At 64.2% G+C, this 57,671-nt stretch carries 49 protein-coding genes and 2 pseudogenes (2 of these 51 only partly in view); 32 read left to right on the top strand and 19 right to left on the bottom strand.

Features of this window, described 5'->3' with window-relative positions:
* A protein-coding gene (gene tse6, locus LE197_RS29345) for an NAD(P)+ glycohydrolase Tse6 (protein WP_003104959.1) crosses the window boundary here: on the top strand, positions 1-341 show its final stretch. It extends 952 nt beyond the left edge of the window; 341 of the gene's 1,293 nt are visible here — the last part of the coding sequence; its start codon lies beyond the left edge, outside the window; it ends in the stop codon at positions 339-341.
* Complete coding sequence (locus LE197_RS29340) at positions 338-622, top strand: immunity protein Tsi6 family protein (RefSeq protein ID WP_003104961.1); 285 nt, start codon at positions 338-340, stop codon at positions 620-622. The genes tse6 and LE197_RS29340 overlap by 4 nt, the downstream gene beginning before the upstream one ends.
* Before the next feature lie 114 nt (positions 623-736).
* On the opposite strand, the gene vgrG1a is transcribed toward LE197_RS29340, so the two are convergent.
* From vgrG1a to tssA, 10 genes are all read right to left on the bottom strand, one after another.
* A complete protein-coding gene (gene vgrG1a / locus LE197_RS29335) occupies positions 737-2,668 on the bottom strand; it encodes a type VI secretion system spike protein VgrG1a (RefSeq protein WP_003142374.1) in 1,932 nt (643 codons plus the stop codon).
* 46 nt (positions 2,669-2,714) lie between these two features.
* Positions 2,715-5,423: a type VI secretion system ATPase TssH gene (gene tssH, locus LE197_RS29330; protein WP_010793589.1), complete on the bottom strand. Its 2,709-nt coding sequence runs from the start codon at positions 5,421-5,423 to the stop codon at positions 2,715-2,717.
* Positions 5,416-6,462 carry a type VI secretion system baseplate subunit TssG gene (gene tssG, locus LE197_RS29325; protein WP_003104969.1) on the bottom strand — a complete coding sequence of 349 codons (1,047 nt, stop codon included), beginning with the start codon at positions 6,460-6,462 and terminating at the stop codon, positions 5,416-5,418. The genes tssH and tssG overlap by 8 nt, the downstream gene beginning before the upstream one ends.
* Positions 6,426-8,285, bottom strand: coding sequence for a type VI secretion system baseplate subunit TssF (tssF, locus tag LE197_RS29320; protein WP_003083676.1), 1,860 nt, complete (start codon positions 8,283-8,285; stop codon positions 6,426-6,428). Before tssF ends, tssG begins: the two co-directional genes overlap by 37 nt.
* Entirely contained in the window at positions 8,282-8,791 is a 510-nt protein-coding gene (tssE, locus tag LE197_RS29315) for a type VI secretion system baseplate subunit TssE (RefSeq protein ID WP_003104971.1), read from the bottom strand. Before tssE ends, tssF begins: the two co-directional genes overlap by 4 nt.
* A gap of 1 nt (position 8,792) precedes the next feature.
* On the bottom strand, positions 8,793-9,638 hold the full coding sequence (gene tagJ / locus LE197_RS29310; RefSeq protein ID WP_003119488.1) for a type VI secretion system accessory protein TagJ: 846 nt from the start codon (positions 9,636-9,638) through the stop codon (positions 8,793-8,795).
* A gap of 167 nt (positions 9,639-9,805) precedes the next feature.
* Positions 9,806-10,294, bottom strand: a complete 489-nt coding sequence (gene hcp, locus LE197_RS29305; protein WP_003083670.1) for a type VI secretion system receptor/chaperone Hcp — start codon at positions 10,292-10,294, stop codon at positions 9,806-9,808.
* A 75-nt stretch (positions 10,295-10,369) separates the two neighbouring features.
* Entirely contained in the window at positions 10,370-11,866 is a 1,497-nt protein-coding gene (gene tssC / locus LE197_RS29300; RefSeq protein ID WP_003104973.1) for a type VI secretion system contractile sheath large subunit, read from the bottom strand.
* Positions 11,867-11,878: 12 nt separating this feature from the next.
* Entirely contained in the window at positions 11,879-12,397 is a 519-nt protein-coding gene (gene tssB / locus LE197_RS29295; protein ID WP_003083666.1) for a type VI secretion system contractile sheath small subunit, read from the bottom strand.
* Between the two features lie 88 nt (positions 12,398-12,485).
* Complete coding sequence (gene tssA, locus LE197_RS29290; RefSeq protein ID WP_003104975.1) at positions 12,486-13,520, bottom strand: type VI secretion system protein TssA; 1,035 nt, start codon at positions 13,518-13,520, stop codon at positions 12,486-12,488.
* Positions 13,521-13,887: 367 nt separating this feature from the next.
* On the opposite strand from tssA, the gene tagH reads away from it, so the two are divergent.
* From tagH to tagQ, 12 genes are all read left to right on the top strand, one after another.
* Positions 13,888-15,411 carry a type VI secretion system-associated FHA domain protein TagH gene (tagH, locus tag LE197_RS29285; RefSeq protein ID WP_226033787.1) on the top strand — a complete coding sequence of 508 codons (1,524 nt, stop codon included), beginning with the start codon at positions 13,888-13,890 and terminating at the stop codon, positions 15,409-15,411.
* 44 nt (positions 15,412-15,455) lie between these two features.
* Complete coding sequence (gene tssJ / locus LE197_RS29280; protein WP_003083660.1) at positions 15,456-15,920, top strand: type VI secretion system lipoprotein TssJ; 465 nt, start codon at positions 15,456-15,458, stop codon at positions 15,918-15,920.
* A 15-nt stretch (positions 15,921-15,935) separates the two neighbouring features.
* Positions 15,936-17,270 carry a type VI secretion system baseplate subunit TssK gene (gene tssK, locus LE197_RS29275; RefSeq protein WP_023117262.1) on the top strand — a complete coding sequence of 445 codons (1,335 nt, stop codon included), beginning with the start codon at positions 15,936-15,938 and terminating at the stop codon, positions 17,268-17,270.
* A 6-nt stretch (positions 17,271-17,276) separates the two neighbouring features.
* Positions 17,277-18,626, top strand: a complete 1,350-nt coding sequence (locus LE197_RS29270) for a DotU family type VI secretion system protein (protein ID WP_003118500.1) — start codon at positions 17,277-17,279, stop codon at positions 18,624-18,626.
* Positions 18,623-22,153: a type VI secretion system membrane subunit TssM gene (gene tssM / locus LE197_RS29265; RefSeq protein WP_033987790.1), complete on the top strand. Its 3,531-nt coding sequence runs from the start codon at positions 18,623-18,625 to the stop codon at positions 22,151-22,153. Before LE197_RS29270 ends, tssM begins: the two co-directional genes overlap by 4 nt.
* The gene (gene tagF, locus LE197_RS29260) at positions 22,150-22,830 is read left to right on the top strand and encodes a type VI secretion system-associated protein TagF (protein WP_003106966.1); all 681 of its coding nucleotides are present in this window, start codon (positions 22,150-22,152) and stop codon (positions 22,828-22,830) included. The genes tssM and tagF overlap by 4 nt, the downstream gene beginning before the upstream one ends.
* Positions 22,831-22,839: 9 nt before the next feature.
* On the top strand, positions 22,840-23,568 hold the full coding sequence (gene pppA, locus LE197_RS29255) for a serine/threonine phosphatase PppA (RefSeq protein ID WP_003106965.1): 729 nt from the start codon (positions 22,840-22,842) through the stop codon (positions 23,566-23,568).
* Positions 23,569-23,575: 7 nt separating this feature from the next.
* Positions 23,576-26,680 (top strand): serine/threonine protein kinase PpkA, encoded by a 3,105-nt coding sequence (ppkA, locus tag LE197_RS29250; RefSeq protein WP_057386736.1) that lies wholly within the window; start codon positions 23,576-23,578, stop codon positions 26,678-26,680.
* Positions 26,677-27,396, top strand: a complete 720-nt coding sequence (tagT, locus tag LE197_RS29245) for a type IV secretion associated ABC transporter ATP-binding protein TagT (RefSeq protein ID WP_003114657.1) — start codon at positions 26,677-26,679, stop codon at positions 27,394-27,396. The genes ppkA and tagT overlap by 4 nt, the downstream gene beginning before the upstream one ends.
* Entirely contained in the window at positions 27,396-28,595 is a 1,200-nt protein-coding gene (gene tagS / locus LE197_RS29240; protein WP_003083634.1) for a type IV secretion associated ABC transporter permease TagS, read from the top strand. The genes tagT and tagS overlap by 1 nt, the downstream gene beginning before the upstream one ends.
* The gene (tagR, locus tag LE197_RS29235) at positions 28,588-30,300 is read left to right on the top strand and encodes a type VI secretion system-associated regulator TagR (protein WP_003106615.1); all 1,713 of its coding nucleotides are present in this window, start codon (positions 28,588-28,590) and stop codon (positions 30,298-30,300) included. The genes tagS and tagR overlap by 8 nt, the downstream gene beginning before the upstream one ends.
* A gap of 61 nt (positions 30,301-30,361) precedes the next feature.
* On the top strand, positions 30,362-31,276 hold the full coding sequence (gene tagQ, locus LE197_RS29230; protein ID WP_034004361.1) for a type VI secretion system-associated lipoprotein TagQ: 915 nt from the start codon (positions 30,362-30,364) through the stop codon (positions 31,274-31,276).
* Positions 31,277-31,505: 229 nt separating this feature from the next.
* Here the strand turns inward: tagQ and LE197_RS29225 are convergent.
* Together LE197_RS29225 and LE197_RS29220 are read right to left on the bottom strand one after the other, a co-directional pair.
* Positions 31,506-32,339 (bottom strand): annotated as a pseudogene (locus LE197_RS29225) (PA0069 family radical SAM protein); the annotation flags it as partial.
* A gap of 209 nt (positions 32,340-32,548) precedes the next feature.
* Positions 32,549-33,010 carry a hypothetical protein gene (locus LE197_RS29220; protein ID WP_088169740.1) on the bottom strand — a complete coding sequence of 154 codons (462 nt, stop codon included), beginning with the start codon at positions 33,008-33,010 and terminating at the stop codon, positions 32,549-32,551.
* An 83-nt stretch (positions 33,011-33,093) separates the two neighbouring features.
* Here LE197_RS29220 and LE197_RS29215 point away from each other — a divergent pair, with 83 nt between their 5' ends.
* From LE197_RS29215 to LE197_RS29200, 4 genes are all read left to right on the top strand, one after another.
* Positions 33,094-33,801, top strand: coding sequence for a TIGR02391 family protein (locus LE197_RS29215; RefSeq protein WP_126860055.1), 708 nt, complete (start codon positions 33,094-33,096; stop codon positions 33,799-33,801).
* A 462-nt stretch (positions 33,802-34,263) separates the two neighbouring features.
* Positions 34,264-34,500, top strand: a complete 237-nt coding sequence (locus tag LE197_RS29210) for a hypothetical protein (RefSeq protein ID WP_126860053.1) — start codon at positions 34,264-34,266, stop codon at positions 34,498-34,500.
* Between the two features lie 290 nt (positions 34,501-34,790).
* On the top strand, positions 34,791-35,744 hold the full coding sequence (gene znuA / locus LE197_RS29205; RefSeq protein ID WP_124187303.1) for a zinc ABC transporter substrate-binding protein ZnuA: 954 nt from the start codon (positions 34,791-34,793) through the stop codon (positions 35,742-35,744).
* A 353-nt stretch (positions 35,745-36,097) separates the two neighbouring features.
* Positions 36,098-37,402, top strand: coding sequence for an MFS transporter (locus tag LE197_RS29200; RefSeq protein WP_124187304.1), 1,305 nt, complete (start codon positions 36,098-36,100; stop codon positions 37,400-37,402).
* Between the two features lie 18 nt (positions 37,403-37,420).
* Here LE197_RS29200 and LE197_RS29195 read toward each other — a convergent pair whose 3' ends face one another.
* The 4 genes from LE197_RS29195 to LE197_RS29180 form a co-directional block, all read right to left on the bottom strand.
* Complete coding sequence (locus tag LE197_RS29195) at positions 37,421-38,440, bottom strand: amidohydrolase family protein (protein WP_226033786.1); 1,020 nt, start codon at positions 38,438-38,440, stop codon at positions 37,421-37,423.
* Between the two features lie 194 nt (positions 38,441-38,634).
* A complete protein-coding gene (locus LE197_RS29190) occupies positions 38,635-39,345 on the bottom strand; it encodes a transmembrane anchor protein (RefSeq protein ID WP_105446800.1) in 711 nt (236 codons plus the stop codon).
* A 12-nt stretch (positions 39,346-39,357) separates the two neighbouring features.
* Complete coding sequence (locus LE197_RS29185; RefSeq protein ID WP_105446799.1) at positions 39,358-40,095, bottom strand: HupE/UreJ family protein; 738 nt, start codon at positions 40,093-40,095, stop codon at positions 39,358-39,360.
* A 48-nt stretch (positions 40,096-40,143) separates the two neighbouring features.
* Positions 40,144-40,473: a hypothetical protein gene (locus LE197_RS29180; RefSeq protein WP_226033785.1), complete on the bottom strand. Its 330-nt coding sequence runs from the start codon at positions 40,471-40,473 to the stop codon at positions 40,144-40,146.
* A gap of 127 nt (positions 40,474-40,600) precedes the next feature.
* Between LE197_RS29180 and LE197_RS29175 the strand changes: the two genes are divergently transcribed.
* The 4 genes from LE197_RS29175 to LE197_RS37380 all read left to right on the top strand — a co-directional run bounded on the left by LE197_RS29175 (position 40,601) and on the right by LE197_RS37380 (position 42,339).
* Positions 40,601-40,888: a metal-sensing transcriptional repressor gene (locus tag LE197_RS29175; protein ID WP_105446797.1), complete on the top strand. Its 288-nt coding sequence runs from the start codon at positions 40,601-40,603 to the stop codon at positions 40,886-40,888.
* A gap of 67 nt (positions 40,889-40,955) precedes the next feature.
* On the top strand, positions 40,956-41,396 hold the full coding sequence (locus tag LE197_RS29170; protein WP_105446796.1) for a YqaA family protein: 441 nt from the start codon (positions 40,956-40,958) through the stop codon (positions 41,394-41,396).
* Positions 41,393-42,100 carry a TraX family protein gene (locus tag LE197_RS29165; RefSeq protein ID WP_226033784.1) on the top strand — a complete coding sequence of 236 codons (708 nt, stop codon included), beginning with the start codon at positions 41,393-41,395 and terminating at the stop codon, positions 42,098-42,100. The genes LE197_RS29170 and LE197_RS29165 overlap by 4 nt, the downstream gene beginning before the upstream one ends.
* Before the next feature lie 104 nt (positions 42,101-42,204).
* A complete protein-coding gene (locus LE197_RS37380) occupies positions 42,205-42,339 on the top strand; it encodes a YHYH domain-containing protein (protein ID WP_124187305.1) in 135 nt (44 codons plus the stop codon).
* 63 nt (positions 42,340-42,402) lie between these two features.
* Here LE197_RS37380 and chrA read toward each other — a convergent pair whose 3' ends face one another.
* Positions 42,403-43,764, bottom strand: coding sequence for a chromate efflux transporter (gene chrA / locus LE197_RS29155; protein WP_226033783.1), 1,362 nt, complete (start codon positions 43,762-43,764; stop codon positions 42,403-42,405).
* A complete protein-coding gene (locus LE197_RS29150; protein WP_124187307.1) occupies positions 43,757-44,704 on the bottom strand; it encodes a chromate resistance protein ChrB domain-containing protein in 948 nt (315 codons plus the stop codon). The genes chrA and LE197_RS29150 overlap by 8 nt, the downstream gene beginning before the upstream one ends.
* A 252-nt stretch (positions 44,705-44,956) precedes the next feature.
* On the opposite strand from LE197_RS29150, the gene LE197_RS29145 reads away from it, so the two are divergent.
* From LE197_RS29145 to LE197_RS29100, 10 genes and pseudogenes are all read left to right on the top strand, one after another.
* A complete protein-coding gene (locus LE197_RS29145; protein WP_264086457.1) occupies positions 44,957-46,753 on the top strand; it encodes a UvrD-helicase domain-containing protein in 1,797 nt (598 codons plus the stop codon).
* Between the two features lie 177 nt (positions 46,754-46,930).
* The gene (locus LE197_RS29140) at positions 46,931-48,289 is read left to right on the top strand and encodes a DUF4041 domain-containing protein (RefSeq protein WP_226033782.1); all 1,359 of its coding nucleotides are present in this window, start codon (positions 46,931-46,933) and stop codon (positions 48,287-48,289) included.
* A gap of 354 nt (positions 48,290-48,643) precedes the next feature.
* On the top strand, positions 48,644-49,471 hold the full coding sequence (gene phnC, locus LE197_RS29135) for a phosphonate ABC transporter ATP-binding protein (RefSeq protein ID WP_003117867.1): 828 nt from the start codon (positions 48,644-48,646) through the stop codon (positions 49,469-49,471).
* Positions 49,468-50,331 carry a phosphate/phosphite/phosphonate ABC transporter substrate-binding protein gene (gene phnD / locus LE197_RS29130; RefSeq protein WP_003117866.1) on the top strand — a complete coding sequence of 288 codons (864 nt, stop codon included), beginning with the start codon at positions 49,468-49,470 and terminating at the stop codon, positions 50,329-50,331. Before phnC ends, phnD begins: the two co-directional genes overlap by 4 nt.
* Positions 50,332-50,339: 8 nt before the next feature.
* Positions 50,340-51,167: a phosphonate ABC transporter, permease protein PhnE gene (phnE, locus tag LE197_RS29125; protein ID WP_003298907.1), complete on the top strand. Its 828-nt coding sequence runs from the start codon at positions 50,340-50,342 to the stop codon at positions 51,165-51,167.
* A gap of 8 nt (positions 51,168-51,175) precedes the next feature.
* Positions 51,176-52,186, top strand: a complete 1,011-nt coding sequence (gene ptxD, locus LE197_RS29120) for a phosphonate dehydrogenase PtxD (RefSeq protein ID WP_003152798.1) — start codon at positions 51,176-51,178, stop codon at positions 52,184-52,186.
* Complete coding sequence (locus tag LE197_RS29115) at positions 52,180-53,034, top strand: LysR family transcriptional regulator (protein ID WP_003118389.1); 855 nt, start codon at positions 52,180-52,182, stop codon at positions 53,032-53,034. Before ptxD ends, LE197_RS29115 begins: the two co-directional genes overlap by 7 nt.
* A 53-nt stretch (positions 53,035-53,087) precedes the next feature.
* Positions 53,088-53,708, top strand: coding sequence for a tyrosine-type recombinase/integrase (locus LE197_RS29110; protein WP_003118388.1), 621 nt, complete (start codon positions 53,088-53,090; stop codon positions 53,706-53,708).
* A 112-nt stretch (positions 53,709-53,820) separates the two neighbouring features.
* Positions 53,821-55,252 (top strand): annotated as a pseudogene (locus LE197_RS29105) (IS1182-like element ISPmo1 family transposase).
* Between the two features lie 201 nt (positions 55,253-55,453).
* A complete protein-coding gene (locus tag LE197_RS29100; RefSeq protein ID WP_017678244.1) occupies positions 55,454-57,199 on the top strand; it encodes a methyl-accepting chemotaxis protein in 1,746 nt (581 codons plus the stop codon).
* 44 nt (positions 57,200-57,243) lie between these two features.
* On the opposite strand, the gene LE197_RS29095 is transcribed toward LE197_RS29100, so the two are convergent.
* Positions 57,244-57,671 carry the 3' portion of a GntR family transcriptional regulator gene (locus LE197_RS29095; protein ID WP_121380339.1) on the bottom strand. 235 nt of this gene lie beyond the right edge of the window, so 428 of the gene's 663 nt are visible here — the last part of the coding sequence; the start codon falls outside the window, past its right edge; the stop codon is at positions 57,244-57,246.

Below are 57,671 nucleotides of genomic sequence, written 5' to 3'. Positions count from 1 at the left end.
ATCCGGTCCGTGTGGAAACCCTCGCGCCCGGCAAGAACCTGTGGCAGTACCAGTCCCCCGGAGCGCCGCAGGGCAACTGGTATACACTCAGCCCGCGCGTGCAGCCCACGGAGCTGGGAATCAACCCCATGGGCACCAACCGGGCGGCGAACACCATCGAACCCAAGGTCCTCAACTCCTACAGGACGACCCAGAAGGTCGAGGTCCTGCGCAGCACCGCTGCGCCGACCGATGACTTCTGGTCGGTAAAGGGACAGTCATATCCCGCCAAAGGCGGCGCGCAACAACTGTTCTCCAACGAGAAAGGCTCCTTCGGTCTGCTTCCCCGGGAGGGATCATGACACCCATCGAATACATCGACCGCGCTCTGGCGCTGGTCGTCGACCGGCTGGCCCGCTATCCGGGATACGAGGTCCTGCTGTCCGCGGAAAAGCAATTGCAGTACATCAGGTCCGTCCTGCTCGACCGCAGCCTGGATCGTTCCGCACTGCACCGGTTGACCCTCGGCAGCATCGCCGTGAAGGAATTCGACGAAACCGACCCGGAACTCTCCAGGGCCCTCAAGGACGCCTACTACGTCGGTATACGCACTGGCCGCGGCCTGAAGGTCGATCTGCCCTGAGCGCAACACCATCGGTCTTGAGCGACCGCCGCTTCTGCCTGGCGAGGACATGCGCGAATCGTCAAGGCTCCCGCGGCGTCCCGCCCAAGGGCGGGCAGCCAGGATGCCGCCGCCTCAGCCCTTCGCCGGCGGCGGAAACATCGCCTGTACCTGGCCGTCGATGGTGCCCTGCACGCCCTTGCCCTTGGCGTCGACCTCGCTGGCGCCGCCGGAATTGAGGTCGAGGCGGCCGCCGGTGTCGATGTTGCCGTTGCCGCTGGCGTAGAGGTTGAAGGCGCTGCCGGAGATATTGATGGTGCCGTCGGCGTTGAACTCCACCACGCTCTTGCCGCAGACCAGGCGGATCTGCGCGCCGGCCTCGATCAGGTAGGTGCCGGTGACGCTGTCGCTCTTCGCCCCGCCCACCAACAGGGTGTCGTTGAGCTTCACCGCGCGGGTGCGGTTGTTGCCGATGCGCGCCAGCTCGTCGTGGCCGATGCTCTTGTTGCGGTCGTGGCCGACCGACAGCGAGGCATCGTTCTCGACCAGGTTGTCCTGGTTGCGCTCGGCGTGGATGTATAACTGCTCGGCGCCCTTCTTGTCCTCCATGCGGATCTCGTTGAAGTTGGCCGGCGTGCCGCCCTTGCTCGAACGGCTCTTCATCCCGCTCTGGGTGGCGTTCGCCGGCAGCTCGTAGGGCACCGTCTGCTCGGCGTTGTAGACCCGCCCGGTGATGATCGGCCGGTCCGGGTCGCCTTCGAGGAAGCTGACGATCACTTCCTGGCCGATCCGCGGGATCTGCATCGAACCCCAGTTCTTCCCGGCCCAGGCCTGGGACACGCGAATCCAGCAGGAGCTGTTCTCGTTCGACTGGTCGTGGCGATCCCAGTGGAAGTGCACCTTGACCCGGCCGTACTGGTCGGTCCAGATCTCCTCGCCCTTGGGCCCGACCACCACCGCAGTCTGCGGACCCCGCACCACCGGTACCGGAGTCTGCGGCAGGAGACGGAACGACTGGCTGGCGTCGATGCAGTCCAGCTCGCTCTCGAACTGCGAGCCGGCGCCGCCGCTGCCGGTTTCGTAGAGTTCCTGGACCACCCGGTATTCGGCGCCGACCACCAGGTACTCGCGGTTCTGGTCATCGCGCGGATAGCCGCTCAGGCGGAACAGGTGCCCGGCGCCGATCCCGCGCACCACGCCGCGCAGGCGCACGCGCTCGTGCTGCGCCTGGATCGCCTCGATGCGGTTGCGCGCGTACTGCTCGCCGTCCTGGCTCTGCACGTATTCGCCGGGATAGTCGTACAGCGGGTAGTCGGCCGCCGCGTGCGGCCGGGCGATGTTCGAACGCACCTCCAGGCGCGCGCCGGGGCGCTGGAAGTCGTAGTCGTTGAGGGTCAGCGAACCGGGCTGGACCTCGCGTGCCATCTGCCAGTCGAAGAAGTGGTCGCGCTCGCGATGGCCGAGGGTCGGCGGGTAGTACGGCACGCTGGCGTAGCCACCCGGGCTGCGATGCGCGCCGTAGGCGTCGGAGAGCACCAGGATGTGGCGCTTCTGCTCATGGCGGAACCAGTAGTAGATGCCCTCCTGTTCCATCAGCCGGCTGATGAAGTCGAAGCTGGTCTCGCGGTACTGCACGCAGTATTCCCACTCGCGGTAGGGGCGCGTGAGGGCATCCTCGAAATCGGAAAAGCCGAGGTCGCGGAACACCTGCTTGATGATCTCCGGCACGCTCTGGTTCTGGAAGATGCGGCAGTCCGAGGTGCGCGTCAGCAGCCACGGCCAGGGCCGCAGGGTGGCCTGGTAGCCGGCGAACTGGCCGTGCCCGGCCACCTGGCTACAGCGCGCGACGATGCCGTGAAAGAAGCGCCGGCTGCCGCCGGGCAGCTCCAGCGACAGGCTCATCGGCTTGCCGAGCAACTGCTCCAGCGGCAGGTTGGGATTTTCCGATACCAGGTGCAGCTCGTAGGCGAACAGCCGTCCCAGTTCCTCGCGTCCCTCCATGCGCTGCAACAGCAGCACGTCCGGCCCCAGCGGGCAATCCACCTGGACCAGGCGGGTCAGTTGCATCAATCCCATCGACGGTTCCTTCTACTGCTCTACGTGTCGCTGGTTGTCACTCGGCCTCGGCGAAGTCGTAGTGGAACTGGTTGTCGCGGCTACTGATGCGTACCCCGGCCAACGGCTTGCCTTCGAGCATGCGGGTGAGGAACTCGCGGCTCATGTCCGGCAACAGCGTGTTGGTGAGGATCGCGTCGATCATCCGGCCACCGCTCTCGGTCTCGGTGCAGCGCGAGACGATCAGGTCGACGACGCCCTCGTCGAACTCGAACGGCACCTTGTGGGTCGCCTCCACGCGCTTCTTGATCCGCCCCAGTTGCAGGCGCGAAATGGCCTTGAGCATGTCGTCGCTGAGCGGGTAGTAGGGGATGGTCACCAGGCGGCCGAGCAGCGCCGGCGGGAAGATCTTCAGCAGCGGTTCGCGCAGCGACTTGGCGATGGCTTCCGGCTCGGGCATCAGTTCCGGATCGGCGCAGAGGCTGGCGATCATCTCGGTGCCGGCGTTGGTGGTGAGCAGGATCAGGGTGTTCTTGAAGTCGATCACCCGGCCTTCGCCGTCCTCCATCACACCCTTGTCGAAGACCTGGAAGAAGATCTCGTGGACATCCGGGTGGGCCTTCTCCACTTCATCCAGCAGCACCACGCTGTAGGGCTTGCGACGCACCGCCTCGGTCAGCACGCCACCCTCGCCGTAGCCGATGTAGCCGGGCGGGGCGCCCTTGAGGGTGGAGACGGTGTGGGCTTCCTGGAACTCGCTCATGTTGATGGTGATGACATTCTGCTCGCCGCCGTACATGGCCTCGGCCAAGGCCAGCGCGGTCTCGGTCTTGCCCACCCCGGAGGTGCCGGCGAGCATGAACACGCCGATCGGCTTGCTCGGGTTGTCGAGGCCGGCGCGGGAAGTCTGGATGCGCTTGGCGATCATCTCCAGCGCGTGGTCCTGGCCGATGATGCGCTTCTTCAGGTGCCGGTCGAGGTTTAGCACGGTCTCGATCTCGTTGCGCGCCATGCGGCCGACCGGGATGCCGGTCCAGTCGGCGACCACCGAGGCCACCGCCTGGTAGTCCACGGTCGGCAGGATCAGCGGCTCTTCGCCCTGCAACGCGCTCAGTTGCGCCTGCAGCTCCGCCAGCCGCGCATGCAGCGCCTGGCGCTGTTCCTCGTCGAGACGCGCCTCGCCTTCGCCCAGCGGCACGCCGCCGGCGTCCACCGCTTCGGCGGCGGCACGCAGACGGGCGCGGGTCTCCAGCAGTTCGTCGACCAGGCGTTTTTCCTCGGCCCAGCGCTGCTCCAGGGCGGCCAGGCGCTCGCGCTCCTCGGCCAGCAGGGTCTCGGCGTTGCGCTGGCGTTCGGCGGTGGCGACGCCGATGGCGCTCTCGCGGCGGATGATCGCCAGCTCGGTTTCCAGCGCCTCGATGCGCCGGCGGCTATCGTCGACCTCGGCCGGCACCGCGTGCAGGCTGATGGCGGTGCGCGCGCAGGCGGTATCCAGCAGGCTCACCGACTTGTCCGGCAGCTGGCGCGCCGGGATGTAGCGGTGCGACAGCCGGACCGCCGCCTCCAGCGCCTCGTCGAGGATCTGCACCTGGTGGTGCTTCTCCATGGTCGACGCGACACCGCGCATCATCAGGATGGCCTTGTGCTCGGACGGCTCGTCCACCTGCACCACCTGGAAACGCCGGGTCAGCGCCGGGTCCTTCTCGATGTGCTTCTTGTACTCGGCCCAGGTGGTCGCCGCCACGGTGCGCAGGGTGCCGCGCGCCAGGGCCGGCTTGAGCAGGTTGGCGGCGTCGCCGGTTCCGGCCGCGCCACCGGCGCCGACCAGGGTGTGGGCTTCGTCGATGAACAGGATGATCGGCTTCTCGGAACTCTGCACGTCTTCGATCACCTGGCGCAGGCGCTGCTCGAACTCGCCCTTCATGCTCGCCCCGGCCTGCAGCAGGCCGACGTCGAGGGCGCGCAGTTCGACGTCCTTCAGCGCCGGCGGGACGTCGCCGGCGACGATGCGCAGGGCGAAGCCTTCCACCACCGCGGTCTTGCCGACGCCGGCCTCGCCGGTGAGGATCGGGTTGTTCTGCCGGCGGCGCATGAGGATGTCCACCAACTGGCGGATCTCCTCGTCACGCCCGACGATGGGGTCGAGCTTGCCGCTACGGGCCTGCTCGGTGAGGTCCACGGTAAAGCGCTTGAGCGCCTCCTGCTTGCCCATCGCGCTCGGCGCCAGGGCGCCGCTGGCCTCGCCCGGGGCGGCGCCGGCGTTGAAGCCGTCGCTGGCCGACAGGCCGTTCTCCGGCGAGGCGCCGACGTACTCGTCGAAGCGCTCGGTGAGCGCCTCGACCTTGAGCTTGGCGAATTCCGCCGACAGCCCGGTGAGGGCATGGCGCAGGCTCGGCGTCTTGAGGATGCCGATCACCAGGTAGCCGGTGCGCACCTGGCTCTCGCCGAACATCAGGCTGCCGTAGACCCAGCCGCGCTCCACCGCTTCCTCGACATGGGAGGACAGGTCGGTGATCGAGGTCGAGCCGCGCGGCAGGCGGTCGAGGGCCTCGGTCAGGTCCTTGGCCAGGCGCGCCGGGTCGATCCCGGACTGGCGGACGATCTGGTGCAGGTCCGAGTCCGGCAACTGGAGGATCTGGTGGAACCAGTGCACCAGCTCGACATAGGGATTGCCGCGCAGCTTGCAGAATACCGTGGCGGCCTCGATGGCCTTGTAGGCCAGGCTGTTCAGCTTGCCGAACAGCGCAACGCGACTGATCTCACTCATGTTCCTTCTCCTTGTGCTCGTGCGGCCGCGCAGTGGCGTACTGGCGGGCCAGCAGTAGATCCCTGGCGTCCTGGCCGGGATCGCCCAGCCAGGTGTTGAAACCGAGCCGCCCGCCGCCCTGCAGGCCCAGCGGGGGTACTTCGTGGCGTTGCAGGACCAGGTTGACGTCCCAGTCCAGCTCCTCGCCCAGGTATTCGGCGACCCAGGCGGCCAGCTCGACGAAGTGGTCGCCGTCGGGCAGGAAGCGCTGGTATTGATCGAGGTCCAGCGGCCCCAGGCGCAGGCGGAACTTGTGCTGGCGGTCCCAGACGTGGGTGCCCAGGCAGACGTCCATGCCCAGGCTCGTCGAGTCGACGCCGAGGCGGCTGCGCTCGGGCAGCTCCAGCCATTGGCCGACGTATTCCTCGACCGCCACCGGGACCTCGAAATACTCCGCGAGGATCACCCGCAGGCCGTCCGGGTAGCGGGTCTGCGCGGCGAGGTGGCCGGTGTAGTAGTAGCGTGCGGTATCCGCCAGCGGCTCGCGCCCCCGCAGGCTCGGCATGCCGCGCCCGGAGAGCGCGGCGAGGCGCGCCGACCAGTAGTCGTCGTCGATCCGGTCGTGGCTGATCTCCGGCCGCGCCTCCGCCCAGGCCCGGTAGAACAGGGTCAGCAGGCGGTGGTGGAAGACGTCCATGAAGCGCTTGAAGGTCGCGTCGTTGACGTTGCGCTGGCGTTCCCGGGCGTATTCGGTGAGGTGCAGCGGCAGCGGCCCGTTGGGGCCGGTGAGGCCGAAGAAGAACTGGTCCAGGCGCGGCACCGCAGCGGTGCCGGCCTGGCTCACCGAGGCCAGGGTCGAGGGCGCGAAGGTGCAGTCGGGCTTCTGCCCGAGACGCAGCGGGTCGTCCGCCAGCCGCACCGAATGACCGAGGCGCGGCAGTTGCGGCGACTCGCACTCGATGCGCCGCAGCGCCTGGAAGAAGTCATAGTCCCAGGGCGCCGCCGCCATCCCGGCGAGCAGGTTCAGAGGTTCGGACGGCTGCCCGGCTTCGCCTGCCATCTCATCACCTCGCCCCGTTCGCCGGTGCGCAGCACCGTCTCGGTAAAGCTGTTGATCGACACGTAGCGTGCCAGGAAGCGCTCGAACACAGCGCCGAGAAGGAACACCCCGGTGCCGCGGAACGCGTTCTCGTCGAAGTCCAGGGTGATCTCCAGGCCACGGCCGAAGACGATCGGCCCGGGCATCGGCAGGCGCCGCGTGCAAGGCTTGCTGCTGACCTCGCGCAGGCCCTCGATCTGCAATTGCAGCGCCGGATCGCCGCTGTCGCCGTAGAGCCGCAGCAGCTCGCGCAGGGCGGCGGCGCCCTGGCCGCGCTCGGCCAGCGACAGGTAGTTCAGCGACAGCTGGCTGATCAGCCGCCAGGCGCTGGCATCGTGGGCACGGCTGGCGCGCGGCCGGCTCGGTCCGGCGAGGCAGCGCACCTGCATGACCGGCGCGCTGTCCTCCAGGGTGAAGTCGCTCTTGTGCGCGCCGATCGGCATGAACAGCGGCAGGTCGCGGTTGGTGCACAGCGCGGCGATGCCGAGCTGGCGCAGGTCGTGGCGATAGGGCGCCTGGTTGGCGTCGACCAGGGCGACGAAGGTCTCGCTGCCGACGTAGGTCGAGCGCGGGCCCTTGCGCCGCTGCTTGCTGGACAGCACGCGCGGTTCGCGGCGCACGCTGAAGTAGGCCTGCTCGCGGCCGTAGCGCGCCGGGTCGCGCACCGCGTAGAACGGTTGGAAGGGTTGCTCCGGACCGCTGCCGTGGCCGCTCACCTGTTGCAGCGAATGCACCTCGAAATCCAGCGGACGGGTGCGGTCGACGATCACGTGATGCTCGTTGACCCGGTCGGACAGGTGGATGCGGTCGCAGCGGCGCGGGAACAGGTTGATCGCCGGGGTGCAGAACGGCACCAGTTGCTCCGCGTCCACCGTGCCCTCCAGGCGCTGGTCGTGCTTGCCGAACAGCACGACCAGTTCCAGCTCCTCGCCGTGGCATCGACGCAGGGCGCGGTTCAGGCCGGAGAACTCGACGAACAGGAAGCGCGCCGGCAGGGCGAAGTATTCCTGCAGCAGGCGGTAGCCCTGGAACGCCCGCGGCACCACCGGCAGCAGCGCGTCCTCGTCGTCGAAGCCGCGCGCACGCAGGCTGCTCGTCGGCAGGCGTTCGACCCAGGCATTGTCCGGGGCGCGGACGAACACCGCGCAGGCGTTGCCGAGCAATTGTTCGTAGAGGCGGTAGGGTTGTTCGTCGGCGCCGTGCAGGTAGAGCGGCAGGGCGTCCAGCGACAGGCTGTCGAACGGGATGCCGGCGCCGCTGCGCAGGCGGATGCGCAGGCCGGCCTTGGCCCGCGGCTCGCTGGCGGCGAGGCGGCCGAGCACCGCGGCGGGATTGCCGAAGTAGTCGGCCTGGGCCACTTCCAGCGGCCACAGGGTCACCGGATGGGCGGTGCGGTATTCGCAGGCGGTCTGGTCATCGGGGCCGAGCTGGCCGCGCAGGGAGGCCCCGCGCTCGACACTGAAGCCGCTGCTCAGGGCGCCTTCGTTGGGGTCCGGGCGCAACTGCACCACGGTCATCGACGGGGTCGGCGCCAGGTAGTGCGGGTAGGCGATTTCCAACAGGTTGTGGGTGAAGGTCGGGTACTCCGCGTCGAGCTTCAGCTGGACCCGCGCGGTGAGATAGGCGAAGCCTTCCAGCAGGCGCTCGACGTAGGGGTCGGCGCACTCGAAGCCGGACAGCGACAGGCGCCCGGCGATCTTCGGGAATTCCTCGGCGAACTCCGCGGCGCTTTCGCGGATGTGTTGCAATTCCTGGTTGTAGTACTCGAGCAGGCGCGGGTTCATGTACGCCTCCGCTCGCCCTGGGCGACGCGCACGTGGCCGGTCTCCAGGTCCAGGTTGGTGGTCAGCAGCAGGCGCAGCGGCGCCGGTTCGGCCCAGAGGTCGCCCTCGATCTCGAAGCTCAGGGCGTTGTGGTCCATCTCGCCGGGCAGCAGTTGCGCGCGCACCCGCAACGAAGAACGGATGATGCGCGGCTCGAAGGTGGCGATGGTCTCGGTGAGCAGCGCCTCGATGGCATGCACGTCGACGCTCGACGCGGTGTGCCCGGCCAGCGCCGGCAGCCCGTAGTTGAGCACCGAGTTGCCGGCCGGCATCCGTGCGGCGGGGCCGTGGTCGAACAGCGAAGTGGTGTTGAACAGCCACGCCAGGTCGCGCAGCACCGAGGCCTTCAGCTGGTTCAGGGTCAGCACCCGGCGCTCCGCGGCTTCCTTGAGGTTGCCCGGCTCGTCGTCGGTGAGGCGGTCGAGCAGCGACGGCTGCAGGCGCTCCTGGAGGGTCAGTTCGGCCATGTCAGGCGTCCGTCGGCTCGAAGTCCAGTTCACGCAGGTCGAACAGCGCGGTCTCGCCGGCATCGGTGACGAACAGCCGCTGGCCGACCGGCAGGCCGCTGTCGAGCCATTCGGTCTTGCGCCCCAGGCGCGCGGCGTCGTCGCCGTGCTCGACGGTTTCCGCGTAGCGCGCCGGCAGCAGCGCGACGGTGGCGCCACCGTTGGCCAGGGTCAGTTCGGCCGGCAGCCAGACCAGATCGCGCAGGTCGCTCGGCGCCTCGACCTTGAGGCTGCGCAGGTTGCTCATCGGCAACCAGGCATAGCGACCGTTGACGATTACCTCGAGCACCGGGCCGAGGCGCGTGTCGGCATCCGCCAGCCAGGCGAACGGCGCTTCGCCGATCCGCCCGGGCACCGCCGGCGCGGCGTCGAAGGCCTGCTCGCGCAGGGCCTGGGCGGCCTCGCCATGGCCTTCGGCGTCCAGGCTCAGGGCCTGCAACAGCGGCGCGATCCATTCCGCCGGCTGGCCGAGGATCACCGGCGTCAGGCGCCCGGCGAACACCTCGCGGCGCAGCGCCTCGCAGTCGATGGCGGTGGAGTAGGTCTGTACCATCGGCAGCGCCGAGGCATCCAGTTCGCCGACCACCTTGAGCTGGTTCTGCGCCCGCGCCCACTGGCCCATCACGGCCAGCAGCTGGAACAGGAAGATCCGCAGGGTAGCGTTCGACGGCTGGCTGCGCACCTGTTCCTGCAAGGCTTTCAAGGCATCGTCCAGGCGCCCGGCGCGCAACAGTTCTTCGGCGATCATCGCGATACTTCCCTGTAGCCGGGAGCCCAGGCGCCCGGATGCGAATGAAGGGTCGGCCATGGCGCCCGGCGGACGCGACGGACGACCCGGTGGAATTCAGTACCTCCGGCAGGAGGTCGGGCGGACGAGGTCCGCGGCGCGCCGCGCGCGCCTTCGGCACCCGGCATGGCGGGCGCTCGCACCGGCCACGGCATGGCCTGGCCACGCCATGACCGGCAGCCGGCTCATCAGGCCTGCACGTTCTGGCGGATGTTCCAGCCGTACTTGACCGGACCGCCGTCCTTCGCGCCATCCGCCTTCTGCGGCTGGTAGTCGACCTGGACCTGGGCGAAGTTCAGGGTCACGTTCTCGGTCAGGCGATCCTCGCCACCGCTGCCGCCGGTGCTCACCGAGGACACCAGGACTTCCTTCAGGGTGATGATCAGGTACTCGACCTGGTTCTCGCCGCCGGCCTTGCGGATGGTCAGCTTCGCCTGCGGATAGTGCTTGCCGCTGGAGCAGGCCATCATCAGGTTGGGCGTGGACTTGTCGATGTACTTGGTGAACGACAGGTCCTGCACGTTGACCTTGCCGGCGCCGCCGCCACCGCCCATGTGCATCGACCCGGACTGGGACATGCCCCAGCTCCATGCCAGCACGTCGATTTCCTCGGCGTGAGTCTTGTCCTTGGACTCACCCTTGACGTCGCCGATCTTGATGAACATATCAACAGCCATCTTTCCTCCCGTGTGGCTCGCGCCACTACGCTATGCAAGCGCCCGCCACCATGGCAGGCGCTGTCGTTGAATGCCTCAGGCCTCTTTGGCCGAAGGCAGCTTGGATACCAGGCGTAGCGATACCGTCAGTCCCTCGAGCTGGTAGTGCGGGCGAAGGAAGAACTTCGAGTTGTAGTAACCCGGATTGCCTTCGACTTCCTCCACCACCACTTCGGCCGCCGCCAGCGGGTGCTGGGCCTTGGTGGTCTCGGTGGAGTGGGCCGGGTCGCCGTCGACGTAGTTGAGGATCCAGTCCTGCAGCCAGCGCTGCATCTCGTCCTTCTCCTTGAAGGAACCGATCTTGTCGCGAACGATGCACTTCAGGTAATGGGCGAAGCGGCAGGTGGCGAACAGGTAGGGCAGGCGCGCCGCCAGGTTGGCGTTGGCGGTGGCGTCCGGATCGTCGTACTCGGCGGGTTTCTGCAGCGACTGCGCGCCGATGAAGGCGGCGAAGTCGGTGTTCTTCTTGTGCAGCAGCGGCATGAAGCCGTTCTTCGCCAGCTCCGCCTCGCGGCGGTCGGAAATGGCGATCTCGGTCGGGCACTTCATGTCCACGCCGCCGTCGTCGGTGGGGAAGGTGTGCGCCGGCAGGCCCTGCACCTCGCCGCCGGACTCGACGCCGCGGATCCGCGAGCACCAGCCGTAGAGCTTGAAGGAGCGGTTGATGTTGACCGCCATCGCGTAGGCCGAGTTGGCCCAGGCGTACTTGCTGCTGTCGGCGCCGTCGGTTTCTTCCTCGAAGGCGAACTCTTCCACCGGATCGGTCTTCGCCCCGTAGGGCAGGCGCGCCAGGAAGCGCGGCATGGTCAGGCCGATGTAGCGGGAGTCCTCGGACTCGCGCAGCGAACGCCAGCCGGCGTATTCCGGGGTGGTGAAGATCTTGGTCAGGTCGCGCGGGTTGGACAGTTCCTGCCAGGAACCCATGCCCATCACCGTCGGCGAGGCGGCGGAAATGAACGGCGCGTGCATGGCGGCGGAGATCTTCGCCATCTCGCCGAGCAGCTCGACGTCCGGCGGCGACTGGTCGAAGTAGTAGTCGCCGACCAGGCAGCCATAGGGCTCGCCGCCGAACTGGCCGTATTCCTCTTCGTAGAGCTTCTTGAAGATCGGGCTCTGGTCCCAGGTGGTGCCCTTGAATTTCTTCAGGGTCTTGTGCAGCTCCGGCTTGGAGATGTTCAGCACGCGGATCTTCAGTTGCTCGTCGGTCTCGGTGTTGTTGACCAGGTAGTGCAGGCCGCGCCAGGCGCTTTCCAGTTGCTGGAAGTCGGCGTGGTGCATGATCAGGTTGACCTGCGCGGTGAGCTTGGCGTCGATCGCCGCGATGATCGACTCGATCGACTTGATCGCGTCGTTGGAGATCAGGCTGGTCTGCTCCAGGGCATGCTCGGCGAGGGTCCGCACGGCGGTCTCCACCGCTTCGCGGGCGCGCTCGGTCTTGGGCTTGAACTCCTGCAGCAGCAGGCTGGCGAACTCACTGGTCTGCTCGGTGGTGGTCTGGCCCTGGGCCAGGTTCTCGGTGCTCAATTCGGCCATGCTGGAATCCTCTTACGCCTGCGGCTCGTCGTCTTTGGGCTTCGGCGCGCTGGCCAGGGCCTGAAGCAGGGCCGGGTCCTTGATCGCCTTCATGATCATTTCCTCGGCGCCGGTCTTGCCGTCCATGTAGGTCAGCAGGTTGGCCAGCTGGGTACGCGCCTCGAGCAGCTTGTTCAGCGAATCGACCTTGCGCGCCACCGCGGCGGGGCTGAAGTCGTCCATGCTCTCGAAGGTGATGTCCAGGCTCAGGTTGCCTTCGCCGGTCAGCACGTTCGGTACGTTGAAGGCCACCCGCGGCTTCATCGCCTTCAGCCGGGCATCGAAGTTGTCCACGTCGATCTCCAGGAACTTGCGGTCGGCGACCGCCGCCTGGGGTTCGGCGGGCTTGCCGGCGAGGTCGGCCATGACGCCCATGACGAAGGGCAGCTGGACCTTCTTCTCGGCACCGTACAACTCCACGTCGTACTCGATCTGCACGCGTGGCGCCCGGTTCCTGGCGATGAACTTCTGACTGCTGGTAGTGCTTCCCATCTTGTTTCTCCCTCGCGCGACGGCGGTTGTTAGCGCCGTCGGAATCGCCCCGGCGGCTTGCAGCGTTGGCCCGGACGGCCGCTAGGCGTTACTCGCTTTCCGGGCCTCGCAGGGTTTCGAACTGGGAAATCCCATCGGGGATGAGATTCCTCACGATTTCGGCGAAGTCGGCCGTCACCAGTGTCTTGGCGCGCTTGAGCAGCACCGGCACCGGGCTCGACGGCTCGTGGCGAACGTAATACTCGAGCAGGCGGTCGAGCTGGCGCAGGACGTCTTCGCGGTTGGCGATCTCGCCGCTGGCTCGCGGTGCCGGCGCGGCGACGGCTGCGACAGGCGCGGCGCCCCCCTGCTCGTCGGCGGCCGCTTCGGCGCCCGGCGCCAAGGGCTCGCCGGCGCCCTGCGGGCCGTACAGGTCGAACACCTGGAGGGCCTGGCGCAGCAGTTGACGAAGGGGACCGAGGTCGAGTCCCTGGGCCGAGCCGACCCGTTCGGCGACGCCGCTCTCGATGGCCAGGGCATGTTCCTGGGCGCCTTCCAGGGCGCGCCGGGTGGCGGCCAGCGCATCGGCGTCGGCATCGGCGAAGGCGCCGGCGATCTGCTCGGGACTCAGGGTCTCGCTGGCGAAGCGTTGCAGCCCGGCGGCGTTCAGCGCGGCGCGCAGGTTGACCGGGCCGAACGCCCGCGAGCGCACCAGCGGGATCGCCCAGACCAGTTGCAGCAGCGGTTCGGCGACCAGGCCGGTGAGGGCGTTGATACGGAAGGTGGGGTCGTTGTCGTCATCGGCGTCGAGCAGCGGATAGACGCCGTCCCAGTACTGGCCGAGCAGCTCGCGGACCAGCAGCAGGCCGTCGGCGAGCCCGTCCAGGCCGTCGAGGGCGACGTTGCTCTGCAGCAGCAGGTTGGCTACCCGCAGGTCCTTGCTACGGCCGAACAGTTCGCTGGCCAGCGCGCGTACGCGCGGCCACTCCGGCGGCTCGGCGGGCAGCACGGCATCGCCCATCTGGCGCTCGGGTTGGCCCTGGGCGATGCGTTCGAGTTCGAGGAACGCGGCGTCGTACTCCAGATCGTCGCCACAGGGCGAGTCCGGGGATACGGCAGCCAGCAAAACGGGTACATCCAGCACGGTGACGATCTCCCTATCATCGAAGCCGCTGCGCGGCCCTCACCTTCGCTTGTAAGATCCACTCCGTCGGATCTTGTAGGAGCCATTGATGAATATCGGATGACTCGAAAGGTTGGCAAAATTCTTGTGGCATGCCGCAAGGCTTGTCAAGGAAGGCACAACGCCACTAGTTGCATGACACCGCAGATCGGACAAATCTTTAAAAGACGTAGGATTAGTCTTTTATAATCCGGTACCACCCGATGTGTCTTCCCGAGGCGACGAAACGCCGGAAAGCCGTCGGGCCAGCCTGGATGCGAACCGAAATCCCTCGGGCACGGGGGTGAGCGCCTGGAAGAGCCGGGCGCTGGCAATGCAAGGAGTAGCAATGCCGCTGCGATTGACCATCACCAGCTACCACAAGCTGACCCCCGGTCAGTGTTCGGAAAAGGTACTGGACCAGGGACAGCTGACCATCGGTCGGGGCCCGGACAACGACTGGGTCCTGCCGGACCCGGAGCGCCTGGTCTCCAGCCGCCACTGCACCATCCTCAACCGCGACGGGGTGTACTACCTCACCGACACCAGCACCAACGGCGTGCTGCTGGTCAATGCCGGGCACCGCCTGCGCCGCGGCAACAGCGAGCCGCTGCAGGACGGCGAGACCGTCCGCCTCGGCGAATACGACATCCTCGTCCAGCTCGGCCATGACATCGCCCTGCCCGGCAGCGGCAATCCGCAGACCGATCCGTTCACCAGCTTCGACGCCCTGATGAGCCGGCAGGCCGCCGGATCGGCGCCTGCCTTCGCCGAACCGGCGCCCACCCCGCACCCCGCGGTGACGGCGCATTTCCAGGGCGGCTCGCCGCTGGACACCAAGCCCGACCTGTTCGACTTCCTCACCCCGCCGCCGCCCGGCGCGGCGCCGCGTCCGGACCATGTACCGGCCGAACAGCACGACTTCCGCCCGCCGGAACCGGTGATCCCGCCGCCCCCCGCGACCACCCCGGCGCCACCGCCCGCTGGCGGCGCACCGCTGATTCCGGCCGACTGGGACCCGTTCGCCGAACTGCTCGGCAACACGCCCGCGCCAAGCGCCACGCCCGTCGCCCAGCCGCTGCCGACGGCCGAACCGACGCCGCTGGCGATGCCCTTCGCCGACCCAGGGATCACCCAACAGCCACAGCCACAGCCACAGCCACAGCCACAGCCACAGCCACAGCCACAGCCACAGCCACAGCCACAGCCACAGCCACAGCCACAGCCACAGCCAGCCAGCGTGGCGGCGCCGACGCCGCCGGCAAGCGCCGCCGCGACGGCCGGCGGCGACCTGCTGCAAGCGTTCCTGCGCGGCGCCGGCATGACCCAGTTGAAGGTCGACCCGGCCGGCGCCGAAGCGCAGATGGAAGCCATCGGCCGCAGCTATCGCGGCCTGGTGGAAGGACTGGTGGACGTGCTGCGCGCGCGGGCCAGCCTGAAGGGCGAGTTCCGCATGGCGCAGACCATGATCCAGCCGGTGCAGAACAACCCGCTGAAGTTCGCGCCGAACGTCGAAGAAGCCATGCTGCTCCTGCTGCGCCGCGACAACCAGGCGTTCATGGCGCCGGATCGCGCGGTGGCCGACAGCTTCGAAGACCTCAAGGCGCACCAGCTGGCGGTGATGGCCGGCGTGCAGGCCGCCATCCGCCACCTGCTGGCGCGCTTCGAACCGGCCGCGCTGGAAGCCCGCTTCGGCAAGCCGGCCGGGCTTTCCGGCCTGCTGCCGGGGGCCCGCCAGGCACAGAACTGGGACAGTTTCACCGAGCTGTACGCGAAGATCCTGCGCGAGGCGGAGGACGACTTCCAGGAGCTTTTCGGCCGCGAATTCAGCCGCGCCTACGAGGAACACAGCGCTCGACTACGGCGTTCCTGACGCCAACGAACACCAGGAGAAACAACGTCAATGAGGACGACACCATGCAGAAACTGATCGTCGCGCTGTTCGGGCTGCTGCTCGCCGCCTGTTCGTCCAGCCCGCCGGAAACCCCGCCGACCCGGGTGGTGATCTGGCTCCACGCCGCACCGAACCTCAACCCGTCCGCCGCCGGCCAGGCGGCGCCGCTGCGCCTGCGGCTGTACGAGCTGAAGAAAGACACCGCGTTCGGCCGCGCCGACTACTTCGCCCTCACCGACAACGCCCAGTCGACCCTCGGTGGCGACCTGGTGGAGCAGGACGAGTTCCTCCTGCGTCCGGGCGAGGAACGGCGCATCGAACGCACGCTCGACGAGCAGACCCGCCAGCTCGGTTTCGTCGCCGCCTACCGCGACCTCGACCGCGCCACCTGGCGCCAGGTCCTCGACGTGCCGGGGCAACGCACCAGCCATCTCGACATCACGCTCGGCGCGCAGGCCATCGGCATCGTCGCGCGTCCCGCGCCCTGAACCTTCGGAGTCCCTATGTCCTGGAATAACCGCGTGGTGTGGTCCGAAGGCATGTTCCTGCGGCCACAGCATTTCCAGCAGCACGACCGCTACCTGGAAACCCTGGTGGATGGCCGCTGCCGCTCGCTCCTGGCGGGCGGCTGGGGCTTTTCCGAGCTGAAGCTGGACGATGCCCTGCTGACCCAGGGCAAGCTGGCCATCGTCAACGCCCGCGGCGTGCTGCCGGATGGTACGCCGTTCAACATCCCCGCCGACGATCCGGCGCCGGCGCCGCTGAATGTCGAGGAAAGCCTGCGCGATGGCATCGTCTACCTCGGCCTGCCGCTGAAGCGGGTCGGCACCCGCGACACGGTAGAGGAGGGCGAGGCCCTCGGCGGCGCCCGCTACGTCAGCCAGGTGCAGGAAGTGCGCGACGACAATGCCGCCTTCGAGAGCCGCGCCCCGGTGGCCCTGGGCAGCCAGGCGTTCCGCCTGCTGACCGAGCGCGACGGCCTCGGCGAATACGCCGCGGTGGGCGTCGCGCGGGTCCGCGAGAAGCGCGCGGACCAGGCCCTGAGCCTGGACGAGGACTACCTGCCGCCGGTGCTCGACATTGCCGCCGCGCCGCCCCTGGCGTCCTTCGCCAAGGAGCTGCTGGGCCTGCTCCACCAGCGCGGCGAAGCCCTCGCCGGGCGGGTGGTGGCATCCAGCGCCGGGGGCGCCTCGGAAATCGCCGACTTCCTGCTGCTGCAACTGGTCAACCGCGCCGAGGCCCTCACCGGTCACCTGTCCCGCGTGCGCCCGCTGCACCCGCAGGAGCTGTACCGCGAACTGGTGGCCCTGGCCGGCGAGTTCTGCACCTTCACCGCCAGCCAGCGGCGTCCCGAGGAGTACCCGGTGTACAACCACGACGACCTGGCCGCCAGCTTCGCCCCGGTGATGCTCGCCCTGCGCCAGGCGCTGGCGACGGTGATCGACGCCAAGGCGATCGCCATCCCGATCGTCGAGAAGGCCTACGGCGTGCACGTCGCGATGCTCAGCGACCGCAGCCTGATCGACAACGCCAGCTTCGTCCTGGTGGTGCGCGCCGACGTCCCCGGCGAGAGCCTGCGCGGGCACTTCCCGCAGCAGGCCAAGGTCGGCTCGGTGGAGCACATCCGCGACCTGGTCAACCTGCAACTGCCGGGTATCGGCCTGCTGCCGATGCCGGTGGCGCCGCGGCAGATCCCCTACCACGCCGGCTCCACCTATTTCGAACTGGACCGCGGCAGCGCGCATTGGAAGCAGCTGACGCACTCCGGCGGCTTCGCCTTCCACATCGCCGGCCAGTTCCCCGGGCTGAACCTGGCCTTCTGGGCCATTCGAGGATAAGCAACGATGCCTCCCATCGACGATCCCTTCGGCACCCCGGCCGGCGGCGGCAACGGAAGCCCGCCCGACGACCGCACCATGATCATGCCGCGTCCCGGCGGCCGCGCCCCGGAACCGGCCGGCGGCCCCCGCGGCGGCGATCCCTACACGCCGCCGCCGATGGCCAGCCTGGCGCCGCTGAGCGGCCGCGGCGACGGCCTCAACCCGCTGGAGCAGGCCGCCGGCCCACTGCTGGCGATGCTCACCCGCCTGCGCAACACCATCGCCCATCCGGCGCCGGCCAGCCTGCGCGCGCAACTGCTCGGCTACCTGCGCCAGTTCGAGGAGAAGGCACGCCAGGCCGGCGTGGCGCCGGACGAAGTGATGCTGGCGCGCTACGTGCTCTGCACCGCCCTCGACGAAGCGGTGCTCAGCACGCCGTGGGGCAGCACCAGCGACTGGGGCAAGCAGAGCCTGCTGATCACCCTGCACAACGAGGCCTGGGGCGGCGAGAAGGTCTTCCAGTTGCTCGAACACTGCCTGCAGAACCCGCACCAGCGCCTGCACCTGCTGGAGCTGCTGTACCTGTGCACCAGCCTCGGCTTCGAAGGCCGCTACCGGGTCATGCACGACGGCCGCAGCCAACTGGAGGCGCTGCGCGAGCGCACCGCGGCGGTGATCCGCAGCACCCGCGGCGAGTACGAGCACGAACTGTCGCCGCACTGGCGCGGCCTCAGCGTGATGCGCGACCGCCTTTCGCAATACCTGCCGCCGTGGGTCGGTATCGCCATCGGCCTGGCCTTGCTGCTGGCCTTGCTGTTCGGCCTGCGGATGAAGCTGGCCGCCGACGCCGAGCCGGTGTTCAAGCGCATCCACGCCATCGGCGAGATCCCGGTGCAGGCCATCGACCGCCCGGCGGTGCAGCCGCGGGTGATCGAGCGGCCACGCCTGGCGCGCTTCCTCGCCGACGACATCAAGGCCCAGCGAGTGGCGGTGGAGGACGCCGTCGACCGCTCGGTGGTGACCATCCGCGGCGACGAGCTGTTCGCCAGCGCCAGCGCCAGCGTGCGCGACGAGTTCCAGCCGCTGCTGCTGCGCATCGCCGACGCCCTGCGCAAGGTCAAGGGCCAGGTGCTGGTCACCGGCCATAGCGACAACCGGCCGATCGCCACGCTGCGCTACCCGTCCAACTGGAAACTGTCCCAGGCCCGCGCCCAGGAGGTCGCCGACCTGCTCGGCGCGACCACCGGCGACGCCGGCCGCTTCACCGCCGAAGGGCGCAGCGACACCGAGCCGGTGGCGAGCAACGCCAGCGCCGAAGGCCGCGCACGCAACCGCCGGGTGGAAATCACCGTATTCGCGGAGGGCGCGCAATGAAAGGCTTCCTCAACTTCTTCGCGCGCTGGGTGGTGCCGGTGCTCGGCCTGCTCGCCCTGAGCCTGATCATCTGGTTCCTCGGCCCGCTGCTGCGCCTGGGCAACTACGAACCGTTGGCCTCGGCGACCAGCCGCTGGGTGCTGATCGTCCTGCTGTTCCTGGTCTGGATCGGCTTCCGCGTGCTGCGCATCGTGCAGGCCCGGCGCAACGCGGCGAAGGTCATGCAGAGTCTCGCCGAGGTCAGCGCGCCGGACGCCGCCAGCGTCGCCACCGCCGAAGAGCTGGCGACCCTCAAGCAACGCATGGACGAGGCCCTGGCCCTGCTCAAGCGGGCCAAGCTGGGCGGCAGCGAGCGGCGCAACCTGTACGAGTTGCCCTGGTACGTGATCATCGGCCCGCCCGGTTCGGGCAAGACCACCGCGCTGATGAATTCCGGCCTGGACTTCCCGCTCGCCGCACAGATGGGCGCCGGGGCGATCCGCGGGGTCGGCGGCACGCGCAACTGCGACTGGTGGTTCACCGACGAAGCGGTGCTGCTGGACACCGCCGGCCGCTATACCACCCAGGACAGCCACGCCCAGGTGGACAAGGCCGCCTGGCTGGGCTTCCTCGACCTGCTCAAGACCCAGCGCAAGCGCCGCCCCATCGATGGCGCGTTCATCGCCATCAGCCTTTCCGACCTGCTGCTGGGCAGCGACGCCGAGCGCGCCGCCCATGCCCAGGCGATCCGCGCACGCATCCAGGAGCTGTACCAGCAGCTCGGGGTGCGCTTCCCGATCTACGTGATGCTGACCAAGTTCGACCTGGTGCCGGGCTTCATGGAGTTCTTCGACAGCCTGAACCGCGAGGAACGCGCGCAGGTCTGGGGGATGACCTTCGCCCTCGACGACGGCAAGAGCGCGGAAGGCCCGCTGGCGGTGTTCGACAGCGAATTCGCCCTGCTCGAACAGCGTCTCACCGCGCGCCTGGTGGAACGCCTGCAGCAGGAGCGCGACCCGGCGCGGCGCGACCTGGTCTACGGCTTCCCGCAGCAATTCGCCGCCCTGCGCGAATGCCTCGGCGAGTTCCTCAACGGCGTGTTCAAGCCCAACCCCTACGAGGAACGCCCGCTGTTGCGCGGCCTGTACTTCACCAGCGGAACCCAGGAAGGCAGTCCGATCGACCGCCTGATCGGCAGCATGGCGCAGTCGATGAACCTCGACCGCCAGCACCTGGCGCGGCAGACCGGAACCGGGCGCAGCTACTTCATCGAGCGGCTGTTCCGCGAAGTGGCGTTCGGCGAACGCGGCCTGGTCGGCACCAACCCGAAGGTCGAGCGCCGCCGCAAGTGGCTGACCATCGGCGCGCTGAGCGCCACCGCGCTGGTGGTGCTGGCGGTGACGGCGGTATGGATCGCCAGCTACCGCGCCAACCAGAGCTACATCGCCGCGGTCGACCAGCGCGTCGACCCGCTGGCGCGCGGCATCGAGTCGCTGAGCCCGGCCCAGCGCGACGTCCTGGCCGTACTGCCACAGCTCAACGCGGTGCAGAATCTCGCCGGCGACGCGCCGAGCTGGGCCGAAGGCTACGGGCTGTACCAGGGCGACATGCTCGGCGAGGAGTCCGCCAGCGTCTACCGCAAGCTGCTGATCGCGGTGTTCGCCCCGCGCCTGGTGACCCGCATCGAGGAACAGTTGCGCTCCGGCGGCAGCAGCGATTTCCTCTACGAGGGCCTGAAGGCCTACCTGATGCTCGGCAGCCCGGACCATTACGACGCCGACTTCATCAAGGCCTGGATCAGCCTCGACTGGGAACGCAACCTGCCGCGCGACCTCTCGCCGGAACAGCGCCAGGCGCTGCACGCGCACCTCGACGCGTTGCTCGAACGACGGCCGCCGTCGGCGCGCCTGGACCAGGACCTGGTCGAGGACCTGCGCCGCCAGTTGCAGCAACTGCCGGTGGCGCAGCGGGTCTACGACCGGGTCAAGCGGCAGAGGCTGCCCAAGGACGTGCCCGACTTCCGCATCAGCGACGCCGCCGGCCGCGACGCGCCGCTGGTGTTCGCGCGCAAGAGCGGCAAGCCGCTCACCGACCCGCTCAGCGGCTTCTTCACCTACCGCGGCTATCGCGAGGTGTTCCTCACCGCCAGCCTCAGCCAGGCCGGCACCATCGCCGAGGAACAGTGGGTGCTCGGGCGCGACCTGAACGATGCCGGCGACGCCGCCAACCTGGCCCTCGACGTGCGTCGCCTGTATTTCCAGGACTACCTGCGGCAGTGGGACGACCTGCTCGCCGACCTCACCGTGGTGCCGATCACCAATGTCACCCAGGCCGCCGACGTGCTGCGCATTCTCTCCGGACCGACGTCGCCGTTCCGCAAGCTGCTCGAGGCGGTGGCCCGCGAGACCGACCTGCAGAAGGGCGACCGGCTGGTCGCCGCGCAAGTGAAGAAGGCCGCCGACGGCACCGTGGACAAGCTCAAGCAGCGCCTCGGCTCGCTGGTCGGCCAGGAGGAAGAGGGCGCCCGCGAACAGCCGCGGCAGGTCGACAGCGACCCGATCAGCGCCCACTTCGCCGAACTCAACAGCCTGGTCAGCAAGGGCGAGGGTGGCAACGAGCCGGCGCCGATCGACAGCCTGCTGGAGGACATGAACGCGCTCTACGTACAGGTCAGCGCCATGGCCGGAGCCAGCGGCGACTCGCTGCTCGGCGACGCCAAGAACCAGGTGGCCGCCGCCGCCTCGCGCGTGGCCCTCAGCGCCGAGCGCCAGCCGCCGGTGGTCCAGGGCCTGGTGAAGAACGTGGTCAACTCCACCACCAGCAGCATGATGGGCAGCGTGCGCAACCAGCTCAACGCGGCCTGGATCAGCGACGTGGTCAGCGTCTACCGGCAATCCCTGGCCGGGCGCTACCCGATCGCCGCCGGCAGTTCGCGCGACGCCACCCTGGAAGACTTCGGCCACTTCTTCGGTGCCGGCGGGGTGATGGACAGCTACTTCCGCCAGTACCTGCAACCCTACGTCGACACCTCCGCCAGCACCTGGCGCTGGCAGCCCGGCGCGGCGCAGAAGCTCGGCATCAACCCCGGCGTGCTGCACACTTTCCAGCGCGCAGCGGCGATCCGCGACGCCTTCTTCCGCTCCGGCGGCATGCAACCGACGGTGCGCTTCGAGCTCAAGCCGGTGACCATGGACGCGGCGATCAGCCAGTTCATCCTCGACCTCGACGGCCAGCAGCTGACCTACGACCACGGCCCCGCCCGCCCGGTGGCGATGCAGTGGCCGAGCGCCAACGGCCTCGGCGTGGTCCGCCTGACCGTGACGCCGCCGCCCAGCAGCGGCCGTTCCGGCCTGACCCTGGAAGGCCCCTGGGCCTGGTTCCGCCTGCTCGACCAGTCGGACCTGGAACGCGGCAACTCGCCGGACCGCTTCACCCTGCGGCTGCGCATCGACGGCTCCAGCATCGCCTGCGAGCTGCGCGCCAGCAGCGCCTTCAACCCCTTCAAGAGCCGGGTCGTGTCCGGCTTCAGCCTCCCGGAGCGCCTTTGAACAGCGTCGGTTTCTACGGCAAGCTGGCCGGCCGCGGCGATTTCGTCAGCCGCGGCCTGCCGAACACCTTCGTCGAACCCTGGGACGCCTGGCTGGCCAGCGGCATGCGCGCCAGCCAGGACGAGCTCGGCGCGGCCTGGCTCGACGCCTACCTGACCAGCCCGCTGTGGCGCTTCGCCATCGCCCCCGGCCTGCTCGGCGGCGAAGCGGTGACCGGAGTGGTGATGCCGAGCATCGACCGGGTCGGTCGCTATTTCCCGCTGACCGTCGCCTGCCTGCTACCGGCGAACGCCGACCTCGGCGGGCTGGTCGGCGGCGACGACGGCTGGTTCGAACAGGTCGAGAGCCTGCTGCTCTCCACCCTCGAACCGGAGGCCGAGGTCGAGGCCTTCGAGCAGGCGGTGGCGCAGCTCCCGGCACCGCCCTGCGGACCGCGCATCGAACAATCGCTGATCAGCGGCAACCTGCTGCGCAGCGAAGCGGTGACCCCGGCGCAGCGCCTCGCCGCGCTGGCCCAGCACGCCTGCGACGGCGCCAGCCACTGGTGGGGACGCGGCTCGGCACGGATCTCCGCCGGCCTGATGCGCTACCAGGGCCTGCCGCCGGCGCCGGCGTTCGGACGATTCCTCACCGGAGAGGGCGAGGTGATCCCGCTCTTTCCCGGCATACCCGGTTAAGGACAACTGATGGTGCCCAACTCAGTCAGCTACTACAGGTCGGCCAGCTACAGCCACGTCGGCATGGTCCGCAAGGTCAACGAAGACGCCAGTCTCGACGCCCCCGAGGCGGGACTCTGGGTGGTCGCCGACGGCATGGGCGGCCACGCCGCCGGCGACTTCGTCAGCAGCCTGATCGTCGATACCCTGCGGCGCATCCCGGCGGCCTCCTCGCTACCGGCCTATGTCGGCGCGTTGCGCACCGGCCTCGCCCAGGTCAACGAGCGGGTTCGCCAGGAGGCCGGCCTGCGTGGCGTCAGCGTGATGGGCAGCACCCTGGTACTGCTCGCCGCGCGCGGCAACCAGGCGAGCTGCCTGTGGGCCGGCGACAGCCGCCTGTACCGCCTGCGCGGCGGCGTGCTGGAAGCCATCTCGCGGGACCACAGCTACGTCCAGGAGCTGCTCGACAACGCATTGATCAGCGAGGAAGAGGCGCGCCACCATCCGCGCGCCAACGTGGTCACCCGCGCGGTCGGCGTGCACGAGCAACTGGAACTGTCGGAAGCCGCGCTGCACGTGCTGCCCGGCGACAGCTTCCTGCTCTGCAGCGACGGCCTCAACAAGACCGCCGACGACAGCGAACTGCGCGACGTGCTCAGCCACAGCGATCCCTATGCGGTGGTCCGCAGCCTGGTCCACCTGGGCCTGACCCGCGGCGCCCCGGACAACATCACGGCCCTGGTGGTCAGGGCCTTCTGAGACGGACATGGACATAGAACTTCCGGGATTCGACATCGAACGCGAGCTGGGCGAAGGCGCCATGGCCACGGTCTACCTGGCCACCCAGCGCTCGCTGCAGCGCAAGGTGGCGCTGAAGGTGATGGCCGCGGCGCTGGCCGCCGACCCGAGCTTCGCCGAACGCTTCCTGCGCGAAGGTCGGACCCTGGCGCGGCTGTCGCACCCGAACACGGTGACCATCCACGACATCGGCAACGTCGGCAGTTGCTACTACATGGCCATGGAATACCTGCCCAACGGCACGCTCAAGGAGCGCATCCAGCAGGGCCTCGATCCCGAGCTGGGCCTGGTCTACGTACGGCAGGTGGCCGCCGCGCTCGGCTACGCGCACTCCCAGGGCCTGGTGCATCGAGACGTGAAGCCGGCCAATATCCTGTTCCGCGCCGACGGCACCGCGGTGCTCTCGGACTTCGGCATCGCCAAGTCGATCGAGGACAATACCCAGTTCACCCAGGTCGGCTTCGCCGTCGGCACCCCCAGCTACATGAGCCCGGAGCAGGCCCGCGGGCAGGAGATCGACGGCCGCGCCGACCTCTACGCGCTGGGCGTGGTGCTCTACGAGATCCTCACCGGCAAGCTGCCCTACAACGGCAAGGATTCGCTCTCCACCGCCCTGGCCCACCTCACCGAGCCGCTACCGGAACTGCCGATCGAGCAGGGCCGCTACCAGGACATCCTGCGCCAGTTGCTGGCCAAGGACCCGGCCGAGCGCTTCCCCACCGCCGGCGCGCTGATCGCCGCCCTCGACCGCCTGGCGCCGAGCGCCCTGGAAGCCACCCAGATCCGTCCGCTGGCGACGCCGCAGGGCTCGCCGCGAGCGAGCAACCCGCCGCCTGCCGAACCCGCGCCCATGCCGCCCGCCGACCTCGGCGGCCTGCAACCGGTATCGATCCAGTTGCCGCCGGTCACGCCCAGCGCCGGCGGCGCCACGCCGCCCCCGCCCCCGCCTCCGCCATCGCAAGCGGCGAAACCGCCATCGCCCCCGCCGCCTCCGCTGCCACCGGCGAAGCCGCGTGCCGGCGGCAGCCGCACGCCGCTGATCGCCGCCGCCGCGGCCGCCGTGCTCCTGGCGATCGGCGGCGGCGCCTGGTGGCTGCTGGGCTCGGACGACGCGCCGAGCGCTGCCGATCCAGCGCCGCTGGGACAGACGCCGGCGGACAAGCCGCAGCAGCAGACCCCGGTGGCCGATGCCGAACAGGACGGCGGCGAGCGTCCGCTGCTGATGCCAGGCAAGAAGACCCTGTTCCAGCGCGTCCTGACCAAACCCGGCGCGGCCATCTCCGCCGAGGCTGGCGGCCCGCCCCGGGCCGGCGCGGTGCCGGCCTTCTCGGTGCTCTACGTGTACGCCCGCAAGCAGGTCGGCGGCAGCCCCTGGCTGCGCGTCGGCGCCTCCAGCAACGGCGAGGGCGACGGCTGGCTGCCGGCCAGCGCGGTGAGCGACTGGAAGCAGAGCCTGGTGCTGAAGTTCACCGAACGCTCCGGCCGCGCGCCGGTGATGTTCCTCAACAGCGCCGAGCAGGTCGAGCGCCTGCTCGGCGATACCCGCGCAGCGCGCGACACCCTGACCCAGGCGGTGGACCACAAAGGCGATCCGCAGGTGGTCGCGGTCGAGCCCAACGACCGGGCGATCCCCCAGGACCAGTTCTACCTGCTGCCGATCTTCGACTCGAAGGAAAGCTTCGACGCCGACGGCCAGCCGGCGCAGTTGCTGGAGGTCGCCTCGATCGACCCCGGCGGCAGCGCCGCGGCACCCCAGGCGCCGGGCCAGGCCGGGCAGGGCGGCGCCAGCGGCGCGGCGAGCGACACCTTCCGCACCGGCATCGTCCTGGTGGTGGACACCTCGGTGTCGATGCAGCCCTACATCGACCGCGTGCGCGAGGTGATCGACGGCCTGCAGCGGCAGATCGGCGAGCGCGGCGACCTGGACAAGGTCAGCTTCGGCCTGGTCGGCTTCCGCAACAACACCGACAAGACCCCCGGCCTGGAATACGTCAGCAAGACCCTGGTGCCGCTGCAACCGGGCAACGACGCGCAGCGCTTCGCCGAGTTGAGCAGCCAGGTGCGCGCCACCGACGTCTCCAGCCACTCGTTCAACGAAGACGCCTTCGCCGGGATCATGCAGGCGGTCGACGAAATGGACTGGTCGCCCTACGCCGGGCGCGTGGTGCTGCTGGTCACCGACGCCGGCGCGCTGCGCAAGAACGACCCGCTCGGGCGCACCCAGATGAACGAGGCCGAGGTCCGCCAGGCGGCGCTGCGCAAGGGCGTGAAGATCTATGCCCTGCACCTGCGCACCCCGGCCGGGAAGAACAACCACGGCTACGCCGAGCAGCAGTACCGCAGCCTCACCGCCGACGCCAACCCGAAGATCGCCGACCTCTACATCCCGGTGGCCGGCGGCGAGGTGAACGCCTTCGGCAACACGGTGAAGGAGATCGGCACGGTGTTCGCCGACCTGGTCCACGACGCCGGCAACCGCAAGCCGCAGGCGCCGCGCTTCGACGCCGCGCCAAGCGTGGCGAGCAAGTCGGCGGCCATCGGCTACGCCATGCAGATGGAATTCCTCGGTCGCCGCGACCCGGTGCGCGCGCCGCAGGTCGTCACCGCCTGGACCGCCGACCGTGACCTGACCAACCCGGCGCTGCCGGCGTTCCAGGTCTGCGTGCTGCTGAGCAAGCTGCAACTCAACGAACTGCAACAGTCGCTGAAACTGATCGTCGACGCGGCCAAGCGCACCCAGACCTCGCCCAAGGACTTCTTCCAGGAAATCGCCAGCGCCAGCGCCTACATGAGCCGCGACCCGGCGCAACTGGTGAAGGGCAGCAACCTGGCACAGAGCGGCGTGCTCGGCGAATACCTGGAAGGCCTGCCGTACCGCAGCAAGTCGCTGAACATGACCCAGGACCTCTGGCTGTCGCTGAGCGTCGCCGAACAGCAGGACTTCATCGACGAACTGGAGTCGAAGATCCGCCTCTACGAAACCTTCCACAACGACGTCGCCAACTGGGTCCGGTTCGGCGACGCCGACGCCGGCGACGCGCTGTACCGCGTGCCGCTGTCGACGCTGCCATGATCCTGCGCCTGCACGAGGTCGCCCGCAGCCACGGCGCCGGTCGCCAGCGCTACCGCCTGCGGGTGCCGGCGCTGGAATTGCGCGCGGGTCGCCAGCTGGCCATCGTCGGCCCCAGCGGCTGCGGCAAGAGCACCCTGCTCGACCTGCTGGCGCTGGCCCTGGCGCCGGACCCGGGCGGGCGCTTCGAATTCCTCGCCGGGGAACGCCCGCAGGACATCGCCGCGCTCTGGCGCGACGGCCGCCAGGACCGCTTGGCGGCGCTGCGCCGGCAGCACTGCGGCTACGTGCTGCAAAGCGGCGGGTTGCTCGAGTTCCTCGATGTGCGGCGCAACATCGGACTGCCCTGCGCGTTGCTCGGCGCCCCATCCGCCGAGCGCGTACAGGCGCTGGCCGAGCGGCTGGAAATCGGCGACCAGCTGGACAAGAAACCGGCGGCGCTGTCGGTCGGCCAGCGCCAGCGGGTCGCCATCGCCCGCGCCCTGGCGCATGCGCCGCGCCTGTTGCTGGCCGACGAGCCGACCGCGGCGCTCGACCCGCTGAACGCCGAACGGGTGATGCGCCTGCTGGTGGAGCAGGCCCGCGAGCGCGGCGCCTGCACCGTGGTCGCCACCCACGACGAGCGCCTGGCTCGCGCCGCCGGCCTGGAAGTCCTGGCCATCCGCTGGCAACGCGAGGCCGACGACAGCGTCGGCGCCTGCCTCGAGGAAGTTGGCTGATGCGCGCCGGCCTGCTGCTCTCGCTGGCCTGGGCCGACTATCGCGGCGAGGCGCGCCTGTCGCTCTGCGCGATCTTCGCCCTGGCGGCGGTGATCACCCCGCTGCTGGTGCTGTTCGGCCTCAAGTACGGCCTGGTCAGCACCCTCACCGAGCGGCTGGAGCGCGCGCCTTCGGTGCGCGAGATCATTCCGGTCGGCGGCGCCCGCTACCGTGCCGAGGACATCGCCGCCCTGGCCGCACGCGCGGACGTCGCCTTCGCCGTGCCGCGCACCCGGCAGATCGCCGCCACCGCCGACCTCAGCGGCGGCGGCGAGACCGCCCTGAGCGTCGAGATGATTCCCAGCGCCGCCGGCGACCCGCTGCTGGCCGGCCTGCCGCAACCCGACCGGCCGACCCGCGTGGTGCTCAGCCACGGCGCCGCGGAAAAACTCGGCGCCCAGCCTGGCGAGCGCATCGTCGCGCGCATCGGCCGGCGCATGGATGGCCAGGCACAGAGCCAGCGCCTGGAGCTGGAAGTGCTCGCGGTGCTGCCGCAGGAGCGTTTCGCCCGCGACGCGCTGTTCGCCCCGCTGGCCCTGCTGGAAGCCGCCGAGGACTATCGCGACGGTCGCGCGGTGGCCGCCTACGGCTGGCCGGGGAAGGCCGGCGAGACCCCGCGCGCACGCATCTACCCGGGCTTCCGCCTGTACGCCCGAGACCTCGATGCGGTGGAAGGGCTGCGCCGGCACTTCGTCGCGAGTGGCGTGGAAGTCGCCACCCAGGCCGAGGCCATCGCCCAGGTGCGCAGCCTCAGCCGCAACCTCGGCCTGGTGTTCTGGATCGTCGCCGCGCTGGCCATCGGCGGTGCCTTCGCCGCCATCGCCGCCAGCAGCCTGGCCGCCGTCGAACGCAAGCGCCGCGCCCTGGCGGTGCTACGTCTGCTGGGCTTCCCGACCGCCGCGCTGGTCGGCTTCGTCATGCTCCTGGCGCTGTTCAGCGCCGTCTTCGGCCTGTTCCTCGCCGGGCTGCTGTACGCCGCCACGGCCGGCGCGCTGAACCACCTGTTCGACAACCAGAGCGGCGAGTTCGTCTGCCGCCTGCTGCCCAGCCACTACCTGACGGCGCTGCTCGCCACGCTGCTGTGCAGCGTCCTGGCCGCCGCCAGCGGCGGCTGGCGCGCGGCGCGGATCGAAGCCGCAGAGGGATTACGCGATGTTTGAGAAAGCCATTCTTCCGCTCGCCCTCGGCGCCTGCCTGGCATTTGCCGCGCCGGCCTGGGCCGAAGGCGACTCGCCGGACAATCCCAAGCCGCTGGCCGACGACGTCGCCCTGCCGCTGCCGTGTGGCGGCGAGATGGTCTTCCGGCATGTCTACGTACTCGCCGAAGGCGCCCTCGACGATCGCGAGGTCAACCTCGGCTACGCCTTCAACGAAGGCGAGGCGGGCTACCAGCAGTCGTTCATCTCCGGCTACCGGCGCGACTACGTGAACGGCCAGTTCAGCCTCGCCGACCTGGCACCGGCCTGGCAGCAGAAGCTCTCCGCCAGCCTGCCGAAGCCTGCCGCCGGCACCCCGCTGAAGCCGATGCTGTACTTCATCGGCAAGTACGAGGTGACCGCCCGCCAGTACGCCGCGGTGATGAGCCAGGCGGCCGCGCTCTCCGGCCAGGGCGAGGCGCCGGCCTGCGACGTGCCGGACGGGATGGCCGCGCGGCTGCCCAAGGTCAACCTCTCGCGCTTCGACGCCGAACGCTTCGGCGCGGTGTACAGCGCCTGGCTGCTGAAGAACCACCCGGAACTGCTGCCGGTCAGCGGCCGCGGCAAGAATCCCGAGGACGGCGGCATCGGCTTCGTCCGCCTGCCCACCGAGGTCGAGTGGGAGTTCGCCGCGCGCGGCGGCCAGGCGGTAAGCCGCCAGGAACTGGAAGGCCGGCTGTTCCCGCGCAAGGTCGAGGGCAGCGACCAGGAAGGCCCGCTGGGCGACTGGGCGGTGTACAACCAGGTCGCCGGCGGCACCGGGCAGGCCGCGCGACTGTTGCCGGTAGGGATGAAGCGGCCGAACCCGCTGGGCCTGTTCGACGTGATCGGCAATGCCGCGGAGATGGTCCAGGAGTCCTTCCAACTGGTCCACGCCGGTCGCCGGCAGGGCACATATGGCGGTTTCGTGGTGAAGGGCGGGAACTATCTCGAAGGCGAGATGACTCTATTCACCGGGATGCGCCGCGAATACCCGCTGTTCGCCGCCGACGGCAGCGAACAGCGCAACGAGACCACCGGTTTCCGCGTCGCCATCGGCGCGCTGTCCGCGCCGCGCTCGCGCTATCCCGAGCTGTTCGCCCAATGGCAGAAGGAAGGCCGACTAGCGGCATTGACCGATGCCATCGATGACGCTCAAGATCCCACCAAGCAATTGGACGGAATCATTGCCGCCACCCGCGACCCGCAGATGCAGGCGCAGTTGGCCCAGATAAACGAGGAGCTCAAGCGTAACGTTTCGTTGATCGCCCGGCAGCGCGAAGAGGCCGCCGGAAACCTGATACAGTCGGCGGCACTGGTCGCCGAGACGATCAACAACTACAACATACGCCTGACCAACCTCAAGAAGGACAGGGAGAAAGCCGTGGCAGCCAGGGATCAGGCGACCGCCCAGCTCTATGCCGGCGCCATCGCCAACGGGCGCAGCGCCCTCGATGGCGCATTGGCCATCTACATCGACAACCTCGCCACCGGCACCCGTTACACCGACGCGGTGATCCAGGCGCAGTTCCAGCGCATCCAGGAAGAACTCAATCGCAACCCGGTTCTGGGCAAGAGCCTGGTCAAGCGCGCGACCCTGTTCGTCAAACACGTCGGAGATTATCGCCAGCAGCACCGGGCCGAGCCGGAGGCGGTATTGAAGGAATTGCTCGCGTCCAGCGGGCGTTGAAGGAGTTCCGTCCGGCCCCTCTCGGCAGCCGGGCGGTTCATCAAACCAGGAGTGAGATGCAATGAGCCAACCCAGCGAAAACTGTTTGATCACCTCGGCGCGCTACGCGCTCTGCCTGTTGACCGCCAGCGGCGTGCTGCTCAGCGGCTGCGCCAGCAGCGGCGTCGGCTCGGTCGCCCAGACCACCCGCGCGGAATACTACCCGTCCTGCTACGAGCCGGTGTCGCACCTGCGCAGCACCGATAACGCAGTGCGCAATTCGGCCATCACCGGCGCCATTACCGGCGGCCTCCTGGGCGGCCTGGCCGGCGGCCTGGCCAGCGACGAGAACCGCGGCCGCAATGCCGCCCTCGCTGCCGCAGGCGGCGCCCTGGCCGGCGGCGCGGCGGGCTACTACATGGAGAAGCAGAAGCAGATCAGCGATGACCGCGCGCGCATCGGCTCCTACGGTACCGACGTCGACCGCAGCACCGTCGAGATCAACCGTAGCGTGGCCTACGCCAAGTCGGCGCAAAGCTGCTACCAGAGCCAGTTCAAGGCTCTGCTCGACGGTCGCAAGAACAAGTCGATCAACGAAGCCGAAGGGCGCAAGCGCCTGGCCGAGATCGTCAGCGGCCTGCAGGAGACCAACGCCTTGCTGGTCGCCGCCAACGGCCGTGCCGGCGAGAACATCAGCAACTACACCCAGGCCTACGAGAAAGACCTGCAGCAGGTCGGCGTACCGCGCGCCGAGGTGACCAAGGTCGCCGAGGCCGAGAACCGCGCCAGCACTACGAAAGGCGGCAGCAAGCCCAAGACCGGCAGCAATCCCAAGGTGCCGAAGGAAGCGGTCGCCACCGAGCAGACCATCCGCAAGGCCCAGGACGCGCAAAGCGAAGGCAACAAGGTGGCCTCCCAGGGCCAGGGCATGATCCGGGAAGTCTGCAACAGCCCGGACATGGGCGACTGGGCGCCGCCGAGCTGCGCCAAGGCCTGATCGGCCTCGTTACCGGCACGAACGCGACGGCGACCTTCGGGTCGCCGTTTCGTTGAGGGGGCTGGCGCGCTGACCCGACCGGCCTGAAGGTCGAGCGTTCGCCGGGACGGCTGCTTCCGACGTTTCCGGCTTCCCGGCGGCAGCGGTTCTTCCCGCAGGGCGGATATCGCCACCGGCACGCTCCGCCGCTACTCCGCCCTATACGAAATGCTGCACCGCGGGGAAAACGCTAGAACAACGCCATCTGCGCCCCCGGCACGGCGAACCGGCTGCAATCCAGCCCGAAGCCCTCGCGGCGGTCCAGCCCGAGGCGCTTCATCGCCACCGCGAAACGCTGCGCCAGCAGGTCGGCGAACGGTCCCTGGCCACGAAAGCGGTGGCCGAAGCGGCTGTCGTAGACCTCGCCGCCACGGCATTGGCGGACCAGGCTCATCACATGCTCGGCGCGTTGCGGGTAGTGCGCCGCCAGCCATTCCTCGAACAGCGGGCCGACTTCGCGCGGCAGGCGCAGGAGCATGTACGCGGCGCTGCGCGCGCCGGCGTCCCGCGCCGCCTGGAGCAGGCGCTCCAGCTCCATGTCGTTGACCATCGGGATCATCGGCGAGCAGAGCACGCCCACCGGGATGCCGTTGCCGCTGAGCGTGCGGATCGCCCGCAGTCGCGCCGAGGGCGCCGCCGCGCGCGGTTCGAGAATGCGCTTCAGCTCGTCGTCGAGGGTGGTCAGGCTGATCATCACCGCCACCAGGTTCTGCTCCGCCAGTTCGCGCAGCAGGTCGAGGTCGCGAAGGATCAGCGAGCCCTTGGTGACGATGGTCAGCGGGTGACGGAAGCGCAGCAGCACCTCCAGCACCTGGCGGGTCAGGCGGCGTTCGCGCTCCAGCGGCTGGTAGGGGTCGGTATTGGCGCCCAGGTTGATCGGCGCGCAGCGATAGCCGGGCTTGCTCAGTTCCTGCTCCAGCGCGCTGGCGACGTTGCTCTTGGCGATCAGCCGGGTCTCGAAATCGATCCCCGGCGAGAGGTCCCAATAGGCATGGCTGGGCCGCGCATAGCAGTAGATGCAGCCCGTGCTTATCCATTAAGTCAACCCCTAGACACCGATGTGTGAAGGTATCACCAGGGAGAGGTAGAAATACCGGGTCTAACAGACATGAATCGCATCCGCGGCGTGACCTAGGGCCAACGGGCTCATCGGCATTGGCTGCCCAGCTAACAGCAGATGTCGGCTCCTTAACAAGCCTCGACCAGCACCGAACCTGCCACTACGCCATAGATTTATGGCTGCAGGTAGTGAATCGGCCCAGCTTTTGAGACACACGATGTCCACATTTTGCCGGGATTTCTAAGTTGGACTACCCCCGCTCCGGTAGACATCCCCGGCCAGTCGACGAGCTTCAGCATTGGTTCGACAGGCAAAGCGGCTGAATTCACAGTCCACCCGCCAGCCGCGCATCGAGCAAGGATGATGGCCGGGCGGCTAAGGTACGCTGGCTCGGTGAGCTCAGAGAGTTCCTGTCGTAGGGTCTTCTCCAGGGTGACGGTTGCCACTTCGTTCTGGTCGTTGGCTTCTGTTGCGTCCTGCACCTCGTTTTCCACGAGCTGAACTTCATCCAAGCCGTATTCATCATCCGGATAGCTGCAGAAGATGCAGAGCACCTTGATGGCGCCGACTTGATCGTAGGCGGCCACGATGTCGTTGTCTCCTACTTGGTAGGCCTTGAGGGTTTCGATGGTCATGGTGATACCTCGCCGGGTGGCGTTAGATTTTCGTTTGGAGTATCAATGCAGACCCATATGGTCCGTGTTTCGAGGAGAGCTCAGTGGTAGGAATTACTCAGCTGGCCCAGTACCAAGAAGCCTATAAAGTTGCTTTGTCTTTGCATCGGCAGATGGAAGGCCTAGATGCTCCCGCCCTGCTGGTAATCTTTCGCCAGTTTGAGAACCTGATCGTTCCCCTGGTGACGGAGGTCGATGAGGGGTGGGCTCATTGCGGCTCGCTTGGCAGGCACATGACATTCCTGAGGCGCTACCTCGAACAGGGCAATAAGGCTTACTGTGCAAGCGATGCGTTCGATATAGTTTTTCATGACATGCCTGCCTTGGCTGATTACCTTTTTCAGGCGGCAGCCCGTCCTCACCACCTTGATGAGAGGCTTGCGGAGGCGACCTCCCGGCTATTTGAAATCGAAGACTATGGTTCTGTCATAAGGGCAACTTTTCCTGTCCTTTCCTCCCGCATTAGAAGGCTATTTGGGGTTGACCCTGGTAGCGATGGTGAGAATTTGGTCAATGAAGTTTTTGCCAGAAGTGGGGGCACTAACCCGGTTGTGCTTCCTGCGGAAGTTAAAACAGCCTATCGAAATCTGCTTGCTGGCTTCTATGCGATTTTTCGCAATAGGCTGAATCATGAAGATTTCCGGCCAAGTTTCACCCAGGCTCGCGGGGTGGTTGAAATGGCAAACTCTTTAATCAAAGACTTAGAGGCGGTTGCCGAAGAGTCTCTGCAAGCCAACTCGCAAGAGCTATAGGTAAGAGTTTCCTAACTGGCCATCGCATTGAGCAAGGAAGCTAGCCGGGCAGTTGGTGTGTCAGGTGCTAGGCTTATGTGCTCCAAGCCAGGTAAGCGAGGTGGCACATGACTACTCGAGCGAGCGGGACGTTCACCGTCAAGGAAACCGGAGACGGGAGGCCGTATATCGTGTTTGAGCCGGACACTGCTGAACCAGGTTTCCCCAAAGGCCAACTCGGTATCGAACTGGGACACGGGACCGATATCGAAGAGGCCCAAGAAATTGCCAAGTATCTTCGCCAGAAAGTTAGGGGAGTTTCATTCACATCTTGACAGCCTGGCCGCTGGCCGAGCGAGGCTGTCAATAGGTGGTCCTAGCGAATCTCTCGTAATGCTTAAAGATTCAATACTGAGCACCGCCCTCGGCTGCCGGCATGTGGGCGCAGAATGTCGGCGAACTCACTCTGAAGAGGTTCTTGCCATGACTGACTGCCTGATCTGTGGTGCCAATGCCAGAAAGATTGAATCCGGCCTGGACGGCGAAGAACTGAATTGCCCGGACTGCGGACATTACGGGGTATCCGGGACTTTCTTAGCCACGAAACGAGACCGGCGATTTGACATTAATCAAACCCGCATGTGGCTGGAGCGGCATAGGCATGCACGTCCAGGCAACCTGCCGGTGATTAGTGATCTATCCGCTTTATGGGCGATCTGAGCCTGAGGTTTCCCCTAAAAAGAACAATCAGGGACACGATATTGATGATGCTGAGCGTCCGCATCGGGTCGACTTCTGCCGGTCGCGACAGGCCGGAGTCGGCCAAAAGCGGACGTTTGCAAGAAGGATCGTGAGATGGAAAGGGAGCCCTGTTTCAGGGGCGGAGTGAAAAGCCTCTAGTCATTTTGATACTGAATTCACTGTTCGTCGGGCGGTCATGGGCAAATCTTCCTGATACTTAATGCCACTGTTATGTTATGTAGTAACATAATCTCCCCTGCGGGTTACCCATGCGCTGCCTCTTTTTCATCTTCTCCACAATTGCATACCTAACCACAACCTCTGCACTAGCAGAGGTACGTATCGTAGCCAGCATCAAGCCCTTACAACTCATTGCAGCAGCGGTACAGGATGGCGTTGGCACGCCTGAGGTACTACTCCCGCCAGGCGCATCTCCCCATCATTTCACCCTGCGGCCTTCCGACATCCGCAAGGTGCGGGAGGCCGATTTGTTCTATTGGATTGGCCCTGATCTCGAGACGTTTATGCCAAAGGTTCTGGAAGGGCGAAATGCACCCAGCTTGGCGGTACAGCACATCGATGGTCTTCACCTGCGTCGCTTTGGCGACGAACATCGGCACGACGACCACGCAGACGAGCATGCAAATGAGTCACAGGCTGATGGGGATGCGGAGGGCGCGCATGATGAGCTCCACCGACCTGGAACTCTGGATGCCCACCTCTGGCTGGCACCTGACAACGCACGACTGATTGCCAAGCGCATGGCAGACGATTTATCGGCTTCTGACCCAAGCAATGCACGTCGATATGACGCCAACCTCGCTGCATTCAACGAGCGTCTTTCGAATCAGGATGGTCAGTTGAAAGCCCGGCTCAAGCCGCTCGCAGGCAAGCCGTTCTTTGTCTTTCATGAGGCGTTCGACTATTTCGAAGAAGCCTACGCTCTGAAGCACGCGGGAGTGTTTGCAGTCAGCGCTGATGTGCCCCCCGGCGCCAGGAAGGTGGCCAATATGCGTAACCGCTTGGTTTCTGCTGGCCCCAGTTGCGTGTTTAGTGAACCGCCAGTACAGCTTCGTCTGGCCCAAACCTTGAGTGAAGGCTTGCCGGTGCGAATGGCGGTGCTGGATGCGCTTGGCTATGACATCGAAGTGAGTGCAGTTGGGTATGAGCGCTTACTGTCATCGCTTGGCAGTGATCTGGCGGAGTGCCTTGAGCAGCTGTAACAACCGGGTGAGCATGGGCAGCCGCGGTAACGAAGCATGATCGTCCTGCTCTATCGATAACCTTTCACATCCCGTCCATGTCCTGGTGCTGATACCGCACCAGGGTATGGAGCTTCGTTTCATCATTGCTTTGGCGTGAGCCTGAAGCGAATCACATTCCTCCTCCCTTCGTTGACCATATCCCCCTGGGGGGGATAGGATTTGGCCAGCGCTCTCTTCTGGGCGCCGGCCATGGCGAAGATCAGTAACTCTGCACCTCTGGTCATCCGAAGGGCTATTTCGTCTACCCGGAACCTATGCCGCGCCGCTGAACATCAGTTCTGCCCTGCGGTGACTTGGTATTGGAGGTTCACATGCTTTCCGTTTTGGCCAATCGCACTTACCGGCATTTGTTCTTTGCCCAGGTAATCGCGTTAGTCGGTACAGGCCTGGCGACTGTTGCTCTCGGATTGTTGGCCTTCGATCTTGCCGGGGCGCAGGCCGGTGCCGTATTGGGTACAGCGCTGGCCATCAAGATGCTCGCATACATTGGCGTGGCTCCCGTTGCGGCAGCCTTTGCCGAGCGCCTGCCAAGAAAGGGCATGTTGATCACCCTGGATCTGATTCGAGCATCTGTGGCAGTCGTGCTGCCGTTCGTCACGGAGATCTGGCAGGTCTACGTGCTCATCTTCGTTCTGCAGTCTGCGTCCGCGGCCTTTACGCCAACGTTCCAGGCGACCATTCCAGACATCCTTCCTGACGAACGAGAGTACACGCGGGCGCTCTCTCTTTCGCGGCTGGCCTATGACCTGGAGAGTGTCATCAGCCCCATGGCGGCGGCGCTGCTACTCACCGTGGTCAGCTTCCACAGCCTGTTCGGCGGAACCGTCGTAGGCTTCCTGATTTCGGCAGCAATGGTTGCAAGCGTTACCTTGCCGGCTGTGCTTGCCGGGCCCAAGAGGAGTATCTACGAGCGCACCACCAGGGGGATGCGGATATTTCTGGCGACACCGCGCCTGCGCGGGCTTCTGGCACTCAATCTGGCTATTGCTGCAGCCAGCGCCATGGTCATCGTCAATACCGTGGTACTCGTGCAATCCCGATTTGGCTTGCCGCAAAGTTCGACAGCCACAGCCCTGATGGCCTTTGGGGCTGGCTCCATGCTGGTGGCCCTGATTCTGCCGCGCTTGCTGGATCGGCTTGATGATCGCAAGGTCATGCTGGCCGGCGGCGGTATTCTGGTTGCAGGCCTCTTCCTGGGGATACTCCTGCCCAGTTACCCGAGCCTCTTGGTGCTATGGCTGCTGCTCGGCGCAGGCTACTCACTGGCTCAGACCCCATCCGGTCGGGTGTTGAGGCGCTCATCGAGTACTCAGGATCGGCCGGCGCTGTTTGCTGCACAGTTCGCCCTGTCCCACGCCTGCTGGTTGATCACTTATCCGCTGGCCGGGTGGGTCGGGGCGAATTGGGGAATGACCGCATCCTTCGTTGGACTGAGCCTGCTGGCTCTGGCCGCTCTCCTTGTCAGCCTGCGAATCTGGCAGCCAGAGCATGACCGTGATGTGGTTGAACATCGCCATGAGGATCTGCCGGAAAGCCATCCCCATGTTGCCAGTGGCAAAACCCATGCTCATACCTTCGTCATCGACGATGAGCACCAACGCTGGCCAAAGGACTGAGGACGGTGTGATCGGGGCTCACTGAATCGACCTGCGTCGCTCTGCCGGCAAGATAGCGAGGAAGTTCGACAGAGCGACCTGGTGTGCCACCTGGTGTGGGAGTGCATTCAGGAAGGGGGCGAAGCTGAACATGTACTTTTTCAGGCTGCCAAAAGTACCCACGACATCGGAGCCCAGCATGAAGCGAGTCGGGTAGCGGCTAACCAGCTGTATCCAGGCTGGATCTGGGTCACCTTGCTCATCCAGCAGATAAGGGGTCAGCACCGTCCAGGACAGATCGATGTAGAGGTTCGGGTACCGGGCAAGCAACTGCGCCAGGGCTGGAAGAAGGAAGTCCATCTTGCCCTGTGTGCGATGGATTTCCATGCTCGTTCCTGCATGGGCCCAGATGAAGCGCACGTCCGGGTTGTCGCGTAATGCCGCTTCAAACTCTTCCAGGTAGAGCGGATAGCGTTCTCGCTTGGAGGTGATGTTGGAGTGCATCAGAACCGGCAGGTCGAATTCGGCAGCGACCCGATAGACTCTCGCAAGCGCCTTGCTGTTTGCCCGCGGTGCCTTGCCGTAGACCAAGGCTGTCAGGTAGTCGTGACGGGTAAAGACCTCTCCGATTCCTTGCCATAGGCCAGGATCGAGCTCCAATAAACGTCGCACTTGAACATCGGCATTCATGTCGTTCGGATTGAATCCGGAGATGAATGGGTGAAAGCGCCTTCGCTCATCCTCGGGCAACTGTTTGTACGCGTGGGCAATCAATGTGTCGGTCGCGCTGTACCAGTAGGCTCTGGCATCGTCACCTGCGTAGTAGCGGGGTCGAGTGGGCTCGTTTTCATCCCACTCCTTGGCGACCGAGATACCAGTAAGCATGGCGTGATCAATCCTGGCAGCCGTCATTTCCTTGAGCAGTGACGCTGTCCCTGCCGTGCTCTGGAAGAAGTCGACGAAATGCAGGTGCGTGTCGCTATAGCGGAAGTTGTCGGCTTGAGCATTGATCGCCAGAAGGCCGGCAATCAGGCTCGGAAGAATGGTTTTAACAGGCATAGGTTTCCCCTTGGAGATGGCGTTTATGCTCAATCTCCAGCGGCGGGTCGAGTGGCTAATAAGTGAAAGTCGGTTTCTGCAGGTGCAGATTTACGCAGGCATGACTTTCCCGTATCGCCCGCACCGGGGCGGCGGGAAGGATTCAGGGGTATGACAGCGCCCCTTTCCCGATAATGGGAAAGGGGCGCCTCGCTTCAGATCACACGCTTGATGCTGATGTAGTCGCCCTGCGTACGCAGGGTGACAGTGACTGGCTTGTTGGTGCGGTTACGCCAGAACCAACCATGCTTGCCGTCGAATGCCGCTTCCAGAACGCCAGAATCCTCTGGGGTAGCACGGCCTTTGCCATAGCCGTGGTAGAAGTCGCGCGGAGCGTTGTAGGGGTCACCGTGGGTGTCGTAGTTCACGACGCTGCCGTTGGCAGTCCACAGATAGTTCACCTTGGCACCTTCCTTCATTTCCAGCTTCACTTCAGCGCCTTGGCTCGGTTCCAGCGTGATGCTCATTTCATGTTGCTGACCTGCCACCTGTGGTTCCGGCGCAGCCGGCTGAGTTTGCGCCGGGGCTTGAACCTGGGGAGCTACTGCGGGGGCGGGGGCTGGCATCGGAGCAGGAGCTGCAACTGGTGGAGTCGGTGCAGCAGCCACCGCTGGGGCCGACGGCGTAGCGATCGCCTGGGCAGCCGCCTCGTCAGCAGCCGCTTCTTCAGCGAGTTGCAGTTTGATCTCACCCATCTGGGTCAGCCCAAGGGCACCGCCTACACCGGTGGGATCGATTGCGTACTCCGATGGCATCACAACAGTCACGAGCAGCACGCCAGCAGCGATCAGGGCGATCACGGTGGAGCGCAGCAGTTGGGCCGAGGATGGGAGTTCGTTGAGCGTCGGGAGTTTGGTATTGAACATGCTGAGAATTCCTTACTGGGAGACGATAAGACCGGTGAGCTGGTAGCCCATTAGCAGGAAGCCTGCGCTCATCATGGCGACGTTGGCGCTGTATGCGTGGCGCCAGAAACTGGCGGTACGTCGCCAGTAGCCCATCAGGATGAGGATGCCTCCGAGGGCCAGGAGCTGGCCTATTTCGACACCGACGTTGAAAGCAATCAGATTGGTTATCAGGCCGTCCGGGGATATCTCGAACTCCTGGATCTTGGTCGCAAGACCGAAGCCATGTAGGAGGCCAAAGATCAGCGTGGCAGCGCGTGTGTCGGGCTGGTAACCGAACCAGCGCTGGAAGGCTCCGAGGTTGTCGAGAGCCTTGTAGACCACGGAGAAACCGATGATGGCGTCAATCACATAGGAACTGATGCTGATGTCGCTCAATACCCCAAACAGCAACGTGACCGAATGGCCCGCCGCAAAGAGAGTGACGTACAGCCCGACGTCCTTCATGCGGTAGAGGAAGAAGATCACCCCGAACAGAAACAGCAGGTGGTCATAGCCGGTAATCATGTGTTTGGCGCCCATGTAGATGAAGGGCATCAACAGGACACCGGTGCTCTCCTGGATGAAGCCTTTGTCACCTTCGGGGACACCATGTGCGAGCGCTTCTGGAACCGACACCAGCAACAAAATGATGGCGAGCAGAGGCAAGTAGAGCGGTCGGCGCAGGCGTGCGAAGAATGCGCCTGCACCGCTCAGCGGGAACGAATGCATGAGATGTATTCCTGGAACTAATGATCTGGAGCCGCAAAGCGGCTGGTTTCAGAGCACGAACCTGGAGCGGGGTGGGCGTTCGATGAGAAACACCGGGCCGGTAGGGCGGACGGAAATCTGTGGCACGTCGAGAATGCGACGATCTGGCAAGGAAGCCAGGTCGAGCAGCGCATTCAGATGAGGCGTTTCATGCACATGGTCTGCGGTAAAAGGCGCATGAAAATGGTCGGAGCATGCCTGGCAGGCGATTATCTCCGGCTCGTCGTGGGAGTGAGGATGCCCGTCGCTTATCACCGTCTGCTGGTTGGCAGGCATCAACAAAGCCGAGGCATGCCCTACCCATCCCATGAACATGGTCAGGAGCAGTGCAAATACCACACGGGTTGTGACGGTCCTACTTAGCATTCCGAGCTACCAGAGCGCGACAAGGCGAAACGGTTGATTTGACCGCATCCCCCCTGGGGGATAGGATGCCGCGGCCAGTATGGTTGCACGGACCTCATCGATGAGCAAGCACGAACACGGACACCAGCACCAAAGTCATAAGGACATCATCAAAAGGTTGAAGCGCGCTGAAGGACACATGCGCAGCATCGTCACCATGATCGAAGACGGTCGCGCCTGTGTGGACATCGCCCAACAGCTGTATGCGGTTGAAAAAGCGGTCTGCCAGGCCAAGCGCACTCTGATTCAGGATCACATTGATCACTGCCTGGAGCACACCGTCGGCGCCTTGAACAGCGGTGAACGCGCACCACTGGAAGAGTTCAAGCAGATAACCAAGTACCTGTAGAGCCCACCATGGCGACTCACATCTTCTCGATCATGGCAGGGCTGGCTTAGTCACCTAGGGAGTCTATGTGTGGGACTTGCCGGCCTACCTCGGCCTGTTCATCGCAGCCTTCGGCGCTGCGACCCTTCTGCCTCTGCAGTCAGAAGCGGTGCTGGTTGGCCTGCTGCTGACAAGCGATTACTCCATTACTGCACTGTTGCTGGTGGCCACTGCCGGCAACGTCCTAGGCTCAGCAGTCAACTGGGTACTCGGTCGCTATATCGAGCGATACCGGAGTAGACGTTGGTTTCCGCTCAGTGAAGAAAAGCTAGGCCGTGCACAACGTGCCTATCACCGATACGGGCGCTGGTCGCTACTGTTGAGCTGGGTGCCAGTCATTGGTGATCCGCTAACCATGATCGCTGGGGTAATGCGCGAGCCACTCTGGAGCTTCCTGTTGATCGTCTTGGTCGCCAAAGCTACTCGCTACATGGTACTTGCAGCGCTGACTCTGGGTATCGCGGGATGAGGCGTGACGCAGGCCTAGATCTCATCAAGTGGCTGGCCATGCTGACGATGGTCGTCGACCACCTACGCTACCTGTGGCCACAAGCAGAAGGATGGTTGTTTTTTATTGGCCGGCTGGCCTTTCCGCTGTTCTGCCTGGGTATTGCTGCCAACGTATCCCGTTCACGCCCAGGGCAGTTTTACACCACAGGTAATGCTCGATACCTGATATGGCTGGCGGTTTTCTCGGTTGTATCTGAGCTGCCTTATCACATGCTTTCCACCGAAAGCAGTTCGATGAACATCATGCCCACGCTCATGCTGGGCTTGTTGATAGCTTGGAGCGTCCATCATCAAGGACGTGACGGCTTGCTTATCGGTGTTGTGAGCCTAGCTGTCGCATTCATTCTGCATGACCGGCTCATGTATGGCTCTTTTGGAGTACTGCTTCCTGCCGCATTGGTTGTGGCCATACAGCGCCCGGGCCCAGCCGGGCTTCTACCTGCAGTGCTCTGTGTCTTGGCCAACAGCCGTAATCGCTGGATTGAAGGCTGGGGGCTCGAATCTGCGGGGGCCAGTATCGTTGCGGAGTTCATGGCCCCTCTGATCGGTTTATGGCTACTGCGTGCGCCCATCATGTGGCGTATCTGGCCGGTGAGGCGGTGGGGATACTTCTTCTATCCCGCTCATTTGCTCATGCTCTCAGGCCTTCGGTCAGTGGTGTAAAAACTATTGTTCCTGGCGCGTCTTGCGCTATGAAGGCCTTTTGCCATACTGCGACTTCATGGCCTGATGCTGTGAGTGAGAACATCAAGGAATAGGAGTTCCAGATGAAAAAGCTTTCTGCTGCACTTATCGCCGCCCTAATTGCCCTGACCTCTGTAACGGCACTCGCCCACAGCGGTGGTACTGACTCAAAGGGATGCCATCGTAACCATAAGACTGGCGACTACCACTGCCATTGAGTTAGGTACAGGCCAAACCGCCAATGATTGGCGGCTTGGCTCTTTAAACGATTAACTTCTTTCTTAATAGAGCAGCCAATACATCAGTAGCCCTGTCAGGGCACATCCGATCAGTACTTGAATGACGCTGCGCTTGTAGCGGAACAGAGCGACAGCGGCGCCCAGCGCAATCAACGCAGAAGGCCAGTCGAATTGCCCACCGAAGCCCTGAGGCCAGAGGACGTGGTAGCCGAAGAACAAGGCAAGGTTGAGGATCACCCCCACGACAGCGGCCGTGATACCGGTCAGCGGCGCAGTGAACTTAAGCTCATTGTGGGTGGATTCCACTAGAGGGCCGCCGGCAAGGATGAACAGGAATGACGGCAGGAAGGTAAACCAGGTGACCAGTGTCGCGGCCACCGCTCCGGCGAGAAAAGCCTGATCCGCCCCAAAGACCTGCTGAACGTATGCCCCCACGAAAGCAACGAACGCCACCACCATGATCAGTGGGCCAGGCGTACTTTCCCCAAGGGCCAGGCCGTCGATCATCTGTGTAGGCGTCAGCCAGCCGTAGTGGCCGATAGCGCCCTGGTACACGTAGGGCAATACCGCGTAGGCACCCCCGAACGTGAGCAGCGCGGCCTTGGTGAAGAACCAGCCCATTTGGGTCAGGGTGCCGTCCCAGCCGAAGGAGATGATCAGCAACCCTATCGGCAGCACCCAGAGCGCCGCACCTGTCACCAGTAACATTGCCAGACGCGACCATCGAAAACGTGCGTGCTCGGGCGTGGGGGTGTCATCGTCGATCAACGCCGGGCCAAAGCTCTTCTTACCGGCGGTGTGTCCGCCACCTACGCGAAACTTCTCCGGGGCCAGTTTGCCGCCTATGAAGCCGAGGATCGCCGCACCCAGCACAATCAATGGGAACGGTACGTTGAGCGCGAAGATGGCGACGAAGGAAGCCCCGGCAATAGCCCACAGCCAATTATTCTGCAGCGCCCGGGAACCGATCCGATGGGCTGCTTGCACGACAATGGCGGTTACCGCTGGCTTGATGCCATAGAAGATCCCGGCCACCAATGGAACGTCACCATAGGCGATGTATACCCACGACAGCCCGATCAGGATGAACAGCGAGGGCAGCACGAATAGTACGCCGGCGATCACCCCACCCCAGGTTCGATGCAGCAGCCAACCTATGTAAGTCGCCAGCTGCTGCGCCTCTGGCCCAGGTAGGAGCATGCAGTAGTTGAGGGCATGCAGGAACCGGCGTTCGGATATCCAGCGTCGGCGCTCGACCAACTCCTGGTGCAGAATCGAAATCTGCCCGGCGGGCCCCCCGAAGCTGATGAAGCCAATCTTGAGCCAGAACAGCACAGCCTGAATCAGACTGACGGATTCGACGCATTCCAGATCCTGGGTACTGCTCGTGGTGACTTCACTCATCGCCTTTCTCTTCTTTCTCGAAGGCCGCCAGTAGCCCATCGAAGATGGCGCAAGCTGCTGTCAGCAAGTGGTCGTCGTTGGTAATGGTTTCCCGCAGTCCAGCCAATACTCGCTCGATCCCCGAGGCCTCGGGCGGCTGCGAGCCCCCTACATCCAGGTAGTGCACCAAGGCTGAAACGCGATCCAGGCCCGGCTCATTCAGGGCAAAGCTGGCTTGCAGGGTCTCGAATGTGACGAGCGGCCCGACATGACTGAAGGCCGCACCATCGAAGTCGAAACCTAGCGCATCAGGCGGGCAATCACCTGGGGACTCCAACCAGAGGATCGTGGCTTTCGGGTCGATGAAGCGCCGTATCAGCCAGGCGCTGGCCAGGCGATCTACCCAGGGTCTCCTGCGGGTCGCCCAAACTCGTCCTTGATAGCTGTGTCGCTCAAGCTGCTCGATGGGATGGTCATGGCTGCTCGGTTCGTCCTGCGACAGCGCTCGGCTAATGGCGAGTTCCAGCGCTTGCAGCGCAGCGTCGGTGTGCTGTCGAACCGCCGTGGGAAAGAAGTCGATGGCGGTAATCTGAGCAAACGCCTTACGCAGCTTGCGTACCTGCTTGGTACTGGCAAGGGCGTTGTCCGGTGTGAGTTGCGCTTGGCACGCCTCGATCTCGATTCGCAACTTGGCGTAATCCTCGTTACGGTCGAACAGCTCAACAAACCGAGAGCCCTGCGGATCATCGATAGGAAGCAGAAAGGCCGTGCCGTTGATAGAGAGAATATCGCGCTCAACAGCAGACAAGGCTTCTAGGCACTCTTCATTGTTCGGCAGAAGGTATACGCCGTCGCGAAGGACGGCGGCGCCGCTGGCCTTCAGCGCACGCCACGCCCGCATACGAGCTGTGGCGTTTGCCGTAGGAAGTCCGATAACGAGCGCTAGCCAGTGATTTTTCATGTAGAGAGTGAAACATAAAATGATGTTATATCTACATTAAACTTTGTTGCGATAGCTGAGAAGCCCCCTGCGTTGATTTCCAAGCAGGCGGGGACTAAAGAACGTATGGGGTCAGGATTGGTTATCTGAGCAATCTAGGGCACTGAGCTAGGCGGTATCTACTACCACTCCTAATGAGCGTGTAAGCGACTGACCAACTTACCCGATGCAGACCAGATCGCTTGCCGGACCTTCCATGGATTCGGCCTTTCGGTGATTGGTGAGGCTACGGGCTCAAAACCCCGGCCGGCAGCCTGGCTCGAGGGCGGCCAGGATGTGGCAAAAGTACTTTCGATCATGGAGGAGCTCAGCAACTCGGACCCGGTATTCCGGACGAACCTGATGCTGGTGCGTACCGTGTTCTCGCAGCCGATCGGCAATATGCCCGGCACCAGCACCACCGAGGAACTCGAAAAGGACCTGGTGACCTCCCGGGGCGAGTTGGTTAAAAGCCGTGAGGAGCAGCTCATCGCGGATTGGTTGTTCTTTCACGGGGTGGACTACAAGTACGAAGCGCCCTACCCGCACAGGACTGCTGACGCCGAGCACAGCCAGTACCATCCCGACTTCTACTACCCAGAGGTGGATCTGTTCCACGAGCACTTTGCGCTAAATGCTCAGGGCGAGCCGCCGAAGGAGTTCAAAGGCTACGCAGAGGGCGTCGTATGGAAGCGTGCGCTTCACCAGCAGCACGAGACCGCCCTGTTCGAAACCACCAGTCATACCCTGCGCTCAGGCGAAGGGCTGCCAGCATTGAAAGAGGCCCTGGAAAGCCGTGGGCTCAAACTAAAACCCGACTCCAACCGCATTCCTACCGGACGCCCCGCCCTTGAGACTGACGTGCTGGCGCGGATCATTCGGAACCTGATGCAGCACGCCAAAGGTAACCAGCTCTCGCCTGAAGAACTCAGCCAACGGGCATCTAGGCTCGATCCTATTCGAGGCCCCCTCATCATCGATCTGTACGCCAAGGTTTTGCAGCGCTGGCAGGATGAGCTCAAGGCCACCGGTACAGTCGACTTCGACGACATGATCAACCTGGCCATCGAGCATGCCGAGTCAGGCCGGTACCGGTCACCGTACAAGCTGGTCATTGCGGACGAGTACCAGGACGCCTCGGCCGCCCGCGCACGCATCCTGAAGGCCATCACCGCTCGCCCCGACACCTTCCTCACTGCTGTTGGTGACGACGCGCAAAGCATTAACCGCTTCGCCGGTGCCGACATCAGCGTTATGCGTAACTTCCTGGTGTTCTATGGCTCTGGGACGATTCTTCAGCTGACCCTGACTTTTCGCTGTCCGGATCAGATTTGCAAAGTCTCCAGCGAGTTTGTGCAGGAAAACCCCAAGCAGATCCCCAAAGAGGTGCGAACCAGATCATCGGTGCAGGGCAAGGCTATCCAGTGTTTTGCCGCCAAGCATGAGCGCGAGCTCGGCTCACTGGTGAAGGACCGTCTAACCAAGATCGTGATGAAGCTACGTGCCGTGTGGGACCAGCCGCGCAAACCATCCATCATGCTGCTGGGTCGGTACCGGAGTGACCGCCCGCATAACATGAATGACCTCAAACAGATTTGTGGCCCCGATATCGACCTCTACTTCACAACGGTGCACAGCAGTAAGGGCACAGAGGCCGACTACGTGCTGATGCTCAATGTCGTGGGTGGCCGCAAGGGCTTCCCTAGCCAGATTGAAGATGATCCGGTTCTTCAATGCGCCATGCCAGAACCCGAAGACTTCCCCTTTGCCGAGGAAAGGCGCCTGTTCTACGTGGCGCTCACCAGGGCCCGCCGCGGCGTGTTCATCTTCACGGTCTCCGGCCGGCGCTCGGCCTTTGTCACTGAGCTGGCCAACAAAGGTCATATCAACATTGTCGACAAGGATGGCCAGGCGGTTTCGTCCCAGGCCTGTCCGTCCTGCGGAAAAGGGTTTCGTACGCAACGGACTGGAAAGTACGGAGATTTTATAGGTTGCTCGGAATACCCACGGTGCAATTGGAAGGCCAAATAACTCAAGTCCAGAGGCTGGCATCAGCGACTATTCATGTTCACAAATATCATCACCCCGACCCGCAATAGGCACATAGTCGCTTCTTCAGCGGCCAATACAGTTCGGCTGGGCTATAAAGACTCCCAGGTTGGCGTCCAGAGCCAAGCAACAATTTGATCTACACGAGGAAGGAACCACATGGCCCTTAGTGACTATTGGAAGGGACCTGAGCACCGGAGGCGGGCCGATGATCTTGACCTGCAACTGACTGACCTTCAGGCGCGCTATCAGCAACTTCAGGCACTCACCAGGCAGATCGGCGCCATGGAAGTCGTAGAGGTCAAAAATCTGATCGCTCAGGAGAAAAGAAAGCTGGCGGCCGTGCACCAGGAGGTTCAGCGAGCTGAGCAAGATGCAGCTGCGCTCGCGCAACGCTCCTCTGACTTGCAGAGGGAGATCCTCGTCTGGGAAGAGACACTGCTTCTTGAAAGCTTTGCGCTCTACGAGCCCAAGTTCAAGTTGAACTCCAGCCATGAGTACAAAGCCCGACTGGTCGGGGTTCGCGAGCAGCAGAAAGCCTTAATCAAAAGTGGAACGGCAGCGAGTGGAAACACTAACTGGGAGGTGAATGGGAGCAAGGTAGAAGGTCGGAAGCTGGTCAACGACATGATCAAGTTGGTGCTCCGATCATTCAACAATGAAGCTGACTACTGCGTCGACAATGTAAAATTCGACAACGTAGAGCTGGGCGAAAAGCGCATTCTGAAGTCCTTCGAAACCTGCAACCGTCTCGGCAGAGTGATGTCCGTTGAGCTATCGCGGAAGTACCTGAGCCTCAAGATTGACGAACTGCACCTTGCCCATGAGTTTCAGGTTAAGAAGCAAGAGGAAAAGGAAGATGCCAAGCGCGCCCGAGAAGAGCTGCGGGAACAGCAGAAGCTAGAGCAGGAGATTCGCGCCGCTCGGGAGAAGATCGCTAAGGAGCGCAAACACTTCGCGACCGCAATGCGCGAGCTACAGGCTCGCTTGGAAAAGGCACAATCGGAGGAGGAACGCGCGCCGCTTGTGGCCAAGTTGGCAGAGATTGAAGCAGGTCGCGCTGCGCTGGAAAGCGAAGAGAAGCTTATCGACTATCGCGAACAGAACGCCAAAGCTGGCTACGTTTATGTGATCTCCAACGTCGGAGCATTCGGGGAAGGAATTTACAAGATCGGTATGACCCGCCGCCTGGAGCCAATGGATCGCGTCGATGAGTTAGGTGATGCGCCGGTGCCATTCTGGTTTGACGTACATGCGATGGTTTTCTCGGATAACGCCCCAGCATTGGAAGCAAAGCTTCATGAACGTTTTGCGGCCGGTCGGTTAAATAAGGTTAACGGGCGCAAGGAGTTCTTCCGCGCCGACATTGCTGAAATAGAGGCGGTCATTCGAGAAAACTACGATGCTGCTGTCGAGGTCACTCACGAAGCTCCAGCAGAGCAGTATCGAGAGAGCCTACGGATGGAATCACCCAAGGCTACAGTTCAGCAATTAGAACCAGCTGCAGCACAGAGCTGAATCCCCGGTTTCGTAGGTACCTTCAAGCCTTAAATGGAAGTCCTCTAAGTATCTGCATGATCGGCCGCTTCTGGCCGCTAGTGTGCGCTCTCTTGCTTGGATGGCATTACGTTCTGGCCCAACGTTACTGTAGCGAATCCGCAGCAGTATCAATCAAAGCCTCCTGTATCCCGCGTGAAGAAAGACGCTACGTTGCGCCCGTTCTTCCACGGCTTCGCTTGCCGCCCCGCTACGGCAGATTCGAAGCATTCATCGAAATGTCATCATTTAGAAGCAGTGCGTTAACAAGGAATTTCTACCCTTTGCATCGCGAACCGCAATTGTGCGGCCAGCAATATTGCGAAAGGTGATCAAATGACGCCCCATCCGATACAGGACGCCGTGCTGCGGGTCGACCGGTTGAGCGTCGTCTACCCAGGCGGCGTGACAGCCCTACGCGATACCTCGATTGCATTTCGGCGTGGTGAGTTCACCGTGCTGCTTGGTCTCTCGGGCGCAGGCAAGTCGACCTTGCTCCGTAGCCTCAATCGACTCGTCACGCCCACTCGCGGCAGTGTCACCAGCGAGCTCGGTGAGCTCGGCAGCGGCTCGGCCTTGCGTCAGCATCGTCGGCGTACCGCCATGATCTTTCAGCACCACCAGCTAATCGAACGTCAAAGCGCACTGGCTAATGTGCTTACCGGTCGGCTGGCCTTTCACAACACGCTCCGCTCGCTGTTTCCTCTGCCGCGTGCCGATCAGGAGATTGCGCTCAGTTGCCTCGCTCGGGTCGGTCTGGCAGACAAGGCGCTAAGCCGGGTGGACAAACTGTCCGGTGGCCAGCAGCAGCGGGTAGGCATCGCGCGTGCGCTAGCGCAACAGCCCGCGATCATTCTTGCCGATGAGCCGGTAGCCAGTCTCGACCCGGCCACTTCGGTCCGTGTTCTCGGACTGCTGCGCGACATCTGCAAGGAAGACGGCATCACCGCCATCGTTTCGCTGCATCAACTCGAATATGCCCGCCGCTTCGCCGATCGCGTCGTCGGGCTGGCCGATTCTCAGATCGTTTTCGATGCCGCGCCCTCGGAACTCACCGATGCGCAGCTTGAGCGCATCTATGCAGGCCGCTCTACGACTCAGCCAGCAACTGCTCCGGCTGAAACCCCTGTCATGCTCGCACCTTCACTGGAGATGTCCCGATGAAACGCTTATCCGCTCTCTTATTGACCTGTTTGCTGTCCGCTGTTTCAAGTCTGTCCGCCGTAGCGGCCGATGCCGATCCGGATGTGCTAAAGGTTGCGCTGCTGCCGGACGAAAACGCCTCGGAGTTGATCAAGCGAAACCAGCCGCTGAAGGATTATCTGGAAGAGCATCTGGACAAGAAGGTGCAGCTGATCGTAACCACCGACTATTCCTCGATGATTGAGGCGATGCGCTTTGGCCGTATCGACCTGGCGTATTTCGGTCCGCTGTCCTACGTCATGGCCAAAAGCAAAAGCGACATCGAGCCCTTCGCTGCCATGGTCATCGACGGCAAGCCGACCTATCGCTCAGTGATTATCGCCAATGTGGCGTCAGGCGTGAATGAGTATGCCGACCTTAAGGGCAAGAAGATGGCCTATGGTGACCGGGCATCGACGTCCAGCCATCTGATTCCCAAAACCGTGCTTCTTGAGACGGCCGAGCTGACGGGTGGGCAGGACTACGAACAACATTTTGTGGGCACGCATGACGCCGTTGCCGTCAACGTGGCGAACGGAAACGCCGATGCGGGTGGGCTGTCGGAGGTAATTTTCAATCAAGTAGCCGAACGTGGCCTAATCGATCCGAGCAAGGTGAAAGTACTTGGTTACAGCGGCGAATATCCCCAATACCCCTGGGCGATGCGCTCGAACCTGAGCCCCGAGCTGAAAACCAAGGTGCGGGATGTATTCGTCGGTATCGACGATCCCGAAGTGCTGCGCAACTTCAAAGCCGAGGCCTTCGCGCCAATCACCGACGCCGACTACGATGTGATTCGCAACATGGGATCGCTGCTCGGCCTCGACTTCGCCACGATGTGAGCACCGATATGTCTACTCATCATGACGTGCAGGCGCTGCCTGCAGAGCAACGCGAGCACATCCTTCGAGGCTTCGGCCTCGGTTGGTGGCGCCAGCTGGGGCAGGTGGCAATTGTACTCGGAGTGGTGCTGTTGGCCTGCTGGTACGTGGGGCTGCTCGATGCCACCACGCTGCTGAACGGGCTGCCCTCCATCGCGACCCTGGCAGGCGAGGCCATGCCGCCAGACTTTTCGGGCTATCGAAGCTGGATTCGCCCGTTGATCGACACGCTGGCGATGAGCATCGCCGGCACGGCCATCGCAGTGGTGTTCTCGCTGGTGGTGGCCTTCGTTGCAGCGCGCAATACGGCGCCGCACCCCCTTGTGTTCGGTGTTGCCCGGGTGCTGCTCAATGCCCTGCGGTCGGTGCCGGAGCTGATCATGGGCATCATCTTCGTTGCAGCCGTAGGGTTCGGCGCCTTGCCGGGCGTGCTTGCCCTGGGTCTGCATTCGATCGGCATGGTCGGCAAGTTCTTCGCCGAGGCCATCGAGCACGTCGACGAAGCGCCGGTGGAAGCCGCTCGGGCGGCGGGGGCTACGCCGATGCAAGTGCTGCTGCACGCGGTTTTGCCACAGGTGACTCCGCAGTTCGCCGACGTGGCGATCTACCGCTGGGAATACAACTTTCGCGCCTCCACCGTGATGGGCATGGTTGGCGCCGGCGGTATCGGCTTCGAACTCATGGGCTCGCTGCGCATCATGCAGTACCAGGAGGTTGCAGCAATCCTGCTGGTCATCCTGGCCATGGTCACGCTAGTAGACGCCTTCAGTGGCGTGCTGCGCAAACGTTTCAAATAGGACAAACCATGCTGCCGAAACTCGTTATAACTCACCGAGTACACGATGAGATCCTGCAACTGCTGGCGCCACATTGCGAGCTGATGACCAACCAGAGCGACAGCACGCTGACGCGCGAGGAAATTCTGCGCCGCTGCCGCGATGCTCAGGCGATGATGGCGTTCATGCCCGATCGGGTCGATGCAGAATTTCTCCAAGCCTGCCCCGAGCTGCGTGTGGTCGGCTGCGCGCTCAAGGGCTTCGACAATTTCGATGTGGACGCCTGTACTGCCCGCGGGGTCTGGTTGACCTTCGTGCCTGATCTGTTGACGGTCCCGACTGCCGAGCTGGCGATCGGACTGGCGGTGGGGCTGGGGCGGCATCTGCGCGCAGCAGATGCGTTCGTCCGCTCTGGCGAGTTCCAGGGCTGGCAACCACAGTTCTACGGCACGGGGCTGGATAACGCGACGGTCGGCATCCTTGGCATGGGCGCCATCGGACAGGCCATGGCTGAGCGCTTGCAGGGATGGGGCGCGACCCTGCAGTACCACGAGGCGAAGGCTCTGGATACACAAACCGAGCAACGGCTCGGCCTGCGCCAGGTGGCGTGCAGCGAACTCTTCGCCAGCTCGGACTTCATCCTGCTGGCGCTTCCCTTGAATGCCGATACTGAGCATCTGGTCAACGCCGAGCTGCTTGCCCTCGTACGGCCGGGCGCTCTGCTTGTAAACCCCTGTCGTGGTTCGGTAGTGGATGAAGCCGCCGTGCTCGCGGCGCTTGAGCGAGGCCAGCTCGGCGGGTATGCGGCGGATGTATTCGAAATGGAAGACTGGGCTCGCGCGGACCGGCCGCGGCTGATCGATCCTGCGCTGCTCGCGCATCCGAATACGCTCTTCACTCCGCACATAGGGTCGGCAGTGCGCGCGGTGCGCCTGGAGATTGAACGTTGTGCAGCGCAGAGCATCATCCAGGCGTTGGCAGGTGCGCGCCCAATCAACGCTGCGAACCGTCTGCCCCAGGCCGAGCCTGCCGCATGTTGAATCCGGTCTGGCTGAAGAGCCTGGTAGCGATCGTTCAAACAGGCAGTTTTCAGAGCGCGGCGAGGGCGTTGGGGCTGGCCCAGCCGACGGTGTCGCAGCACTTGCAGAAGCTTGAAGAGCAGGTCGGCGTAACGCTGGTGCAGCGCAGTCGTAGCGGCTGCCAGCCTACCACACGTGCGCTGGCCTTCATGCCGCATGCGACCGCCTTGCTCGACATGCACGCCCGGGCGCTAGAAGCCCTGCATGGAAATAGTGAGCGCGTCGGGGCCAGCTCCAACATCGGCACCTACCTTCTCCAGCCATTCGTGCGCAGCTATCTGACGACCGCAAATGAGAGGGGCGAGGTGGATCTGCGCATCGCCGCCAACCCGGATGTGGCCGACCAGCTACTGGCGGGCCAGCTCGACGCCGCGATCATGGAATGGTGGCTACCTCACCCCGACTTCGAACACCGCCTCTGGCGGGTCGAGCCGCTGGTACTTATCGTCAGCCCCGACCATCCGCTGGCTGAAGCAGGGTGCATAGAACGCGATCGTCTGGTGGACCTGCCGATGCTGGGAGGTGAACCGGGTAGCGGTACCGGACGGCTTCTGACCGAATACTTTGGCGAGCTGGGCGTGCCTCGCAGCGGTATGCAGCTAGGCAGCACCGAGGCAGTCAAACAAGCAGTCAGGGCGGGACTCGGCGTGTCGTTGGTGATGGCTTCCGCAGTACAAGACGAAGTTCGCAGTGGCGCGCTGGTAGCTCTTCCCATCCCGGGGCTTGAAAAGCGTCTCCAACTGATCTGGCGCAAACCGCCCGGAAATCTGCACCCGCCGGGATTTGTGCGGCACTTATTGGCCGGTTAGCGACCACCGTTCAGGCTAGCCATTCTTGTCCTCCCACACGTGGAGGACTTGCTATGAACATCATCGCTACCTGCAGCCGCCAGCCCTGGAACAAAGGAAAACTGGTCGGACAGAAAACCCCACTCCGACTGAGAGATATCTGGGCCATCCGAGTAAGGCTTCAAATTGCAGAAAGAACTCGGGATCTGGCTCTCTTCGACCTGGCCATCGACAGCAAGCTTCGAGCCTGCGACTTAACCAAGCTCCGTGTGCGGGACGTTGCCCATGGTGAGCAGGTGTCATCACGAGCAATAGTGATGCAGCAGAAAACACAGCGGCCAGTGCAGTTCGAGATCACTGAGCAAACTCGGGCGGCGCTCGCGGCTTGGATACATCAAGTACAGCTCCGCGGCGAGGACTACCTGTTCCCGAGTCGACTGCATAACTCAGACCATCTATCCACTCGTCAGTACGCCCGTATCGTCAAAGGCTGGGTGAAAGCCATTGGCCTTGACCCAGCCATGTATGGCACTCACACAATGAGACGCACGAAGGCATCACTGATCTATCGCAGGACGAAGAACCTGCGGGCCGTTCAACTGCTGCTCGGCCATACGAAGCTGGAGAGCACCGTTCGATATCTGGGAATTGAGGTCGATGACGCCTTGGAAATGGCGGAACAGACCGAAGTGTGACCATGTTTAGCGACGGCCAAAGTCAGGCCGTCGCTAACCGGCCCAGAGTGTGTAAAAACATCCCGGTAAACCCTTGCTATGATTTCCGAGAATCTCATCGCAAGGGACGCCCATGAAACGGTTTATCCAGGGTGAACATCGAGGTCAAAGCACCTTACTTCCCGAAAGCCTCGACGACTACGTCAGCGATACCAATCCGGTTCGGGTGGTTGACGTTTTCGTCGATGAACTCGATTTGGCCAATCTAGGTTTTGATGGCGTCATTCCAGCCGAAACCGGCAGACCTGCCTACCACCCGGCGATCCTGCTGAAGATCTACATCTACGGTTACCTAAACCGAATTCAATCGAGCCGACGTCTGGAGCGAGAAGCCCAGCGCAACGTCGAACTCATGTGGCTAACCGGGCGTTTGATGCCCGATTTCAAGACCATCGCCAACTTCCGAAAAGACAACAGCAAGGCCATTCGCGGCGTCTGCCGCCAGTTCGTTTTGCTCTGCCAGCAGTTGGGGTTGTTTGACGAAAACCTGGTTGCCATCGACGGCAGCAAATTCAAGGCAGTGAACAACCGTGACCGCAATTTCACCAGCGCCAAACTGAAGCGGCGCATGGAAGAAAATCGAGGCGAGCATCGGCCGTTATTTGGCTGCGCTCGATGCGGCTGATCGACAGATTCCTAGCGCCTCCGCGCCAGACATTGCCAGCCTGGAAGATAAAATCGCCAAGCTCAAATCGCAGATGAAAGAGCTTCAAGGGATCGAAACTCAGCTCAACGATTCCCCTGACAAACAGGTTTCGCTGACCGACCCGGATGCCCGTTCGATGATGACGCGCGGCAGCGGTATCGTCGGCTACAACGTGCAGACGGCGGTCGATACGCAGCACCATTTGATTGTTGCTCATGAGGTCACCAACAGAGGTTCTGACCGCGACCAACTCAGCTCGATGGCCAAGCAAGCTAGGGAAGCCATTGGCGCAGAAACATTGTCGGTAGTCGCCGACCGAGGCTACTTCAAGGGTGAAGAAATCCTCGCCTGTCACGATGCAAACATCACCGCTTATGTGCCAAAGCCGATGACTTCAAGCGCCAAGGCTGATGGCCGGTTCAACAAAGATGCCTTCGTTTATGACGCGACGAAAAACGAATATACATGCCCGGCTGGAGAGGCACTGATTTGGCGATTCTCCAGCGTTGAGAAAGGCATGAATATGCACTGTTACTGGAGTTCAAAGTGCCAGAGTTGCGCGCTGAAAACCCAGTGCACGCCAAGCACAAATCGTCGAGTAAGGCGCTGGGAACATGAAGCGGTGCTGGAGGAAATGCAACGCCGGCTGAACCAAGCACCGGAGATGATGCGGGTTCGAAAACGGACTGTTGAGCATCCCTTCGGGACGCTCAAACAATGGATGGGAGCAACGCACTTCCTGACTCGAAAACTGAATGGGGTGAGCGCAGAAATGAGCTTGAATGTGCTCGCCTACAACTTGAAGCGGGTGATGAAAATCATCGGCACCGAAGGCTTGTTGAAGGCGATGGCGGCGTAAAAGCCCAGCTTTTACTGCCCCAAGAGGTGCCAAAGCGCTTCATACGCGCTCTGAAGCGTTACCGGCGCTGATCGTGGTAAATAATCGGGAAATCGCCACGCCCAGGAGCAATGGGCTGAAGCACGCAAGATAAGAAAGTGTTTTTACACACTCTGGGCCAGAAGCGGACGCTTGGAATTATCGAAAATCGAGCGAATTCTGATGCAACCGCTGACGGCAGCGGACGATATTGCCAGCAACACAATGGTGCGCGACTGGTTGGCGGAGAGCGAAAATGGTGCCGATCTACCACGCTTTGTCAGCTACCTGAGTGGAGTGTTGGAGCAGCACAAGGCCGCCACGGCTTTCGTGATTTCTTCGGCAACCAGTCGCCATTACAGTGAAAAGGGGCTGGAGCGCACGCTGAGCCGCGCTAACGCCCAAGACGCCTGGTATTACCGTTTCCTCGACAGTGCGCAGCGCCGTGTCGTCGAAATTGGTACCGACGGCAATACCGGCGCCCTCACGCTGTTTATCGATCTGCGCGTGGAAAAAGCTGGTCAGTTGCTGGGCGTTGCCGGCCTCGGTTTGCGCATGGACGAGCTCTCAACTCTGATCAAAAACTTCAGTTTCGGCGAGCGCGGCAAGGTGTACCTGGTGCGCAACGACGGCCTGATTCAGATCCATCCGCAAACCGATTTGAACGGTGATCGCCAACTCGCCGAGCAGATTGGCGCACCGGCAGCACGGGCCGTACTGGGCAAGTCTGCGCTGTCATCGGCGGCTTTCGAGCGCGAGGGCGAGCCCTATCTGGCGATCAGCTTGCCATTGCGCGATTTGAATTGGACGTTAGTCGCTGAGGTGCCGGAAGCACAAATCTATGCGCAAGCGCACCAGGCGCTGTGGTTGACCAGCCTGATCGGTGCGGGTGTGGCGCTGGTGTGTCTGGCATTGGTGGTTTGGTTGGCGCAGAGCCTGGTCAAGCCTATCCAGCAGGTTACCCGTGCCTTGGTGGCAATTGGCAGCGGCGGCGGTGACCTTACCCATCGCCTGGATGACAGCCGTGCTGATGAGTTGGGGGATCTGGCCCGTGGCTTCAACCGCTTTTTGCTCAGCCAGCGCGAGATGATCGCGGACGTGCTGAATACCAGCGAGCGGCTGCGCTCCACGGTTGGCCAAGTGGCGAAGGTGGTGGACAACACCGCCACGCGTGCCGACCGCCAACAGGAAATGACTGAGATGGTGGCCACTGCAGTTCATGAAATGGGGCTGACGGTGCAGGAGATTGCGCGCAACGCCGGCAGTGCGGCTTCTGCGTCGCATGGCGCTCGGGAGGAGGCGTTGCAGGCCCGAGAGGTGGTGCGCGGCTCCATTTCCCATATTGAAAGCATGTCTGACGATATCGGCACGGCTTCGGGCGCGGTGGGCGAGCTGGCCCGGCAAGTGGCCTCCATCGACCAAGTGCTGGCAGTGATCCGTGGCGTCTCCGAACAGACTAATCTGCTCGCCCTGAACGCAGCGATTGAAGCGGCGCGGGCCGGCGAAATGGGCCGCGGCTTTGCAGTGGTGGCGGATGAAGTACGCACATTGGCGCGTCGTACGCAGCTGTCCACCGACGAGATTCAGAGCATGATCGCCGGCCTTAAGCAGGGCGCGGAAAACGCTGTGGCTTCGATGCACAAGGGGCAGGCGGCTACCGGGACAGGGGTTGCCTCCAGCCAGCGCACGGGACGTTCACTTGAGGCGATCACCGAGCAGGTGAACCGCATCAGCGACATGAACCATCAGGTGGCGGCCGCTACCGAGGAACAGTCGGCGGTGACCGAGGAGATCAACCGCAACGTACAAGGCATTTCCGATCTGGCGCGTGCTACCGCGGGGGAGGTGAATGATTGTCGTCAGGAGTGCCGCACCTTGAGCGGCCTGGCCGACGACCTGGCGCGGCAGATGGGCGGGTTCAAGCTGTAGGCAGCGCGGGCGGGAGAGGCAGTTAAGGCTTCTCCCGCGTCGGGTTACAGACCCAGCACCGCTTTAAGGTCGATATCCGGCGGCACCGTCGTGTTGAACTTGTAACCCTTGATCACCAGGTTGTAGTGCGAGGCCAGCAGGTTCTTGGCAGACGCCGCGTCGCGGCGCTCGAAGCAATCCACCAGGCGGGTGTGCTCGTCACGCAGCTGGCAGTAATCGAAGCCCGAGCGGTATAGCGCGTTGATCAGCGCTTCCTGCCGGCGCAGCTGGTTGTGGATGTTGTTGAGAATGTCGTTCTTCAGGAACGAGATCAGCAGCGAGTGAAACTCACGGCCCAGTTTGTCGCCCAGATCATGGTCGTGGGCTTGGTGCGCGGCCTGCTCCTTGAGGGTGTGGGCACGCAATATCTCCAGCTCGTTCTGGGTGATCGACTTGGTCAATTGGTCAATCACACCGCTCTCCAGTACCAGGA

It is taken from the genome of Pseudomonas sp. PS1(2021) (assembly GCF_020405165.1).
GTDB lineage: Bacteria > Pseudomonadota > Gammaproteobacteria > Pseudomonadales > Pseudomonadaceae > Pseudomonas > Pseudomonas aeruginosa.
This window is presented reverse-complemented; position numbering and strand designations above follow the sequence as displayed.

What these genes read in the sequence shown, in the direction of transcription:
- LE197_RS29340 (WP_003104961.1), top strand. Translation starts at nt 338, where the DNA reads ATGACACCCATCGAATACATCGACCGCGCTCTGGCGCTGGTCGTCGAC.
- vgrG1a (WP_003142374.1), bottom strand. Translation starts at nt 2,668, where the DNA reads ATGCAACTGACCCGCCTGGTCCAGGTGGATTGCCCGCTGGGGCCGGAC.
- tssH (WP_010793589.1), bottom strand. Translation starts at nt 5,423, where the DNA reads ATGAGTGAGATCAGTCGCGTTGCGCTGTTCGGCAAGCTGAACAGCCTG.
- tssG (WP_003104969.1), bottom strand. Translation starts at nt 6,462, where the DNA reads ATGGCAGGCGAAGCCGGGCAGCCGTCCGAACCTCTGAACCTGCTCGCC.
- tssF (WP_003083676.1), bottom strand. Translation starts at nt 8,285, where the DNA reads ATGAACCCGCGCCTGCTCGAGTACTACAACCAGGAATTGCAACACATC.
- tssE (WP_003104971.1), bottom strand. Translation starts at nt 8,791, where the DNA reads ATGGCCGAACTGACCCTCCAGGAGCGCCTGCAGCCGTCGCTGCTCGAC.
- tagJ (WP_003119488.1), bottom strand. Translation starts at nt 9,638, where the DNA reads ATGGCCGACCCTTCATTCGCATCCGGGCGCCTGGGCTCCCGGCTACAG.
- hcp (WP_003083670.1), bottom strand. Translation starts at nt 10,294, where the DNA reads ATGGCTGTTGATATGTTCATCAAGATCGGCGACGTCAAGGGTGAGTCC.
- tssC (WP_003104973.1), bottom strand. Translation starts at nt 11,866, where the DNA reads ATGGCCGAATTGAGCACCGAGAACCTGGCCCAGGGCCAGACCACCACC.
- tssB (WP_003083666.1), bottom strand. Translation starts at nt 12,397, where the DNA reads ATGGGAAGCACTACCAGCAGTCAGAAGTTCATCGCCAGGAACCGGGCG.
- tagH (WP_226033787.1), top strand. Translation starts at nt 13,888, where the DNA reads ATGCCGCTGCGATTGACCATCACCAGCTACCACAAGCTGACCCCCGGT.
- tssJ (WP_003083660.1), top strand. Translation starts at nt 15,456, where the DNA reads ATGCAGAAACTGATCGTCGCGCTGTTCGGGCTGCTGCTCGCCGCCTGT.
- tssK (WP_023117262.1), top strand. Translation starts at nt 15,936, where the DNA reads ATGTCCTGGAATAACCGCGTGGTGTGGTCCGAAGGCATGTTCCTGCGG.
- LE197_RS29270 (WP_003118500.1), top strand. Translation starts at nt 17,277, where the DNA reads ATGCCTCCCATCGACGATCCCTTCGGCACCCCGGCCGGCGGCGGCAAC.
- tssM (WP_033987790.1), top strand. Translation starts at nt 18,623, where the DNA reads ATGAAAGGCTTCCTCAACTTCTTCGCGCGCTGGGTGGTGCCGGTGCTC.
- pppA (WP_003106965.1), top strand. Translation starts at nt 22,840, where the DNA reads ATGGTGCCCAACTCAGTCAGCTACTACAGGTCGGCCAGCTACAGCCAC.
- ppkA (WP_057386736.1), top strand. Translation starts at nt 23,576, where the DNA reads ATGGACATAGAACTTCCGGGATTCGACATCGAACGCGAGCTGGGCGAA.
- tagT (WP_003114657.1), top strand. Translation starts at nt 26,677, where the DNA reads ATGATCCTGCGCCTGCACGAGGTCGCCCGCAGCCACGGCGCCGGTCGC.
- tagS (WP_003083634.1), top strand. Translation starts at nt 27,396, where the DNA reads ATGCGCGCCGGCCTGCTGCTCTCGCTGGCCTGGGCCGACTATCGCGGC.
- tagR (WP_003106615.1), top strand. Translation starts at nt 28,588, where the DNA reads ATGTTTGAGAAAGCCATTCTTCCGCTCGCCCTCGGCGCCTGCCTGGCA.
- tagQ (WP_034004361.1), top strand. Translation starts at nt 30,362, where the DNA reads ATGAGCCAACCCAGCGAAAACTGTTTGATCACCTCGGCGCGCTACGCG.
- LE197_RS29220 (WP_088169740.1), bottom strand. Translation starts at nt 33,010, where the DNA reads ATGACCATCGAAACCCTCAAGGCCTACCAAGTAGGAGACAACGACATC.
- LE197_RS29210 (WP_126860053.1), top strand. Translation starts at nt 34,264, where the DNA reads ATGACTGACTGCCTGATCTGTGGTGCCAATGCCAGAAAGATTGAATCC.
- znuA (WP_124187303.1), top strand. Translation starts at nt 34,791, where the DNA reads ATGCGCTGCCTCTTTTTCATCTTCTCCACAATTGCATACCTAACCACA.
- LE197_RS29200 (WP_124187304.1), top strand. Translation starts at nt 36,098, where the DNA reads ATGCTTTCCGTTTTGGCCAATCGCACTTACCGGCATTTGTTCTTTGCC.
- LE197_RS29195 (WP_226033786.1), bottom strand. Translation starts at nt 38,440, where the DNA reads ATGCCTGTTAAAACCATTCTTCCGAGCCTGATTGCCGGCCTTCTGGCG.
- LE197_RS29190 (WP_105446800.1), bottom strand. Translation starts at nt 39,345, where the DNA reads ATGTTCAATACCAAACTCCCGACGCTCAACGAACTCCCATCCTCGGCC.
- LE197_RS29185 (WP_105446799.1), bottom strand. Translation starts at nt 40,095, where the DNA reads ATGCATTCGTTCCCGCTGAGCGGTGCAGGCGCATTCTTCGCACGCCTG.
- LE197_RS29175 (WP_105446797.1), top strand. Translation starts at nt 40,601, where the DNA reads ATGAGCAAGCACGAACACGGACACCAGCACCAAAGTCATAAGGACATC.
- LE197_RS29165 (WP_226033784.1), top strand. Translation starts at nt 41,393, where the DNA reads ATGAGGCGTGACGCAGGCCTAGATCTCATCAAGTGGCTGGCCATGCTG.
- LE197_RS37380 (WP_124187305.1), top strand. Translation starts at nt 42,205, where the DNA reads ATGAAAAAGCTTTCTGCTGCACTTATCGCCGCCCTAATTGCCCTGACC.
- chrA (WP_226033783.1), bottom strand. Translation starts at nt 43,764, where the DNA reads ATGAGTGAAGTCACCACGAGCAGTACCCAGGATCTGGAATGCGTCGAA.
- LE197_RS29150 (WP_124187307.1), bottom strand. Translation starts at nt 44,704, where the DNA reads ATGAAAAATCACTGGCTAGCGCTCGTTATCGGACTTCCTACGGCAAAC.
- LE197_RS29140 (WP_226033782.1), top strand. Translation starts at nt 46,931, where the DNA reads ATGGCCCTTAGTGACTATTGGAAGGGACCTGAGCACCGGAGGCGGGCC.
- phnC (WP_003117867.1), top strand. Translation starts at nt 48,644, where the DNA reads ATGACGCCCCATCCGATACAGGACGCCGTGCTGCGGGTCGACCGGTTG.
- phnD (WP_003117866.1), top strand. Translation starts at nt 49,468, where the DNA reads ATGAAACGCTTATCCGCTCTCTTATTGACCTGTTTGCTGTCCGCTGTT.
- phnE (WP_003298907.1), top strand. Translation starts at nt 50,340, where the DNA reads ATGTCTACTCATCATGACGTGCAGGCGCTGCCTGCAGAGCAACGCGAG.
- ptxD (WP_003152798.1), top strand. Translation starts at nt 51,176, where the DNA reads ATGCTGCCGAAACTCGTTATAACTCACCGAGTACACGATGAGATCCTG.
- LE197_RS29115 (WP_003118389.1), top strand. Translation starts at nt 52,180, where the DNA reads ATGTTGAATCCGGTCTGGCTGAAGAGCCTGGTAGCGATCGTTCAAACA.
- LE197_RS29110 (WP_003118388.1), top strand. Translation starts at nt 53,088, where the DNA reads ATGAACATCATCGCTACCTGCAGCCGCCAGCCCTGGAACAAAGGAAAA.
- LE197_RS29100 (WP_017678244.1), top strand. Translation starts at nt 55,454, where the DNA reads ATGCAACCGCTGACGGCAGCGGACGATATTGCCAGCAACACAATGGTG.